Consider the following 57,099-nt stretch of genomic DNA (forward strand, 5'->3'; position numbering starts at 1 on the left):
CTAAAGCCCGTATGCTTCTTGTAGGCAAGCTGGTATCCAACCTGAGTATGATTCTGTCAATCCGCGGCAAAGTTGCTGCGGGTTGAATCTGCAAAGATAATGGCGTCGAGTAAATGTTATACACGTAGCCATTTATCCATGCGTGACCGGGACTAATACGCACCGTTGCGTCCGTGCCGGATGCGGTAGGGTTAAGATACTGCCCACCATTAAAAACACCGTTTGTGAGTATTTGAGCAAAATAGTCTGCAAAATCCCTCGCAGGATATGTCCTCACATCGGTCGATGTCGAATCAAAAAAACCTGATTTTTCTGGCATGCTCTAATCACTCCTTTTTACTGCTGATGTCAGTTGTTTTAAAACTTGCGTAATGGTCGGCACTTCATCGCCAAGCGAAATTTCGATTTTTGACTCAGGTTCGTAAATCTCTTTGACCTCAGTAATTCGGCTGTTGAGAGTCACGCCCCACGTTCTGTTTTGCACTGTCACAATATCTCCCAAATCCCAGTCTTGTTCAAATATGAAGCTACCCGTATTTAAGATACGCCCGTCATAGGATACGATCTGTTTCTGAGTGGCCAACTTTTGATTCCCCATATCAACCAATTCGGCGGCATTCTCCGCGCCTGAACAGTCTAGGAACACCTCTCTGCGGTCAGCTCCTATTCCTGCACCCACCATTTGGATTAACCTGTCCTCATATTCTCCCTGACCACCGGCATAGCCCACGTTTTTGAATTGTTGGTCTGAGTCCAAGAATGATTGAGATTCGATGTTGTCAAAATCACGCGAGAATATAACTGGTGGCAATAGATTCTGACCTGTGGTAAGGTTCCGGCCTGGCAACACGTCAAAAACCCACTTCTTAATACTGTAGTCCAAACGCACAAACCAACCCATGTTACACCATTCTGCGATCTCCTGAATGACCATGTTGAGAGGTTCAAAACGCGTCTGCCACGGTGTCTGCACTCCCCTGCCCAGGTCAGGAGCATTAATCAAAAATGGCACTCGGCGCTGAGTATTAGTGCTACTGATTAAATGGTTATTAACGTAATGCTTCATGACCGTTTCTGCGGAGCCGCGCACTCGGTCAAAGTTATCCGTCACAGTCACACGACGATCCAGCATGCCGCCGAGTGTTGGTCCTTTGATCACCAGTACTTCTATACCTTGTTCGTTCTGTCCTATTTCACGATACTGGATGATTCCGGCCTTATGCATCTTGTTATCAACTACGATGATTCTTTCTTTTTGCAACTGATCTACACCCTGTTTGTGCAAAGAAATATGCATCTCAAACTCTCCAGCCCGGTAAAACCTACGTGTGAACTGGAGGCTTTCGTAATCATCTATTTCAGCTTTCAGGTTAAAGTCACGATCTATGACACGTACAGAAGGGATGCGCAAAAGCATAAATCAACCACCCCCGTATCTGTTGTTCCAGTAAATTGTAACGTTGGCGATTGCCCTATCTCCCTCACGTTCACTGTCATATACCAGGTTGTTTTGTCCTTGAACAAGTTGGAAGAAGGTGCTACCCAAATCGATCCAGTGAAATACGTTCGTTCTGGTTCCGTCCGGATTAACAACCTCGACACGTTTTTTGCCAAAGGCCGTGTTGATTACAAGCACATCCTCTTCGGACAGATCGTAATTCACCTTGATGAATTCTCCCGTCGTTTCGTTGGTCACCACGGGATTAAGGGCCGGCCCTTTATAATGAATTTCGACTGGTGTAGGTACATCACCGTCATTTTGGAAAACGCCCCTAAATGATGCGAATGCGAACTGAGTTGGTAACCGGAGAGGAAACGTTAATCCTCCTTCTTCAAAACGTAGCCCTTTTGATATTCGAGACAAATCTGTAAAGTACGGATCTGGACAAATGAAGTTGATTGTTAATGGTTGGTTAGTCACGATTCGTTCATCAAAATCTTGCGTCCCCTCCACCACTGCTTGTATTGCATAACTGCGTGCAGAATTAGTGTAAACCAAGGTCCCTAGGCCCAGCTTAGGGTTGAGTATCCGCATGAAGTCACGCCTATATTGATACATTTCTTGCCGAGTTTTAGCGACAATACCCGCTACTACAGTGATAGGTCGATTAGCAAGCATCATATCTACAAATGATGTCCCATCTTGATATGGTGACTTAGTAGATAGCAAGTCTGCCGGTACACCTCCGGTACCTGATATACGTTTCAGGTAAAACGGTTTGGAGGTGCCCAGATACAGACTCTCTCCCCGCGCGTTTGTAAATATGACTGTCTCCATCGAGCACCTCCTAATATGCCAGTTTTTGTGCCGCCTGTTGCGTTGCACGAGCAACATCACTTGGCGTGGTTACCTTTGTATTGAAATTATTGACGACCTCTACTTTTACGGCCTGTCTTGTATCGGTGGTGCCGCTTGATGTTGTACTAGAACCAGAATTTGCTCCAGATCCCGTTGCCGCCGCCTTAGCTGTACTCAGTGCGGATAAAGCAGATGATCTAGCTGCATCGATTTGAGAGTTAATGGATTGTATTAGGCTGGTTATCTGGTTTACCTTAGAGGCGAAACCTTGGTACATCTTATCCCCGAGTGTTTGTCCTGTCAGGTTGTACGCATCGCCAAAGCCCTTTAACAAATCCACAATCTCTTTTTGTTGATTCTGGACAATCATTTTTTCAGCCTCAGCCTGCAAGTTCTTAGCGCTCAACATTTTATCGTATGTGGCCTTGGTTTCCTCCAACTGAGCGTTAAGAGAGGCCTTTTGCGTTTCATAAAGAGCATTAATCCGGGAAACGTCTGCTTCATAATCCGCCTGCATGATTTCTTTCTTGGTAGCGAGATTATCACGGATCGCTTGAGTGTCAGCAGCAAGCTTTTCCTTTAGAGTCTTTTGCTCATTTTGTAGGGATTCTTTTGTATCAGATAGCTGTTCTTGGCGATGACGCTCGTTCTGATCAGCAATGACTTTGTTGAGCTCTTTCTGCAATTGGGCACGATTAAAATCGTCATGCTCGTAATCGATCATGCCGTTCAAACGGTCAATTTTCTTTTGGTCATCAGCATCTAGTTCCGCCCTGCTTCGCTGTTTCTCAGCCTCATTAAGCGCGTCCAGTTGAGCTTGAATTGCTTCAATCTGAGCATTGACGACACTATTGATTCGGGCTATTTCTTCATCTGCGGCTTTCTGAGCAGCGGCAACCCGGGCATCGTAAACGGACTTGATAGCCTCTAGTTGTGATTTCTTCCACTCTTCATTGGCACTGATTTGAGACTTAATGCCTTCCTCAGCAACTCGTCTCTCTTCCTGATACTTTTCTTTAAGTGCATCTTGAATGCCTTTTGACAGATTGTTTATGCCCTCAATCTGTTCTTTTTTATTCTGATCCAATATTTTCTTTTCTTCCTCAGCATATTTCCGGGCCAAATTAAGTCTGTCATTCGTCTGTACTCGGATGGCCTCAGTTACTTGGCGCTCAATTTCTTTCTTCTCTTTAGCACTATAGCGATTATCTTTCATCACCTTTTCCAAATAACTTTTATTGAGATAGATTTGATCGTTGATTAGTCTATCTTCCAGTTTGTATTTTTGCTCGGCAGTTAGTTCTTCTCGCGCCAGACGATCCTCATAGGCCGCTGTGAGCATTTTACTCGTATACTCTGTTGCCTCCTTGCGAATCTCCTTTTCCTTCTCAATCTTGCGCTGAGTAGCCTCAAAGATCATATCATCTATTCTCTCGCGTTCCTCAGCAGAGTCGGCGTACAACTTCTTTATACGTTGTAGACGCTTGATTTCGTCTAACTCAGTTAGTTTGCCAAGTGTTTTTGATCGTTCATAGTCCTTCATCGCTGCGTCCAACGACTTATCGCCAAGAGCTTTCTTCACCGCATAGATTCGTTCTTCGATATCCATCCGTTCCTCAGCAGTTTTAACATGCTTGGCTTTGATTTGCTCAAGGGTTTTAAGCTCGCTTTCAAGCGTGAGCTGATCCATCTTTTTCTTATGCTCCATTTGCTTGAGAGCAGCGTCTAACTCAGGGTTTTCATAAGCTTTTTCTTTTTGTTTCTTTTCTTTTTTCCCTTTCTTCCCATCTCCCTTTTTTCCAGGCAATTCTAAACCAGTAACCGTACCTGTTTTAACTGGTGGAACCACTATAGGTGGAATTTTGATTTCACCAGGACTCATGTTCAGGAGCGCTTGCAGTGATGCGGCCTCTCCGCGCAAACGCGTGAGTTCGGCATTCATCTTATTCAACGCGCCCTCAGCTATCCCACTTGCTCCCGAGATTTTGTTTATACCCTCAACAATTGTTATAGCCGCTTGTTGCTTCGCGATGGCTGTCTGCTTCTCCTGCAACGCCTCTGTGGCCTTAGCTTGAACACTCTGCCATTCCAACTCTACCTCTCGTTGTTTGACCAGAATCAGGCCTTTGATAGCCTCTATGTTGACTCCTGTTGCCGTAGCGAATTGCGGAAATTGATCCAGTAAGCCTTTTTGGGCTGCTGTCCAAGCGTCAGTGCCTTGCTTGGCAGTGTTATACGTCTTGATCATGTTCAGAGTGCTGTTGATCTGTTGTTGTTTAACAGCAGCAGCTCGAGCCATTTCATTTATCTCAGAGGTTGTTGCTTTTTGAGCATTTTTAACAGCGTTGGTATAGATATCAGCAGCTGCCTTGAGATCATTCAGGGACTTGGCACTGATCCTACCTTTGTCGTCCATAAACTCTAGCTGTACGCCGAATTCATTAGCTTTATTCTTCAACTCTTTCAGACTTGTGCCTAGGTCATCAGCAGTATGAACCAACGCCTTCATGGTTTGACCTCGTTCTGCTGCAGTTGTTTGTGATGCTGTTTCAATCAGAGTTTTATAAGTTTCTGTCAACTCGTTAATCTTGTTTATTTCTTCTTGCGTTTTTGATACCTGATCTCGGCTAATGCCATTTTGCTGCACTTCTTGTAGTTTTAACTGCGCCTCAGTCAATTGTTCCGTGGCTGCTTTAGCGCTCAAGAATTCGTTCGTTAGGACTGCGGTAGTCATGGCTATCGCTGTAATAGCTAGACCAATAGGATTGGTGGCAAGAAACACAAGTGCCGTCCCTAGAGCCTGAACGACCGGAATTAAAGCCGCTATGGATATACTTAATTGACCCACGATGAGTAACACGGGGCCAAGTGCAGCAACGAGCGAAGCTATGATAATTATCGTGGTTTGGGTGGACTGATCCAGTTGTGAGAACATTGTTGCAAATTCTGCACCTTTTTGGATTATCGGCTCTAATGCTGCGAGAGCCGCCATCAATGCTGGTTTAAGAGAATCGCCCAGCGTTATAGCCGCATCCATCACCCTGTTTTTCATCGTTTTAAGTTGGGATTCAGTTGTGGCATATCTTGCTGAAGCCTCTTTTGTTAAAGCTATGTTTTCATCCCAAGCTTTCGTACCAAGTTCCATACTTTCTCGGAACAAGTCCCCTGCACCAGATGCACGAAGCAAGGAGTCGCGCACACGAATTTCTGATAATCCAAGTGCGTCCAGCACAGCAAATGTGTTTTCTCCTGCATCTGACATTCGACCTAAACCGTCAATGAAATCGATTAGCGCGCCCCCAGCATTGGTTTTAAATCGTTGTTCGAATTCTTTTGCGCTAATGCCAGCCACCAAAGCAAAATTAGTGAGATCGCGGTTTCCAGTAGCCACAGCCTGCGCCATGTCAATCATCACTTTACTGAAAGCCGAACCGCCCGCTTCTGCTTCAATACCAACCGATGACAACGCGCCTGAGAATGATAGAATTTGCGCTTCTGTTAGTCCTATCTGATTACCAGCACCTGCTAACCGCAGAGCCATAGCGACAATTTCACTTTCGGTTGTAGCAAGATTGTTACCGAGGTCAACAATCGTAGCCCCAAGTCGATCAAAGTTTTGCTGTGGCATCTGTGTGATGTTAGCCAATCGCGCTAGGTCTGTCGCAGCTTGATTAGCTGTCATGTTAGTCGCAACTGCCAAGTCAGACATTGTACTGGTAAATCCAAGGATGGCCTCATTTTTAATACCCAATTGCCCCGCGGCCTCTGCTATTCCGGCAAGTTCAGATGCAGTTGAAGGTCCTAATCTCGCCATTTCACGCAGACCATCCGAAAATCCTTGCAATTCCTCTTCCGTAGCATCCACAGTTTTTCTAACACCAGCAAAGGCTGATTCATATTCAATGGATGCTTTGGTTGCCAGTCCAGCTACTGCAGCAATTGGTGCTGTTAACATCATAGACAGGCTAGTACCTGCATTCCTCATCGCCTGTCCGGCGCTTTCCATTTTCCTCGCTGCCGCTCCTAAAGCATTAGACATTCGGTTCCAAGCAGATGTTTGACGCTCGATCTCGGATTCTGTACTTCTGAGGGCCGCATCCATTCGGTTATACTCAGCAACTGCCCTATTTAATCTAGTTTCGAGATTTTGTGTCTCTCGAGCATCTTTGCCCTTGGCTGTAACAAGTGCTTCATGTTGCTGTTTGAGTTTGATGATCCGTTGCGCCTGTATCTCCATTTGCCGGTTAAGACCGTCCGCCTTGCCCCTCAACTGTTCTTCGGCGGTACCCATAGCATTTAATTTCGATGCAGCCGCTTGCGCCTCAGACTGCGCCACCCGCATCTGTCGATTCAATTGCGACAAGGATTGTTGTACTCCACTGTCACTGATCGTTAACCGGGTGACTAGGTTAGCAACTTCGATTTCCTCTGCCATTCCATCACCTCTTTGTTAAATAAATTGATCAATATATCCGGGTGGGGCAGTCGGTTTCTTTTCATTTTCATGCTGATCTAAACCGTTCACACGCACATGGATTTCCCAAAGTGCAAACAACTTCCGAACTGTGCAACGCCAAAACTCTACCTCAGTCATACCAAGCAAGGTCGTGCCCATGTAATACATCCAGTCCCAATCCCAACCTGCATTCTCTTCGTTTGTCTCGGATGTTGCTTGGTTTGAGTTATCTGGTTTTGTTTCTGGCAAATTAAGACTGGCTGCCCTAAGCACTGTGTCAGTAACTTCTAAAATGAGTTCTTTTGAGCTGTTAATAAAAAAGCTACCTACGTCCTCGACAGTTAGGTCTTCGTCCTCGTGAATTAAACCCGCCCAAAGCCAAGCCCGGACATGTTTAAGCCCTCCATTTTGGAGGGATATGAGCGCTGTTTGCTTAGAACCATACAACTCATCCAGTTCAGCAAACGACCTTAGGCAAAACACGATGTTACGCCGCTTGTCCAGATCAATCGGCACCTTGATAACTCGAACATTTATCATGCTGCTCACTCAGAGGATGCTGCTCTTAAAATCTCATCAGCGATTTGCACCACAGTGTCTGGATCTGCTTTTGAGAAAATGCGTCCAACTTCCTCAACAGTGAGTGAACTATCTTCATGAACTAATCCGGCCCACATCCATGCACGAATGTGCTTCAGACCCCCGCCTTTTAGAGCGTTTATTGCCTCATCCTTTGATCCATAAATTTCTTCCAATTCGATTAGTGCGTTCAAATCAAAAACAAACCTGCGTTCTTTATCCAAATAAACGGTTACTTCTGTCACGTTTGCAGTAGCCAACTCCATCGCCCTCCTTTGTTTTGAACACGCAAAAAAAGAGAGAGGACAATGTCCTACTCTCTCACTCCAGTGCTTTGCGTAGCTCCGCAGCAATAAACTGCGCTACTTTTGATTTTTGCTCGTGAAATGACGGATAGATAAATGGTTGGGCTGGCATTTTAGATGTACCAAACTCCAAAAAATGAGCTCTCCATCCAGTTTTTTTACCAGGACCTACAGCGACATACTTGTCACCATCATCAGCCCTTACCCCACTCACCTTAATGTCATCTCTAATATGCAGGTGATCAATATTACTCACAGCTACTTTTTCCCGTTGGCCTGCCGCAAAGATTTCTCCGCCTGCACGAAGGGTTGAGTTTTCTAGACTCTTAGCGCCTTCTCCGAGTTTTTGCCTGATGGCGGACAACATTTGTTCCACTCCTTGGAGCTCGATCTTAGCCACAATCAGCCGCCATCTTCTTCAGCGCCTCCGCCACTCTCAGGCGGATCTGGTGTTATTGGGGGAGGCGTTACGCCTTTGGGGAATCAGGCACCTTCGTAAACCAAGTAGCGATTTTAGCAGCGCTGGCTGTATTGTTGCTATCTGCACGTACTCTCCACTGGTTATCAAAGATGCGTTTCAAGAATCGTCCTGTGATCGTAGGCGTTTGAAACTCAATCTCACCCTGCTTTGTCGTCGCCTCTTCGGTTGGAAGTTGGAATTTACCTTTCAACAACCAAGTGTAGATGAATGATCCATCAGACATGGAACGACGAAATCCAAGAGCGACCTCTGGCGCTTGATCATCAGAGTTATTCCAAAGCAGTCCATCATCATCAATGGTAGCGCCGAGCAAGTCAGCTTGCTGCTCTAGAGTGAGGTTCGCCACACCGATCTCCACCTCAATATCACCCAAGGCATTTGCAGTGATGATAGGGCCGTCATTACCATGGAGAGTGTTGGACTCCACATTCGGTGTAATGTTCGCTGTGATTGCTGGCAAAAGCACCTTCGGAGTCTCATAGACAGGAGCTTCCGTTGCAGTATCACCGGAGAGTAACTTGGCATAATAAATATCTTGCAAACCTACTGGCACTGTAATTTTGTCTGGCACATAAATCAACTCCCAATGTGTGTTTTTTTGTATCGTAATACCTTGTGATAAATCTTTGTATCAGGCTCATATAAGCTGTTCGATCCACTCCGAACAAAGCCCAAAGACTCCATAACACGATTAGCCGCCATGGAGATTTTGGAAGTATTGCCGCTGTTCCAAACATCAATCTGAAAGTGAATTGCACTACTCAGTTCTTTGTCCCCGGCAAACTTATTAGGGAAGTTGGTAATCTCGAAGAATGTAATCTTCGGATTAGATATGTCTGGTGCAACAAGCGGGTATACTTTGACCTTCCCTTCTTTGTCTCTTCCCAGAAGGGAAATTAACTCCGCGTCATTGCGAAGCGCTGAAACGACAACCGGCTCAAGATCAATGATCATTACATCACGCCCTCAACCATTCATGTGTTCCTCCAGGGCCATTAAATGTGTTTCAGTCCTATCTCCATAGGGATCATCCAAAACAGCAGTGATATTACAAATCCGACCGTTGTTGAGGTCCTTAAATCGCATATCAGGTGTTATTCCATCCCTATAGCGGATTTTGTATCGCAGGGTTAACTCAGCATTAGCCGCAGCCGCTGTGAAGAATTCACGGCCCCTTAGCGGCTCTCTGGAGGCGTACAAGGTCATAACATCCTCCCAAGTCTCTGCTGGGTCTGTTGGATAGCCAGAGTCGTCCTCAGTGCCGTTACTCTTCCTTTGCAGGAGTATCCTCCGGTTCAGCTTTGCTGGATTCATTCACTTCACCGCCCGGATCGTCCGACTTCCCTTTACCCGAGCTCCCTTTACCACCACGGCTGGTTTTTGGCTTTTCCTGTTTGATCTCTGAGCCTATAAACCCCTCTTTTTGAAGGTGTTCAGCCCGGTTCTGGTCATCAGTTTCGTAAGTTCCACCTATAACGTGCCGTTTGAGGCTAGTACGATCACGGAATGTCTTAACTACCGGATAATTCATTTGGAACACCCCATTCCTTGGTCTGCAGAATAATGGATTGAAGTGCAAAGTTGATGCTCTCTATTTTGATCGCCGGATTACGGTTTTCGTAATTGAGAGCAACATGCATCATGACTGCCAGGCGATACAGCGCCGTATTTGACTCTGGAACACCCGCACCTGCTAAATACTCTTTGGACGCTTCAACTAAAAGAGCGAGGATATCATCATCCTCGCTCCCATCAATTCTCAGATATTTTTTTAGTGTTTCAAGTGGTAATTCGAGCATGACAAATAGCCCCTTCCTGCCTTATGGCATAGGGTCTGGTTTCCAATCCAGTTCAGCAATGTATTTTTTACCGTCTTTCATCGTTACATCCAAAGTGTATTTCCACTCAGGCAACGTTACATCCACCCAAATTGTACCGTCGTCGTTTGGCGTCACAATGTTTCCGTTAAAATACATTGCGTTTACCCTGTCTGGTGTGAGAGGTACTTCTACTCCTTCTGCATCCAACAGTTTATATTCGGCGCTCATTACACCGCCAACCTGTTCCTCTCGGCCTGTTGGACTAAGCGTGGCGGAAGGAATTACGCCTTTTTTGCGATACGGAAAGCAGATTTCAACTTGATTTGGTGGTCAAACCACGCAGTGAGGACAAAATCCCACACACCAGTGCGGACGTTTTTATCACGGTCGTAGATGACCTCAGGATCATAGTTGAAGTGCGAGTATTGGAAGTCACCAACAACCGGATCAACTGCAGAATCGCAGAACTCAACCGGCTTACCCAACACTTGTTCTGGCTGAGCAGTGTAAAGGTTTGTGGTGCCGTTGGACAGGATTTCGATAATGTCCATGTAGTCCGAGTATGTCATGTAGATCGTTGCGTTTTCGCGGTAGTCCTCATGCAAATCTGCAATAGCTTTTTTGATAGCCAAGTATTTGCTGGCTGCTGGAACTTCTTTGATGCCAGCGCCATAGAAGGACATATGCTCTTCACCTGTTTTTGGGATAGCCGCGAAAGCAACCTTCTTCTCTTTAGCAGCCAAACCACTTTCCAAGCCACGATCAATTGTTTGGACCAGGTTAGTATCTGTGGCAGCAAGGATTGTTTCCGAAACCGGCACGAAAACCTTGAACTTGTGACGCCCAAAGGTAACAACATCACCGACTGCTTCCATCTCCTTAGCAGTTTCAGTGTCCGCGATAAAATCGTCATCATCCAAAGTAAAATTAATCCGAGGAATTTCAAGGTTTGTTACGCTCGTGAAAGTAGAGGAATCTCGAAGTGGGTTTCTTACAAATGGTTCATGCAGCAACTCATTTGTCATTGTTTTTGGTAGGATTTTCTCACCACCTGTGTTATTCCCATCACCCAGAGCAGCACGCACTTCATCAGGAACCCGCTGCCCCCTTACTGTAGCACGAACCAAAGCAGCCTTCGCAGTTGTAACCTTGGCTTTAGGATCGTCTGCACCGTCAATTGGGCTACGGTCACGATTCAGAGAAGCTTTTTGCTCAGCCTCCATTTGGTCATGCTCTTTTTGTAAAATGTCAAAACGAGCCTGCAAGCTCGACTCCTTAGTTTCAAGCGCCTTAATATCTTCAATTTTCGCTTCAGGATCGGACGCCTTTGCCAGTTTATCCTGTTTAGTTGCTTTCAGCGAAGCACCAATTGTCATCAAGTCATTCTTTACATCAAACAGTGTTTTAGCCATTAATAATACCTCCTAGGTATGAGTTGAGATTTTGTAATTCCAGTCCAGCAGTATCTTTGATCCGCTGGAGGTAAGCCTTGGTTTCATCGTCAGATGTATTTGCCTGTGGCTGCTCTGGCTCATTGAGCTTTGCGGCAATGTCCTTAGGAACGTTACGGTACTTTGCAAACAACTCCTGACTAACGGATGCAGCAGTTTGATTAGCTACTTCAACGACATCGCACAAGCCATAGTCCAAACACTCCTGAGCAGACAACCACGTTTCCGCGTCAAGCAACTCTGTCAATTTCGGGTCTTCCAATTTGTCACCTGTCTTAGCAAGATAACTCTCTTTCATCGACCCACTAATGCGGTCAAGATCATCAGCTTGCTTACGTAATTCGGCAGCGTTACCCCATGTAAAGGTCCATGGGTTGTGGATCATCATCATAGCGTTGCGCGGCATATGCACTTCGTCACCAGCCATTGCAATTACAGAGGCTATCGAAGCTGCCAGACCATCAACGTAGACAATCACACGAGCCTTGTGTCGCTTAAGGATGTTATAAATCGTTATTCCCTCGAAAACTGAACCTCCCGGAGAATTGATGTAGAGGTTGAGTGTCGTAATATCGCCCAGGTTGTCCAGATCACGCTTAAAGCTGTTCGCGCTTGTATCCTCGTCATCCCAAACCCACGAAACGATGTCACCATAGATGTACAATTCACCAACACCGTTAACAGCCGCTTTAAAATCCCAATACTTTTTCTTTTTTTCGCTCATTGTTCATTCTCACCCCCTTTCGTTGTTGTTCCAGATCCGGACGACCTTCTTAGAGTCGGGTCCATATCGACGGGATACAAATCACCGCTAATCCATAGCTTGTCTGCCATGCCGCCCTCTGGCGGCAAATCTTCAAGCCTACGCACTTCATCCGGTTTCATCCCCGAGCTTCGAAGCATTACGTTATAAAAAGCAGTTCTGGAAGCCGTGTCACCGCGAAGCAAACCACCCATATTGAGCTTGAAATACATACCCTTTCGGCGTTCTTCTGGACGTAGCAACTTACGGTTAAACTCCTGCTCGTACTGGCGCACATCGGGCGTCAACTTCATCTGCACGTATTGGATCATCATCTGTTCATTGGACGCATAACTCTGGCCCTCGTTATCGTTCAAAAATGTCACTGGGACATTAAAAACGTTGGCTACCCTTGAGCGAGTAATTCGCTCGGATGCCAACGTATCGGATGAGAAGTATTTTTTGTCAATTTCATCGATTGTTACACCAGGTTCCTGAAACAAGATTCCGCCGTTTTCGTTATAGAATCGCTTGAAGTCGCTGACGATACGCTTCCGCTTTTCATCGTCCACATTCGCCCCGTAAGACAAGATAAAACTGTCCTTTTTCTCCATCTCAGACAGACTGAACTCTTGAACCGCCTTATCATACAATAGGGTGTTTTTGAGAACATCCAGCGGACTGATACCTTTCCACCTTGACGATCCAGTAATGTGCTTAACATGGATCATGTCAATATTGTGCACATAGTAAGTCCCTCTTACACCCCTGACCTCGTACCACAAACTACTGTCATCTGAGTTGATCACTGGTGTAACTGCCGTTGACTCTATTGGCGTTATTGAGACAGGTTGCTGTCGAATGTCACGTTCAATAATGGCATAACCGTTACCAAACTCATTTCTATCAACTTCCAACTTGTTGATCATCTCTGATCCGCCCATGTTCTGGTTAGGGCTGTTGATCAACAAATCTGCCGCTGCGTGATCGTTCATAACGTCGTACTCTTTGTACAACTTGAGCGGCAATGCTGACATTATGTTTGCTTGTCGGGTAATGACACTGAAGATCGTTTCATTTGACGCTAATTTACTGTTGTCAATGCCCCAAAAGGTTCTACCAGCCCATGAAGAAAAGTCAAAACCAGCGCCTTTCCATCCCGCTGCTGCCGCCTTAATTGCTCCGCCGACCGCACCTCTTAATCGTTGATGCCATTTCAAATTCTCACCCCCTTCCCAGGCTCAGCGTCCGATTAAGAGAGTGCGTTTTGAAGCTTATATCCTTCCAGTTCCCAAATCTTATTCTCGATTCGCTTTTTAGCGATTTCCTCACCGATTGATTCAACATAATTTCTTGGGTCAACACAGGCGGATTCACCGACAACTGTAAAGCCATTTGGCAGAAGGGCAATAACGATACACTGCTTGCCAAATACCTTGTGAATGACCTCGAATTCCGATTTTTCCATAATCTCCTGAACTTGCTCTTTGGTCACTGTATTACCTGCCATAATCAATCATCCTCTCTGTTTTATAAATCGTTTATAGACATGAACTGTATGTCTCCACTTCCAACAGGTACTCCCATTTGCTTCATCACTTCCACATGGGAATTCAAAAAAGCCGCGAACCCGTCAATTTTACGGTAGCGGCTTTGCTTTTTGGGAAGTCTATCCCTCTTCGGATCGTTGCCTAGCTTGACATTATTCACATACCATCTAAACATACGATTTTGATTAAAGATGACTTTTCCGTCTATGAATAATTCCTTTGCGTCATCAACAGCAGGGCCAAGTGTTAATTGCCCTTGCCGGACAACTTCCATATCAAACCCGTAAGCCTTTAGGTCTTCAACAAGCCTGAATGCCTTTGCTGGGTCATACATTATCTTCTGGATGCTGTACTTGCCTGCCTGTTCCACAAACCAGTCATACACGTATTCCTTTTTGACGTATTCGCCAGGAACAATGGTGACAAGCCCTTTTTCTGCCCAAACCTCATATGGTATCTTCTCGTTGTCCAACTTAGCTTTCGCTTCTGACACCCATGAATGACTTAGTACCATGACCTCCCCAGTCTCAACGATAGGGAACTCAATGCAAGCACTCGTTAAGTCTTCTGTATCTGAAAGGTCAAAACCACCAACGCCTCCGACTCCGTTTAAGGTATCCATTTCAATAGACTTGTTATTTCTGTTTAATATTTCAGGAGAAACAAAAGACAACTCACTGGTATTCATGAATAGGTTAAACTGCTTTGTAACCCAGTCGTTATACTCCTGCGGAACATGACGGTCTGTGTTGAAATCCTGTACCAGTTCAGGCAGGTTAAGCGTGACACCGATATTCGGATTCGCTTTAATCCACATTGCTGGGTTTTCAATCTCTTTTGGATCGTCCAATTCAGCCATAAAGTAAAATTTACGTTCCTGCTCCGTTTCGCCCTCTAGCACGTCCGTTGCAATCTCGTAATATTCCATAAGAGGCCCATCCAGTTGATAACCGGCTGTAGTGATGTAAATAACCATTGGTTGCTTACGTGCTGACCAAGACCGCTTTATAACGTTTATGAGCTTGAAATCCTTAAATTCGTGGATCTCGTCAAATATCCCGAGGTGTGTATTCAGACCATCCAGCTTTTCGCTATCGGATGCACGCGGCTCGATCTGACTTAGTGACTTGGCGAAGAAAATGCCTTTTTGATTATGCCGGAACCGCTTTTGCAACGAAGGCGACTTCTTAACCATAGCTCGACTCTCATCGAACAACTCATTCGCCTGCTGCTTGGTGTTAGCCAGCACGTAAACCCGCGCCCCTTCTTCCCGATCCTTTGAAGCCGAGAATAAGGATAGCCCCGATATTTTCGTTGTCTTTCCATTTTTTCGGGCAATGAAAATAAGCCCCTCACGGAATCTCCGGGCGCCTGTATCTTTGTGAACCCAACCGTATAATGATCCAATAGCGAAATGCTGCCAAGGTTGCAATATGAGTTTTTGATAATCACCCTTAGATGGCTTGCAATACTTTTCAATAAAGCTGATCGGTCGATGACCCAGTTCCTCGTTAAACACATAAGGAAAATCTTCAGTCCCTTGCCTTTTTAGGTCATTTAAGTGCCGAAAACACGCCTGAATGACCTTTTTGCATGCAATAATTCCACCTTTTACAACCTGTTCTGCATACCAAGTCGTTAACAATACAGGTGAAAAGTCGTCCAAAATGTGACGCTTTAGGACTTGTTCTGCCCTCCACTCGTCATACCATTTTTGAATTGCTGTAGGACTAGAAGTCGTCGAAATCGTCGTCTTCATCTTGCTCACCACCCGCCCCTGCTTGAGCAGCCCTTTTACGTTGCGCAGGAGTGAGTCCCAAAGACTTTAACAGGTTATTAAGTGTCTGAACGGTCTTCGTTATCTCGATAGCAAGCGGGTTTTTGACGATATTCGTTGCATTAGCCTTGTTTGTATGCTCAATCATCAGCGGTGCCTTCTCCACTTCTTTTTTAAGCTTGCGGTAAAACTTATGCGTCTCAATGTAGAGCTGGATAATTTCCTCATCCGACTCACGATATTTACTACCAAGATAGTCACGTATTTTTTGAGCTGTTGGAACTCCCAAAATATTCTCACTCCTTTCGCGGGGCGACCCCCCTTAATCTAAAAAAACCACTTTTGCAACTTACGAAGGTGGCTCCCCGGTCCCGCCCGGCGTCTCCACGAACCTTGGAGGGCAGGGGGGGCTTTTCCAGCCTCCAGACTCCCGTTTATACCCCTAAATTTTTAACGCCTTAAAACACCCTTCTAGACCGCCTGAGAGGGTGTGTCAAAATTCAATAGGGTTTGCCGGACTCTTCATTACCGTTGCTCGTCTTTTCTTTGCCTTCTCAGGCTTCCTCTTGCCCTTCTCAGGGTGTTCTTGGTTGTGGCAAGTAGGACAGATGCTCTCAAGGTTATCTTCGCTTAGAGCTAGCTCAGGGAAGTCCTCCAGAGGCTGGATGTGGTGGACTGTGTTGGCTGTTGTGATCTTCTCTGCTCTAAAGCACGGCTGGCAGAGGTAATGATCACGCTCAAGGATCACGAGTCTGCATTTTAACCAGGCTGTTGATTTGTAAAAAGGATTTACTTTTTTATTTCCTTTCACCACCACGGGTTAATACCATACTTGATGAGTGCACCGCACTGGCGTTTGAACCGATGAAGTGACCACCATGCAGACATAAACTTGCTAATAGGTTTTGACCCCTGCGTTGTAGAGATGTAGTCAAGTTTGATTTCATGTAAGTCTCTTTTGATAAAGGTTCGGTCAATAATATAAATTTCATCGAACTGATGATACCGGTATTTGCGAAATGCATAATAACGTAACGGCTTAATAGGCGCCCCTCTGTCTACCTCACGACATGCATCTACAAAAACTGAAAAGTTATCTTCCGTCACAAATGTAAACCCGTTCTTCTCCAACCATCTGCGCTTACGCTTATCCTGTCTGATCATTGCCTGCACCTCCGTTCATTGGTTGTCCGATACTATGAGCGAGTCTCTCCCACTCTTCGAATCCATGTGGCTTAACTAGCGCAGCTTTTACACGATCAATGTCATACTTTGATGCGAAATATGCAGATAGTTCGTCAACGAGGTATAACTCATCTCTTATTGTTCCTTGTGGTGTTAACCCGTCCGTTGTCTGTTGTTGCTGCGCTATTGGTTTGATTATCATTCGTACACCACCTTGGATATATTGCAGTCCTTGTCCAACCACTTTATGCGATGGCCTGCACTGTACTGATGTCCTCTTACGAGCACGACTATATCTGGACGTAGTCCATCAGGCATGCTTCGCTCTCCTATAAACTTAACTCGCGCTTTGCTATCATACTTGTGTTTGATGTTATACCATAGCGCTTTACCTTCATAGACGTATTTACACAGGACTAAAATCAGCGTTGGAGGAACATATGGTTCGTAGTCTTCACCTGCGTCATACAACCATTTACCTACATCCTCTTTAATCTCATTTGGTACACGGTCATCATTCACGATTTTCCCCATGACGTTCACCAGTCCCTGGAACACCTCTGTATCTGTAATACTCACATTAATGGTCAGGCCCTTCTGTTGATCTGTTGTCATGCTTTCTCTCCCTCCATTCTCTTTCGTAGCTCATTCATAGACCGAGCGTTGCTCTCTATCATGCTTAACGCTAATAGGGTCTTTCCTTCTTCCAATCCAATATCATTTATTCTGCTCTGTAACTTCCGTATTTCTGGATCAGTATAGAAAGCAACGTACCTTTTCTTGCAATGTGTGCACTCGAAGTATGTCTGTTCCACTCCATCATTCATCTGCTCTATCTCAAATCGCTCTATCGTAAACTGTTGGTTGCATCCTTCATTGCAGATCGTAGGTATGGACATATACTCACTCCTTTCTCTGGAATAAAAAATACACCCGTTTTATACGAGTGATTATGCATAGAGTTTGGTATGCAGTTTGAACTCCCTTATATATATCTTTATATCTTTTATTCTTTTATTTCTTTTTTCTTTCTTGGGGGTATAATCGTCCACCACTAGAGGGGTACAATTGTCCACCACTAAGTGCATTTTCATGGTGTTATTTAGTGGTGTATGATTCTCCACCACTAGCATTCATTATTTATGTATAACGTTGAATAATGTGAATAAGGGTACGCCCTACTTCGCCACTCACCTCTGTAGCTTTTCGGGCATAGATTTACCCTGATTTCATTGAACAAACCCTAATACAGATTTTGCTGTGTGACGCTTACCATCAATCATCGCTGTAAACAACATAGTCCTATCTGCTACTTTTCCGCTGAACTCTAAAACCAAATTAGTGTAACTACCAGGCTTTATTCGGACGATATGTTCTGGTTCTAATATCGTCGCATTATCAGCTAAAAGTTGGACGGTCACCTTTTTGTTCAGATCAGATGTATTAACAATTTTCACCGTGGCTGTATTGGTTACCCCTACTGTTACGATCTCATCTGAAAGTTTTACAGACTCGATGAATACAGGCTCATTTCGCTTTTTCCGTTTCTCAAGCTTCGTTAATTGCGCAACCGCGAACTGCATCCATGATCGGTTTACTCCCCATGTTTCTCCTGTTTGCCAGCTGTTTGTCCAGTTCGGGTAATCTGACCCCAAACCACCATCAATGCCATTCACCATAGTTCCTACCAGCGCGTACCCGTTCGCAGAATATCCATGTGAAGTGAGCTTTGTTGCATCTAATTTGACCTCACCGATTCCGGCAATAGCTGGCGTTCCAAATACATTTTTTCCTCCAATCCATTCAATCTGATCATCAGCTATCCGGGCTGCTTCTGAATCATCAAAGGATATAGCAAATTCATAAAGAGCCCCTGCATACAATGCGAGCATTTTTGTGTTGCCATCAGAGTAACTGTTTGCCTCAGATTCTGCGCCCTGGAAAAACCTATAATTCATTGAATCCGTGGAACTTAATTTCCTCGGCCCTATTCCAAACCCATAAGGCATAACACCATATGGTGTGGTCGGGACAAATCTCTTAATAAACCCATCAACAAATGTTTTTGCAGTGACGTGCCAAGAGTGCCATTCTGCTTCTGAAGCATCCGTAATTTCTCTGGATAACAGCGATAATGCATACAGAGGTACGCCTGCATGAATCCTACTGCGCATTAATTCGGAACTGCCAACATCTTTTGCGAAAAGCCCGGTTATTTTAGAGGATGTTTTTTTGTGATCCCTCTTCTGAGCATGTACAACGTTATTTAACGCCTGTTTTGCCTTATCCCTATAACTGGTCTTTCCCGTCAATTTATGAAGCTCATGAGCAGCCAGGGCCTTGTATGAATAGTTTATGACAGGCAGTGCCCGGAAGTAATCTTTTGTCGTGAAAAACTCTGCGTACTTGACGTTGGCTTTCTCATCGTATTGGTCCATGTAAACGAAGGCATCAACGGCCTGTTTTTTCAGCCGGTCTGAATACTCCCTATCTCTAGCAAAGTATGCAGCAGACTTAGCCAACACCAAGGCATACAAATAATGCGCTATGACATGCTCACAGCGCTTGTTGTAACCGCCCAGATTATCCAAATCTATATTCTCTACTCGGAGAATATAAGGCGTGCTGTCGCTCGATTCTATGTCTGAATAAGCAGCAGCCAATTGACCAAACTTCATCACACCTGACCCGTTAGGATTTCGTTCCTGAATTTTCAGGAGATAGGATAACCCATACCGCAACTCTTCTTCAATGCCGGGTATCTTCACACCACTAGACAACAGTTCCATTAGAGCAAAAGGTTGTATAGTGTCGTTGTAACTTGTCCAATGCTTGTAATCAATAGCATCTTCCCATCCGCCTCCAATGTCGATAGGAAGATTCGTATCCTCGCGAATTACAATCTTTGTTTCAGGCCATCTCGTAAGTCTCAGGTTTCTAAGGGAGGCTCTGAGGAAATCGTCATAGATGTTATCACCGATTGGAAAGACTGAGGATAACAAGCCGTTGTCTGTCTTTATTCGATAATTACCCGGCTTCGTAACCCCAGTGAATTCACCTTTCAATACACTTGTCATCATAGGATCATTGACGGTTTCCAAATTACGCATATGCTGAACGGTGCTTCCATCCACTGCACTTATAACACTAAACCGAGTCGCGCCAGAAACGGGTTTAACAAACACTTCTTTTCGCTGACCTGGCTTATAACCCAATGCTGTGATTTGTATTTCTGGTGTAACAGTTACTGGAGCAAGCTTGGCCAATGTCGTAGATGCAGCATACCCAGGTTTTCCAACAACGCCGACCCGGTACGTCACTTGTTCATCATCGGTATTTGCTGCGAAGTAGTCGTAATAAACCTCTGTTCCTGGCAAAACTTCAACGCCGAATGATTTGCCGTTTGATACCCTCTGAATATTCAAAGGAGAATCAAGTTCTCCAGCTAATTCAATGCGATTTATACCGTGACTGACACAAGCTGCCTTGATCCGTATATTCGGCTGTTTAGAAAGACTGGGTTCCAGAACGAAAATCATAGCATCGGCGTTTACCAAGACGCTTGTTGAATTCCGCTTATTATCCAGTTCCACATATTGATCTCCGGCCAATTCAAAACGGAAGGTGCCAAGGTATGCAGCTTTGGATCTGGTCCTTTGATCAGCAAGTGCAAGAAACACACCATCAGCATGGCGAATGGTATACATTGCTTCAGGGTCGCGGCCTGGGGAACCATCAGGCAAGTTAGCGTAAACAGAATAATAACCACCCATAAGAAACTTCGGTGACCAACGCACCTTTTTTCCGCCATTAGGGTCCGATGTTGTATAGATGTAGTTATCCCCTATAAAACCAACTGAACCAGTGGCTACCGTGCTCCATGATCCCGTTACTGCTGCTCGCCTATTGTCAACTGATACACCCATTCTGTAAGGCATTCGCGAACTCTCGACAGAAATATTTCGATGTGTGTTCAAACTTCGAACCGGTTGAAATCTCATTTGAGATACCCAATTATACGAATCGTCAAGTCTCCATCGGTAGGTGAACCATCCGTCTGGTAATTAATTTTTAGTGCACCTACTCCAGAAGTGTTAATTCTAGTGAAGAGCGCACCTGTCGGTTTGGGTGCAACGATTGTGCCACCATCTACAGATTTCGGTGTCATTTCATTAAGCCAGAACACACCATTACCAATTGAATCTTTTGGAGGAATGACATATGAGTAATTTAGTTTGTTTGTTGCATCGGCAGTTACTGCCCACCGTCCAATTGTCCCATCATCCAGTATTATGTGCGTTCCTTGCCATGGAGCAATTTTAACAGCTTTGTTCAGTGTACTTAGTACATAAATGTTATAACGAACATACTTGGAGAGGTCGGGGAAATTGACAACTTTAACTCCACCGTCTCTGATTACTTCTTTATTCACAATCGTCTGGAAGTCCAGTACAGACCCGCTGTCGGCAGTGCTTCCACCCACTGTTATAGGGTTGCCAGCCTGGTCTACCAAAGACACTTTTAAAAACTCACCATCATTTTTCAAACTAATACCTTGGATATCAATTGGTATAGCAATGTCCGATGCTGCTAATTTCATAGATAACAAGGTATTTACATCAAGCATTGATCCATCTGCCAAATGAATGAACATTTCCCCACTCCTTTAAAAATGACTTTATCGCCTTTTTTCGTGTGTCCGGGCTGTCATTATTTATTTCTGATTAAACATCACTCCCTCCCTGTTTTATTCATCGAGTAAGCTCCCTGACGGAATCGAACCGCCACATGCCAGACGTTGCCGGACTCTACCATTGAGTTAAAGGAGCATAAAAAAGACTATTTACCTTGGCATTCTCGGCAAACAATCCTCGCTGTTGGTTTATCGCCCTCAGATACTTCTGATTCCTTCTTTATTGGAGACCCACACATGATGCACAGCGGAACCGAAACACCTTTTATTTCAACCATTTGAATTGGTTTGTACTTAGAAAAATCCATATGGTGCACCGCCCAATTTCACCTGATCTTATTAGCGACTATTTTAGTCCTCCAGTAGAAATATGATTCGAGGGAAAGATATGTCAAGAACCCATATAGGAACGAGGAACCGGAACGATCCAGCAACTTGATGATAACAATGAGAATTACATTTATCGCGGCTATTAATGAAATGCGTTTAACAAACGCCCATAACGATTTAATATCATCACTACTCACCTTCCACCTCAACTCCATCAGAATCTATTTTGGAAATAAAAAAGCCGCCTACATTGGGCGACTAGTAATAACGAACTTTTCTGTTTGACGTGGGTCTATCTCGACAGCAACATTTTGAAACCACTTCTTGCCTGTGTGATCAATGTGAATTAGCCCTACAGTTACAAGATCGTAATAAAAAATTGGAGCAAAAGTTAGTTTCTCAATCATATGGTTGTCTTCGTATTCTTTAATCTGCATTGCTTTTAATATTTCGTTTGCAATCCTGTTTTCGAATTCTTCGTCCAATTCTTTTTCGAATTCTTTTAGGTCAACCAACGCTTGTTGATGTACCCTGTATGATTCGTCAGCATTAAAAGAATTTTCACTGAACCAGATTAATCGCTCTCTCATAAAAGCATTTATCCGCTCAAGCCTTTCCATCTTCACATTTTCAGCCATCGAATGCACCTCTTTTTCAGATCAATAAATCACCAAGTGTACTTACCTTCTTCGACGATCTGAACAAGTGATCTCCAGAGAAATGAAACCAACAGTTCGTCCTCTTCGCTTTGAGTAACCACATCATTACTCCAAATCAGAACCCAACCAAGTCCGACAGCTACGAGGTTGCATTGATGAGCATCTGAAAGCAATTGAATCAACATACCTGCGGAGAAGATAGGATAAACATCGCTGTATTCTGCAACACCTTCGCTATAAATGTAACCATCTGTGTTTAAATCTTGTACCACATGTACATTACCAGGAGAAGCTTTCATAAAGAACTTTTCCCCGGGGCTTAGATCGAGAAACAAAACATCAAGCAACTTATCCAGAGTTTCATTCCCAACAGCAAGCACTTCTTCTGGAGTCAAATAATCGCGTTTTAATTTCATTATGCAAGTCTCCTTGATCGTTTTATCCTACAGAAGAATCTTACCTTCTTTGGATAATTACGTCGAGGATTGATTAAGAACAAAAAGAACAGCATTCCCGCTTGTGCTACCCTTGCGGCTCTAGTGTAGGTCTTATTGCAAGGGGCTAACTGTCGCCGCTCGTCTTACGCCTACCACCGTCAAACAGGTATTGGTTAATGTCGGGTGCTGTTCTCTTTTTGTTCCATGCTATAACTATAAACTATAAAAAACCTAATGACTTATAGGATTTTTAAATAAATCGTAAAACTTTATTAAAACTTTGTTAATACGATTTTTCGTGAAGAATGCAGGAATAAATTGATTCCTGAGCGAAGGTTGCTTTGAGGTGAAAGGATGAATAATACATATCGAGTCTTACGGAGCAATACGGACTTCTTTGCTGCAGCATTGTGCCAGGCGCGAGTGTCAGTCTGGCATGTTCATGAGCGTGCAGAGCACTTAATTGATTGTGGTGGATCGGTGGAGGCTTATACAGAGGTGTCCGTCAAATTGGCGGGGAAGAGGTTTTTTAGGAACACATTCGAATTTAGGGTACAAAAATAGAGCAGTGGAGGCGTATGACCCTCACTGCTCTATCCTTTATTCCAATATAAACTCTACCACTGTACCATCTGGATATTCCTCCAGCTTGTTTCCTACCCAACTTCCGGCACCGCGATTGTCCGATGGACTTATGTATTCGATATCTGCGCCGGCTCCACCTTCTGCACACATTGCCATGGGCCACTCATCACGATCATATCCTTTCTTCGTGTCTATGCCTCTCAGCGACAGTTTGCGGTTCTCTTCTGCTCCGTCCCTGTCAATGGTGCATGTTGCGGGTTGTCCGCTCTCAATGGCGTTCTGGATGTGTTTAGCTGTCTCTGGATAACGATCAGCGGGGAAGATAAGTTCAATTGATTCGCTCGACACAACAGGTTTGTCAATAGGTGGTTCCTTCACCTGAGTGCATGCTGTGCATAATAGCAGCAACGTGACAGTAGATATTATTGCGTTTAGTATTCGTCTCATTTTATTCTCCTGGATACTTTTTGAGAGCTTCAATTGCAATCTCCTTTGGATCGCCTTGACCATCAGCGACTCGCATTAATGCCTCCTGCAACATATCAATCGTATCGCTCTTGAATTCATCGTCATCAATCATGTCTGTGTACTGTTTCAAAGTAAAGGTGACTTGGGTTTCATTCGACTCAAGCAACTCTCGTAAATCATTCCGTATTTCTTGCTTCCTTTTCACCACATAAGCCTTGTGTTCCTCCCACTCAATCCAATTAATATTCATCGATTTCACCTCTTGTATAAGTATATACTCCCGGAAGGTTGGGTTTCTGTCCTTTGGAAATTGCAAGATACCTGTTTATGTCATCTTCACCGAGCATCGTCAACAACTATAACAGGAGCATCCGGTTCATCTGCATCTGGATCGTTCGGATCACAATCAAAGTCGTCTACCGAGATAAAACAATGTTCTACCTCTCGCCAGGTTAAAGAATGCTTCATACAATCCTTAACAAATTCTGTGAATGGTACATTTGTAAGTTCTCTTATTCGGGCATAGTCAATTCCATTCTCTGTCTCGTAAACATCTTCAAAGAAAACACTGTTGAAAGACTCTTTAAATCCTTTGAGATAAACGCTCGTCGATGATTGGAAGATATCTAGACGTTTTACTGTGTACACCTCGTTGTGTTTTAACAATTTTGCAGCCTGTTCATACTCTCCTTCCCAACCTCCTCGGTTACAAAAACGAACCTTGGTTCCTTTTTTAGCATTAAATATATTCATATCAATTCGCCCCTATCTTACGATTATTTGATACGTGCGTACAACCCTGCATATAAAGCCCATCCATCTGTGCTAACTGCTTTTTCAACTTGACCATATGTAACATATTCGTAAGCACCACAACTATTACGAACCTCGATATGGTGAGCGTTGTTCAACTCCTTCTCCGATCCGTCCTCCAGTAGCATACCGACATAACCACCGTTTACAATCAGTGTGCCGGTTATGTATCCGTCCATAATGTTGATCGTATTTTTCAGACTATTGCTCAAGCTGTCCAATTACACTCACCCTCCAGTTACTGCCCTTAGGCTAAGATATGCGGTACATCAACAAAAAAAGAAGCACACGTTGTTGTGTGCTTCAAAGTATATAACATTGGAGATATGGTTACGCACCGTTTTCTCGCTGATGAATAACTGCCCTGCGATGTCACGCGTTGTTTTGTCCTGAACCAGTAATTCGAATACTTCGCGTTCACGGTGGGTTAACAAAAATTTGCTTTTATGATGATCGATACCCTTCAATGTTCACCCCTCCTTGCTCGGGTTGTGTTGGTGTAACAAGGTTAAGGGGATACAGTCAACTCATCTTATGTAAGGTCAAGGGCGTTGGTTCAGTTTTAGAAGAAAAATGGGCTGCATTTCGGATATGCTTTGTCCATATCCACCTGCATTCATCTGCCTATAACAAATATGCCTTTGCTTTTGGGTATACCCCCTCCGCAAAGGCACACTTGTTCATTTCACTGGTTTACCGAGTCATACGGTTCATCATACCGCCATCATTATGGTTACGATTCATTAAACCATCGTGGTTGCGGTTCATCACGCCATCACCCAGTATACCGTCTCGGTTATGGGTATCACCTGCGTTTGTTGGGAAAATACGTTCCACCATCGACTGGAACGTGTCAATCATGCCACTGACTGGCTTGCCGTTACGCAGATCCGCTGCATAGTTCTCGACCTGACCTACGAAATCCGGGTTAGCCGACACGTATACGTTCTCCACGTTTGGCGCAAACTGCTTGATTTTAGCTGAAATTTTACCTTTGATTTCCTCAGGCGTGTTGTCATCCGAACTATCCATCATACGTGGACGCTCACTTCTTGTGCCATACTGACTTTCGTTCATTGGACGGGCTTTTCCACTGTCCGTCAAACCGCGCATCATCCCGATTGTCCCCGTGCCCATCGTGCCGTAAATACCGCGGTCATTGCCCATGTGGCTGCGGTCTGTTGCTGTACCCGTATTCAGCCCCGGAGCAATTCCGCTTGTGCTGTATGGGGAATTCGTGCCCGTTCCGCCATGAACGCGCATACCACCCATATCCTCATTCATCAAGCCACCACGCATCGTATCGCTGGCGTAATTACGCATAGTTCCATTCAGACGGCTGCTTGGTTGACCTGTTGATTTGCTGCCCAGCTTGCCTGCATGCCCATTCGCCAGACGCACAGCAACATAAGCATTACGATCTGTTAACATGACATGAGCGGACTTGACTTCCTTCATCTCGGTAATGCGCTTCGCCAGATCATCACTTGATCTCAGGTCAGTCACATTATGCATTCGGTAACTTTTCGCACGGATACCATCCATACCGTTCGTTTCGACACCATAACGATTGATGCCGTGCGCTTGTTCACGAACACTTTGGGTATGCATGTTATTGTCTCTGTTCCCACAACCCGTCAAACCGGCCATTACAAAAATTGCAGTAGACAATGATAACGTAATCGCTGTTGCCTTTTTGACTGTTGGCATGTGATGTTCATCCTCCAATGTGGTTGGTTTGGTTCACATAGATAGGATGCGCGTCTGGCGTAATCGATATGCTGAAAGGATATGGCACTTTGATTTAACAAATGGCTCACTTTTATAGGTTTATGCAACTCAACTTAATGCACTTTCTCGGGCAAAATAAAAAAACAGTGCTGCATCTATAGCAACACTGCTGTTCTTAACTGACTTCACTTCCTAAGGGTGTCTGTGACATTGAACAAAATTTTAATTTTTTTTTGATGCAGCTGAATGTTTAGACACTTCAGTTTTCGTGGATTGTGTGGATTACTTTGCAGGCTCCGAAGACGCCGTGGATGTTTTGAGCTTTTCCGCATACTTCTCCACTTCTTTCAAGCTAGCCGCATCCAATCCATAAGCCCACTCCCCATCCGGGGTGATCACCCAGATGGTATCTGGCTCTGAAGAGGTCGTGAGCAAGCGATACACCCCCGTGACCGCCTTCCCGTTCACTTGTTGCTGGGCTGACAAAGTGGAGCGAGGAATGGCATTTTTCAAATCGGACGCCTTGCGAACGTCATCGACGGTAGTCAGATTTTTAATCTGGCTGCTCAAAGATATCGCATCTTCGGCCTTAATGGTCTTGCCATTTAAAGTCCAGGAATGTTCGGATGCCGTATCCCCTTCTGCCGATGCCTTCAACATCCAGCTCGATTCTTCGCCTTCCCATTCCAGCGTACGCACATTAGATTCATCCATATTAAATGGAGTTGTATCCAGCAGTTGGCGGCGTGTGAGAGCAATGTTGGCCACGGCATCATTTTTCACAGCGACCACTGCTCCCGAATTTACCTGAACGTAATGTGCATCCCCCGCAGGCAATTGGCTCCCAATAGCAAGCTTGAAATCACGCCCATCTTTCACTTTGATATCCAGACGTGTAGCCGCGGTGCCCAAGCCGTACTTTGCAACATCCTTTGGCGACTCTTCGACAACCATCTCCTGTTCAGCACTACTCACCGCATCAAGCCAGCTGCCAACACTGTATTCATTCAGCGGATAGTCTTTCGGATCAGTCATATGCCAGACGCCATCCTTTAATTCTAAAGTTGACACAGCATCTGAATCTGAATCTGTACCTGCACCTGCACCTTTACCTGTACCAGACTTATCTTCAGTCCCCTCATGCAGCGTAATGGCCTGAATATCTGCTGATGATATACCAAGAAGTTTGGCCTGCTCCGCCTCTTCTTCCCGAAAATAATTCTGATTGGCTGCATACACCCAGCCTGCAATCAATATAACAACAACCACCATCGTTGGTATTAACTTTTTCATACCCGTTTGCGCCTCCACCATAAGAGTACACCGATAATCACAAAGACAAGCGGGAATGCTACAATGGCTGCAAAAAATATCACTCTGGCCTGCTGACCATTCAGATACGCAATCTCATATCCTGCCTGTACGCGTGGACGAATCGTCAGACCGTCTTGTTTTTCACTCAAATAATTCACTGTATTCAAAATGAAATCCCGATTGCCGCCACTCGCAATTTCCGAATCCTGCATGAAAATGGACGACCCCAGAATGACGGCTTTGGGCTTGCCATCCTTCGTATCCGCGGCATAACCGAGTTCGACAGGGCCCTGGATGTCCACATCCTTGTCATTGTTCGTTTCATTTTGCAGCAAACCGCTAATATTTGTCTCTCCATAACTGTCATTCGAGGAATGCATTAATGGAGACAGCTTGTACTTGTCCTGCTCCTTGCTGGTTAGTGCAATCGACAGAGACAGCATCGGGTAAAGTTTGTTCTGAGCAAGCTTGTCTGTGATCGCATGACTTCCGTACTCAGGGGCAACCCACAGCGGGCCCATTGTACTGGCCTGTTTGTTATCCACCATAACCGCATGCTCATCAACTACGCCGTAGTCTGCGATCAACGCGTCGATATTTTTCCAACTGGATTTCATATCTTCTGCAAAACCGAGGGATAATAACAGCTTACCCCCATTGCTCATATAGGTCCGCACAGCCTTAAGCTCAGCGTCACTCAGATCACGCTGTGGCCCAATAATAGCGAGTACATCGGCATCATCAGGTACTTTACCAGCCTGGTTCAGTTGTAACTCCTCTGTTGTGACATTGTTCTGTTCCAGTGAAGAGCGCAGCGTTCCCATCTGATCCAGGCTTAGTTCTTCATGTCCGGTCAGGAACACCATTTTTTTCGTCTCCGTAGAGGAAAGGTTCATCAGTGCCTGTGTCAATTTCTCCTCACCCGTAAACTGGTAAGACCCATCGCTTCCGTCCCCGTTCGCAGTGAACAGGCTGGCAATATCGATGACCTTATGCCGGTCTCCCTGCTCCAGCACAATCGAACTGCCTGTGATCCCGTATTTGGAGGCAAGCGCTGGTTCCTGCGTCAAATTGTACTGTTTCATTTTCAGCTTGCTGTTGCGTTTGGTATACTCCAAGACCATATCCGCCACTTCGCGGTTCAGGACGGTATTGTTTGCATTTTCAACCGTTAATACGAGAATATTGACATCATCTTTGACATTTTTGATCGCCGTAAGTGACTGGTCAGATAATGTATATTGTTTATTCGAGGTCAGGTCGAGCTGGAAGCCGCCAAGCGAATTCAGGAACAGGGTCAGCAATATAAAGATGCCAATCACCGCGACGGACAAGACGGTACTGTTGGTATGACTTAACCATTTTTTCATCTTCTCACCTCCACCGCTTCCGTTCCACAATTTGAATGCTTAACAATAAAAACACACCCGTAAGTGTGACATAGTATAGAACATCCGGTCCGCTCAGCACACCTTTGGTAAAGTTGTCAAAGTGCTTCGTCAGCGCAAAGAGATCAAGCCATTTCTGTAGAGCGGAACCCGTATTACCTGCGAATGAATCAAGCATCCACAAAACGAGCAACATAATAAAACCCGCCACCGCAGACACCATCTGATGTTGAGACAACGTGGAGGCAAACAGTCCAATCGCCATCATGCTGGCGCCGAGGAAGAACAAACCAAGTGCAGATAACCAGACGGATGTCAGATCCAGCTTCCCGTAGAAAGACATGATGAACGGGTACACCAGACTGCACAGAATGAGCACGAGCAGAATGGCGAGTGAAGCCAAATATTTCCCAAAAATAATCTCGGTTACTCGTGTCGGTGAAGTCAGTAGCAACTCGTCTGTTCCCTGCCTGAACTCCTCCGCAACGAGTCGCATCGTTAACAATGGCACGACAAAAAGCAGCATGGACAACGTATCACCCAAGACAAGGCGGTAGTCCACAATGCTCGGCTGATAGTATACAAAGCTGGAGTAAAACAACAGACTCGTCATCAGCACGTATACGGCAAAAGCAAAATAAGAGGTTGGTGACAGGAAATACGCCTGCAGCTCCTTGTTACAGATCGCCATCATTCTTCTCATTTGCTTCCCTCCCCTGAATCCGGACGCTGGGTATGTTCTGTAGGTTCAGCTACATCCTCGATTCCGACAGGCTCGGACGTCGTTAACTTCAGGAATATCTGCTCTAGGCTCAAGTTCTCGCGTTTCATCTCCAGAATTGGCAAACCTGCACCCGATAACAGATAAAACAGCTCTTCTCGGAAATCCTCGGACGTTTTCCCGGTGAGTCTTACATGAACAGTAGAAGGTACGTGAGATGCTGTATCTGGTGTATCGGCTGTATCTAATACGGAACCTGCTTTATGATCTCCCCCTGCCAGATCACTTGCTGTTGCGTCCAAATTACCATCAGAGGATGAAGACAACGAAGACGCAGGCGATCTTGGAATAACTTCACTTTTTGCCTTCTCCCAAGGTTTCAACACCTGTAACAGTTGCTGCTCCGTTGCTTTGACTTCCAGGGACACTTTGAAACGATCTCCCATTGCGGACCCAAGTTCCTGCGGAGATGCATCGAGCACAAGTCTCCCTTGATTAATAATCAGCATTCGGTTACATAATGTGCTTACCTCAGGCAAAATATGCGTGCTAAGTAACACGGTATGGTTTTCACCCAGTTCCCGAATCAAATCCCGAATTTCGATAATTTGGTTCGGATCAAGTCCGGAGGTCGGTTCATCCAGCACCAGCAAATCTGGCTTATGTATGATCGCTCCTGCTAATCCCAGCCGCTGTTTATAACCTTTGGATAATCCGCGCACCATTTGTTTTTCCCTGCCCTGCAATCCCAGCCTGCTGACCATCTCACTAATCCGAAGTTTGACGTCACGCGCCGGAACATCCCTCAGATTGGCAACAAATTTAAGATACAACTGCACCGTCATATCCGGATAAAGCGGCGGCGTTTCGGGAAGATACCCGATCTTCGAGCGAACACTACGCCCCTGATCATGCACCGATACACCATCGACCAACACCGAGCCTTCACTGGGATGTAAGTACCCTGTAATCATTCGCATCGTCGTCGTTTTGCCAGCACCATTGGGTCCCAAAAATCCAACGATCTCGCCTCGCTCCATGGTGAAGTCCAATTGGTGCACACCGCGCTGGCCCTCGTACACTTTGCTCACCTGTCTCACTTCGAGCACGTCCTTCATCCTTTCCCGTTAAAATACCCATACAGCGCTATTAGACACAACATGGGAAGTTATTTGTATGATAGGAGATGTATGCTAACCTCAGCTTAAGATCACTTAAAATAAAGCTTAATTTTTTTTGTCTAAATTGTGAACTTTCAACATTATACCCACACCCCGCCCTTGTGTTATACGTAACATACAGTACAGGAGAATGAGCTCCTGACCATAAGTCAGAGGGTGAATCGTGTGAAAGTATTGTTCACGTTTTACGTTCCCAGCGGCGGTGTGGATACGCTTAACCGACTGCGAACCGCTGTATTGAAACGTCATGGCATAGAGGCTCATCTATTGTATCTGAATACAGGTTCAGGCTTGCAGAACAACAGCGATACTCGTATTTTCACCGCCTCCAGTGACCAGGATATACATCATCTGATCCATACCGAGCATTATGATGCTATTATTACCACTTCAGATATTGCCATGCCTGGCCGTTTGAGAGGTCTCGGTTACAAAGGTCGTATTATTTTTGAGGCACAAGGTCTCGGCACGCGGGAACAGGCACTGGATACGATTAAAATGGCTATCCCTTACCTTCGGGCTCATTGCGATGCCGCTGTATTGCCACCAACCGATCATCTGCTGGATATGTTCATTCATATCTGTCCATGGCTTCATCGTTTTGTCATTCCCAACATGCTGGACACAAACCACTTTGCCCCACTTGCTGTTGATACTCCGCCTTATCCCGTACTTGCGTGGGTCGGGCGTCTGGAGCATAACAAAAACTGGCGTGAATACCTCGAAATTTCCCGTGCGATTATTAAAAAGAAACCAAAAGCCAGACTGTGGCTCTTCCACGATCCCACCTTGGCTAATCCGGAAGATGAGGTCATGTTTCGGCATATGCTCGCCGAGTATGGATTACAAGATCGCATCGGGATCTTTGTGAACGTTCCCCACTCGGAGATGCCAACCTTCTACTCCATGGTTGCTGCTTCAGGGGGGATTATGTTATCCACTTCTTTACTCGAAGGTTTCGGTTATGCCGTAGCCGAAGCCATTAGCTGTGGTTGCCCTGTACTCAGTACAGATTCGGATGGCGTGCGTTCATTTATTACCCACAACAAAACGGGTAAATTCTATCCGATTGGCGATGTGCATGCCGCTGTAAACGAGGCAATGGATCTAATGAACAACAAGAAGCTTCGGGAATATATTCGTATCCAGGGAAGACAGCATCTGAGTATGTCCTTTTCACCCGACCGATACGCAGCCTCTTTCCGCGAAATGATGACGGCTTTGAGGATTTTCCATTGAGCGACCGAGTAACTTGAGCTAAGGATGATTTACACATACACTCCGATGACAGAATAACCATCCAATCGCTGTTATCCGCATATTTTATATCAAGAAATAAGTAGTCAAAAAGGCAGTCCAGAGAGCATACGCTTCTGGACTGCCTTCAATTTATTGCATACTGCCTTTTTCAGGCAGATACCTAATTAATGTCCCATCATCATTGCAGGGTCAGGACTATCTCCTGTCTGCAATTCCGGTTCCGGTTCAGCCATACGCTTCGGTTTGCGCAAAATCAGACTAAGCACACATCCGAACAAGGCAATACACGCCGCGAGGAAAAACGTATCATTGAATCCACTCACTAGTCCGTTTACGATATCCGCTTTCTCCGTACCCATTGTGTTGCTTGTCACACGAGAGGTAAGAAACCCCGTCAGGCCCGCTACCGCGAAGGATACAACGACCTGCTGCGCAGCGGCAGTCAATGGTGTCACACGGGCCACCAGTTTACGCGGTGCCGCATTCAGTACGTGTGTGTTCAGTGGCATCATGGACAAGCCCATACCAAATCCCATCATAAGTAGAGCCGTAATAATAAGACCAAGCCCTGTTGTTGCTGTAATGCTGGACAAAATAAACAATGCTCCTGAAATAATACCCAGACCGACAAAGGCCAGCGGTCTTGCTCCAATTTTGTCAAACAATCGGCCGCCCAGTGGCATGGAAATCCCGGAAGCCAGCGCTTGAGGGAGCAGGATCAGTCCTGTCTCCAATGCCGTGTATCCTTTGATCTGTTGCAAGTAGAGCGGGATCAGAATCATGGAGCCGAACAAAGCCACTTGGGCTACCCAAGCAAGGACAATACCTCTGGAGAAATCGGAAGAGGTAAATACCCGAAGCTCAAGCAATGGATTTTTTTGACGAAGCTCTACGATAATAAACAGGATAAGCGCTACTCCGCCAACAATAACGCCCGTAAGTGTTGTCGCAGACGTCCAGCTCGTCCCGCCTTCGCTTACACCGTAAGCCAGCATGGAGAAAGCAATCGGTGCAAGAATCATACCCAGCAAATCCAGAGCAGGTGTACGACCACGGTCGGTATCCGGTAAGAATCGAACACACAGAATGAAAGCTGCAATACCAATCGGCAGATTAATCAGGAAAATCCAGTGCCAGCTGACCGATTCAATAAACCAGCCGGACAATACTGGACCGAGCGCAGGAGCAAGCAGCATCGGAATACCGAGCATACCCATAATGGAACCTCTACGTTCTGGTGGTGCCAGACGAAACACCATAGCCATCCCGATTGGAGCAACCATCCCTCCGCCCAGTCCTTGAATGACACGAAATAAAATCAACTGCTCTGGTGATTGAGCAATCGAACACAAGACAGATCCAAGCGTAAACATGGCAATCGTGAATAAAAATACTCTTTTGGCCCCGAAACGGTCGGTCAGCCATCCTGCTAGTGGAATCACAGCGGACAAAGCCAGCGTATATCCTGTAACCGTCCATTGAATGGTTTTCAGGTCTGTCTCGAAGTACTGTACCAGATTTGGAATAGCTACGTTAACGACCGTGCTGTCCAGGATGACCATGATCATGCCGACGATAATCGATAGAAGCGGCAGGATAATCGTCTTGATTGAAAATTCTTCTGTCTCCTGTGGTACTGATGTTTGTTGTTTCACGCATTCACTCTCTTTTCCGGCGTCGCAATGGCATCAGGATGACCCGGCCTGCGGACTGCCTATAATGACGATTGTTCAAACCATCGTTTTAAATCATTGTTTTAAACTTTCGTTTTATACTGGTTTAATTGTAATGAAAATACCTTTGCTGTCAAGCTATTTTTCGAGGCACCATTTTATAAAAAAACGACAAAAAAGGACCAGGCCCTTTGCCTGCTCCTTATCGTTGTTTACACATTCAATCTGCAAGTTTGATCATTTGATGTTCTGACAATACGCCGATGAGCTTTCCTTCCCCACTGTAGCAATAAATTCGAATCACCAAATGATTCGGCTCTGAACTATTGCTTATCATTTTCAGTTCGCTAATTTCGCATGACACATTCAGATGATGAATGACATAACTATTCGCTGCTGCACCCGAGCCTGAACCTACATAGAACAAATATCGATACAGTTCTCCGTGATTACCCACTGCACCAACATATACATCGGTTCCTTCTTCATCCCCAATATAAGCAACCTCCACGTCTATATATCTCACAGGAATAGCTGTCTGAAGCAAATTCTCATGTAATTGAATGATATATGCCGCCATCTCTTATCCCTCCTGCGGAGCCTGAGTTCTTCGCCATCCCCCCTGTAGACAGGATATGTTTTTTCTCGTCCATCGGCATGTATAATCACCCAAATTTAAAGATTTGCAACGAAGGCCCGGCCTGAATCCCTGCATATTTCATAGAATAACAGGATAGGAGTTCGGCCTGCGCAGGCCGCGACAAGGAGGTCGTTATGAGAGTTCTGCTCGTTACGTATTGGGAACTTACACATATGGGAGGCATCTGGACATATATTAAACAGCTCGCCGACAGACTCGCTGCCCTTGGTGTAGAAGTAGATATCATGGGCACAAACAGCGCCAGAAATGAAGTATATGTCCGTAATCTCAATCGTTCATTCTCGAAAGACCTGGTATGGCCCATGCTGCAAGCCAAGCTTAATCCAACCGATCTGCCGCAATTCACGGCTGACTCACTGCTGGCCTATTACGAATTGAACAGATATGCTTTTGAAATGGCCGCATCCTATCTTGGTGTAGAGCATTATGACGTTATTCATGCACAAGACCCCGTTGCAGCTGTAGCGATCAAACGGATTATGAAGCGGAACATACCGCTTGTTACAAGTTACCATGGAGCTCTCGCTCGGGAAGCGTTCTACGATGAGCAAAATTCCAACCCACAGTTAACACTATCTGCCTATTTGCAATCCAAACGCGGACGTTATTTTCTCTCACTTGAGCAGCGAAGCGCAGCGCAGTCCGAGCTAATACTCGTGTCGAGTCACTGGATTAAAAGCACGGTGACTGAACTTGGCTTGCCAGAGTCCAAATTTAGACAGATTCCGTATGCCGTCGATCTGCCAGCTTATCGTAAAGCAGCTGCTTCCAAATTCCCTCACCGTGCACCTGCGGGTAAAAAGGTCATTGCTTTTACTGGAAGACTGGAATATATCAAAGGAGTACATGTACTAATCAAGGCGCTCGCTAACCTGAAGACAATACGTTCGGATTGGGTATGCTGGATTGCTGGAGAAGGCAATCTGCGAGATGAATTGCTTGGTCAAGCTTCCGAGGCTGGTATTGCTGCAGATATCGTATTCTGGGGCAAACTGGACAACATTCCTTCCTTCCTCAAGCATGCAGATATCTATGTACAACCCAGCCTTCAGGATACACAGCCCTTTTCCGTTACCGAAGCACAACTTGCAGGAGTACCCGTTATCGTCAGCGGTACAGCAGGCATGCCCGAAATGGTCGAACCGGGGCACACCGGGTGGGTCGTTCCCACGCAGGATGCCGATTCACTCAGCGAGCTACTGCATGCGCTGCTTGAAGATGATGCAACTCGCAAAAAGGTAGGTGCCGCCGCCAAATCCTGGGCTGAACAACATCGTTCTCTGGAAGAAATGGGACTGCGTACGCTGCATGTGTATCAAGAAGCCATCTATAGAGGAGGACTCCGGTCATGACCCTGCTTGTTCCAAGCGATCTGTATAATCGCTGGTTTTCGGTTCCCGTCTCCACGCCTCACATTGAGGTGGACTATGAGATCATGAACACCCTGATGCAAAAACTTCCGAAAGGATATGTATTTCCCGATCCGGTATCCATGGCTATTCTGAATGAAAAGGACTAAAAGATTAAGGTCCGGTATCCTCTTTCAAGGCTAATGTGCAAGCATCTACACAAAGAAGCCACAGATCTAAATCTGCAGCTTCTTTTTTTATACTCTACTCATACTTCAACACTTTTTCTAATTAGTGCTCTATCTTTATGCTATTCTACTTTATACTTTCTTCTCTCTTTTTCTCGAATCATCCCTGCATTCTTCCATCGAGCCCCCTTAATCGGATGCCAACTTCGAATACATATACAGATCATTAAACGTGTCCCTCGAACCTGGTTCTGCTCCACTTCCTGCTCTCTCGTAACCTCTCAGGTTTCCTTCCCGCACGAAGTCCAGCTTCTCCAGCAGTTTAATAGAGCTCACGTTACGAGGATCAACTTTTGCCTCAATCCGATTGAGTTGCAATGCAGAGAAGCCATGAGTTAATAGAGCAGAAACAGCCTCCATTGCATATCCTCTACCCCAGTAGGCTTTGGCCAGATCGTACCCGATCTCGGCTCTAGCTTGTTCACCATCAAGGTAGTTATAACCGCATGAGCCCATAATTGTGCCTGACTCCCTTTCCATGATGGAGAACCGGATGGCCTGTTTTTTCTCAGCCAGATCGGCGAGCAACTGAATCATCTCTAGCGCTTGTTTTTCATCCGAGAACGGGGAAATATTCATAAACCTGGCGACCTCTGGGTCAGACCATACCCGAAAGAGCTCAGTCGAGTCAGATGCTTTCATTTGACGTAAATGTAGTCTGGGCGTGTGTAATTCAGTAATCAATACGTTAACCTCCATTATGATTAGTTATTAGTCTGGTTATCCAATATTGATATCTGCGCATAATTCAGTCCCTTCTATGTACAAGTCACCGTTCATTATACAGGAATTTCGCTATCTCATCCCTCTCCAAAAAAGAGCGGCACCCTGCAGCATTTTCACACTGCTACTCAGGCGTTCGCTCCCCATGTTCCGTATTTCAGCTACTCATCCTGCTGACCCATGTTGCTCTGCTAGATAGACCTGCAATCGCAATCATCCATCATTTCCAATACCCACCAACGTGCAGCAAGTTCAGCAGGATTGGACGATGTTTCTCCTGAACACGTTCCATCTCCGCGACCAGTTCCTTGAAATGACGTTTCGTTCCCATCGACTCGTGCAGACGGTAACACATTAGAGGTTCATTGAAATAAAACAGCTCATACAGCGGGAACAGCCTCAGCCACATCTCATAATCATGCGTATACCGAAAATCCGTGTCGAACACCCCGAAGCGCTCAAACGCCTCCATCTCCACCATTACCGTACATCCATTAATCGGGCATCCTTCCATCAGTACCTGCAGCATCTCCAGACGGCTTCCCACCTCAGGCTGTACCGTGTCCAGCCATTCACCATGTTCATTGATGTAATGATATGCCCCATGACAGAACGACGCTTTGACATCAAGCATAAACTTCAACTGTTTTTCCACCCGGTTCAGCAACATCACATCATCCGAGCTGAGCCAGACAAAATAGTCCCCTGTTGCATGTTTGATACCTTCGTTGAGCGCGGTCGCTGTGCCGCCATTCTCTTTGCGAATGTACTGAATCTCATCCATAAACGGTTGCAACCGCTCCACATGTTTGGTCGATCCATCATCCACCACGATCACCTCAATATGCGGATACGTCTGGTGAAGGGCACTGTGAACGGCCTGCTCGATATATGGACAATTATAAAAAGGAATCACGATCGAAACCTTCGGCTCCATCCGGGCATCCCCTTCCTCCTCAAATCTCTGCAAACTCTTGCGTCTCCTCTAGTATATGAAGGTTTCAACCAACCGTATCGGGCATTCACAGCAGGGTGAACGTACATTTTGCGAGCGTATCGCAGAACCATCACAGCCTCAGGCATTTTCATACACATAGAGCTTATGATCATGCATTTATCCCTTTCCATAGCCTTTCTCTCTCTTACAAAAGGCTGCGCCAAAGAGGCCGCTAATCAGCACGCAGCGCGGCTTCATAACGGCCTCCTTCGCTACCCGCCAAGCGCAGCAATACGCTGCATTAACGGTTCGCGATACCTTGACCAGACCATGGACGCTTCTCTGCCAATCACGTCCGCATGACGCACCGATCCCATCCCCCCATGCCAGCGATAAGCCGTAAGCGGCTCATTCAGGTACGGGAAGCGATGACCATTAAGCAGTATCCGCATCCAGAGATCCAGATCATGCGTATAAGGCAACAGTTCATCAAACAGCCCTACACCGCTAAACAGATCCTTACGGATCATGACCGTACATCCGTTGACCGGATTACCGCCATTAAAACGGCGTAAACAATCCAGCTCAGACATCGGCTCAGGCCCGCCATGCATTTTGGTAACCGCCGAATGTTCATTGATATAGTGAAAATTGGTATGCGAGACCAAAACATTTTCACGTTGCATGAATTCAAGCTGGTAACGAATTTTGTCAGGATAAAAGAAATCATCCGAGCTCAGCCAAGCCACATAATCACCCGAGGCATGCCGAATGCCGTGGTTCAGTGCGGAGGCGGTGCCGCCGTTGCTTTTGCCAAGTACATTAATCCGTGGCAGATAAGGCTGGAGCAGCTCCGCATGTCTTGTGGAGCCGTCGTCGACAACAATGATCTCCACCTCAGCATACGTCTGATCCAGCGCACTTTGAATCGCCATCGGCACGTAAGGACAATTGTAGAACGGAATCACAATGGATACACGCGGATTCATCCTGTCGTCCTCCCTTGCTGGGTACGAACATCACTCAAAATATCGCGCAGCGATGTCTCAAATGAGATCTGCGGTTGCCAGCCCAATTTGCGCAGTTCCAACATTTCCTCCTGTTTCCCTGCTCCATCCGGCCCAGATGAAGTACCATCCCAGCGGATCGGTACTTTGGCTTCTGTCATTGACAACAGCAGATCAGCGATCTCGCCAAGGCTCCGTTCCACCCCGGACACCACCGGATACACTGTACCGCTGGTGCCATGTACCAGTAAGGCAGCATACGCGCGAACCGCGTCCCGTACATCTAGAAAATCACGTGTATTATCTCGCCCGGATAGTCGAAACGCTTCTGTTTTGCCCGTCTGCTCACAAGCAACCACATGGCGGGCAAGCAGAGAGCAGATGCCTGTAGAGGGTCCGGCACCAATCAGATTGCCCGGTTCGGCTAGCATGATCTGCTGACCGAACAGGGACATCCAAGACAGCGACACCATCTCTTCCAGCGCTTTGCTCAAGCTGTAAGGATGAGGTGGCTGAGGTATGCGCCCAGGTTCAGGTGTATACTTAAGCCTGGAGCCTACAATCACCGTCCGCGCCTTCGGACATATGCGTAGAGCATCCAGAAGGTACAGCACCGCCATCACGTTTGTTTCGAGCACTAACAGTGGATCAGCCCAGGAATCCGGCACCGAGTTTTTGCCGGCGAGATGTAGCACATAATCCGGCTCAATCTCCTGAATCAGTTCACGAACTTGATCCTTATTATTGAGATCACAGACATGTACATCCACGTTTTTACCAAACGAATACACATCCGGCCGCCTTACAACAGCCACAACATCCGCACCGGCTCCTTGAAAATAGGTTACAGCATGTCGTCCTGTAAAACCGGAGGCGCCTGTAATCAGTACTTTTTTGCCCGTCAGCTCTGCTCCATCCATAATGCCAGCTCCTTCAGCATAGTTGAATAGTCCGGCAGGTTTGTCTTCACATCCTCACGGGTGGATACCAGCGTGCGATCCTGTACCATGCTATCATCCGGTATAATCTTCACATCCTGTTTGTTCCAGACCTGCTGGAACAGAACAAGCAGATCATGTTTGCTGACTGGTTCAGGATGAGCAAGATGGATCAGGCCACTGACTGGAGAATCCAGATAATGGTCTACCCATTTGGCAAGCTCAAGCGTGGTTACGCCATTCCAGAAGACACGAGTATACCCGCCAACCTCACCTGTGCTGGACATAAACCACTGCATCAGACCGATACCACCCTGCCGGATTTCAGGTCCAATAATGGAAGTCCGTATCGTCAAATGTCCTTCATCCTGTATTTCACCGAGTGCTTTCGTAATCGCATAGGAGGACGTGCCGTCTGTCACATCATCCTCCCGATATGCCCCGCGATCTCCGCTGAACACACAATCTGTGCTGATATGGATTAGACGTGCACCGATGGAATCGGCCATCCGCCGCAGACGATGCGGCAGAAAACCGTTGATATGATAGGCGCCAATCTTATCCTCATCCGCGAAGCTGTTCAGCACACCAACCGCGTTAATGACGACGTCCGGGTGCACCGCTTCTACAAGCCTGTCGACCATGAAGCTGTCATTCACATCCAGGATCAAACCATTCGGGTCAGTCACGTCCCGCGTGGTGTAGAAGACGCTGTGCACACCTTGACGGCGGAAATAGTCGACCAGAATATGGCCGGCCATTCCGTTTCCCCCAAGAATCAGCAGCTTCATGATAGAAACCCTCCGCGCTTCAGAATTTCACGAATCTCCTCTTTGGTCATGAGTTGGTGCTCAGAACTAAAGCTGCTGTATGGCACCGGTGGGCAGTTGGTGTAATGCTCACGCAATCCTGGAATGCCGAGCGTAGGCAAAATGACCAGATACTGTTCGTCGTAGACAACCGTCGTCATGCTCTCGAATTCACTCATCAGAATTTCATGGATTTTCTCACCCGGACGAACGCCGCGTTCTACAATCGCTACGTTTTCCACACCGGAATCTTCAATGAGAACCTCGGCAAGATCGACAATCTTGCATGTTGGCATCGTCATGACAAAGATTTCGCCGCCAACACTTTCTACCGAAGCTTTGAACAGTAGTTTAATCGCGTCCTTGAGTGTAAGGAAGAACCGGGTCATGCCCATATCTGTAATGGATACCTGACCTTTTTGGCGAATCTGGTTTTTGAACAGATGCACAACACTGCCGTTCGTACCAAGCACATTGCCGCCCCGTACCGTGACAAACTTCGTATCACTATGAAGCAGGTTCGCATAAACAATCAATTTCTCACCAATCGCCTTGGTCATTCCATAGAAGTTCGAAGGATTGGCCGCTTTGTCGGTCGAAATATAAATGACTTTTTTCACTTTATTTTCAATTGCCGCTTCGATGACATTCTGTGTGCCGATCACGTTTGTTTTGAGTGCTTCATAAGGCTGGTCTTCACATACCGGTACATGCTTGAGTGCTGCCAGATGGAAAACATAGTCCACATGCTGGCAGGCTGCCGTCAAGGCATCTTTGTCACGAATATCACCAATGCGGAAATGAAGGCGCGGGTCTTCAAAATCACGGCTCATCGCTACCTGGCTGGACTCGTTGCGAGAGTACACAATAATTTCTTTTGGCTGCTGAGGCAACAGTTGAGCGACAAGCTCATACCCCCATGATCCCGTACCGCCAGTCACGAGTATACGCTTATTTTCAAACATGTATTTTCCCTCCAAGCAGAAATTTGACCACTTTACTGGACACATCTGTTGCCTTGTAACCTTGCGGACAATCCCAGTCATTTGGCAGTTTGGTCATCACGTTCACACAATCCGCTATTCTCGCGGCATCCAGGCCGGAGACCACATTGCTGCCACAGTCTACCGTTTCGGGACGTTCTGTCGTGCGACGCATCGTTACGGTAGGCACCCCCATAATGCAGCATTCCTCCTGAACTGTCCCGCTGTCTGTGAGCGCACAGCGTGCATGTCGCTCCAACATGACAAAGTCAAAAAATCCAAACGGCTCATGGAATTCCACCAGCGGATGCATCTCCAGCTGCAGATGTTCGGCAATGCGAATCGCTGTTCGCGGATGAATGCTGCATATCACGCGTTGCCCATGTTCCTCCGCGACTTGATTCAGCCCTTGCATAATCTCCAGTAGATGAGGAGGGTGATCGACATTTTCAGCCCGATGAGCGGTAACGAGAAAATATTGTCCGGGCTTCAGCTTGAGCTTCTTCAAAATTTTGCTGGCATTGACCTGTGGAGCGTAATGTTCCATCACCTCGTAGATCGGATTGCCCGTAAGCACAATGCGGCGGCTGGGCACACCTTCACTGACAAGATGTTTTTTGCTTTGTTCGGTGTAAGGCATATTAATGGTCGAGATTGCATCAATCACGCGTCGGTTTTTCTCCTCCGGCACATCCAGATCGAAGCAGCGATTGCCAGCCTCCATATGAATTACCGGGATGCCCATACGTTCAGCAAGTACCGCACACAAAGCGCTATTGGTGTCTCCAAGCAGGAGCAATTTGTCAGGTTTCTCCTGCAGAATCAAATCTTCCATCTGAGTAAACATGGAGGACAGCTGTCGCCCCAATGAGGCGGCTTCATCCTGAAGAACGTAATCCGGGGCACGCAGACCCATTTCCTTGAAAAAAAGACCGCTGAGACTTTCTGTGAAGTTCTGTCCCGTGTGCACCAGAATATGTTTGGACGCATACTGGTCCAGCTTGGAAATGATCAGGCTGAGTCGAATAATCTCAGGTCTCGTACCCAGCACCGTCATGATCTTCATCGTCATCCCTGCCTTCTGTCGTGTGTTAGAAACCCCTTTTCTTGTATTAAAGTCCCTCTCTTTTAACGTGCATTATGAACCTTGTCTATTACCGTGACTTGGAACCTTTGCGTGCTGTCCGCCTACGTCGTTTGTTCCTGGAAGAGCGTCTGCGAGTGGACAAATTCAAGGCAGATGTGTGCCGCCTTTTCACTTTACGAGTACGGGCCGTACGGCTCTTTTTCCCGGTCCGGATCGTTCGTTTCAGCTCTTTGAGCTTGCGGCGGGAAGCGGGAACCTTTCTTCTACGACGGCGTTTACCTACATGAATTTCTGGCTCAGTCCGTTGATCCTCTTCGCGGGGTTTCCCGCCTCCCTCCCCCTGTTGTGTTACGGTTACTGGAGGTAACGAAGAACGAGGAAGAAGCTGTACAATACTCTCTGGAAGCAACAACGTTCGAATAAGGGATGGATCGGGATTCAGTACTGTACGCAGCCCACCTTCTCCCCACGCCAGCACCGGACCGCTCGGTGGCTGGATATACGTGAACCATCCGGGAAAACGCAATAACCACTGTGTGACCATCGTATGCAATTTCACTCGGTAGGTTTCGATTCCGTACAGCTTTTCCGCTTCTGTCCGGTTACGCCATCCGGTATCGGAAGCAAGCTCGGAATCATTCAGCAACGTCGTAGCCAACGTAACGAGTGCATCACTATCACCGGGCGGAGCCAGAAATGCACCGCTGCCTACGGATTCCATTAATTCACTGAGGCCACCCTGGGCAAAAGCGATGACTGGTTTGGCAAAATAAAGCCCCTCCAGCGCAGTCATGCCGAAGCCTTCTTTTACCATGCTGGGAATAACCACGATATCCATTGCGGAGTAGGCCAACGATACATTTTCCTCAAACGTGGTAAACGTAAAGCGCCTTGCATACCCGGATCGTTTCACCTGGTAAACACATTCGTCGTAATACTTTTTGTCTGCGGGTGCGCCAATGATCCAGAAGCGACAACGTGAATGGGTCTCACACAGCTTCAGCGCCATATCAACAAAGGGCTTTAAACCTTTGGCATCATATATAAAGGAAGAAATATAACCGATACAAGTATGCGAAGACTTGAATCTAAGCTCCTTACGTTTTCGCTCACGCAGATGAAGCCAGCGGTCCGGTGCAGGCAGAGCAGGCTCCCATGTTGGAGGAATAATCGTCACCCTGTCACTCATACCTGCTTGTTTGAACGGTAACGCTGCCGTCTCGGAAATCCCGATAATCCAGTCTGCATAGCGGCCAATCATCTGGATCGCTTCGGGTGTATGCTCATTCGTTTGAATAATCTCGGTTATTTTCCAAATAACTGGAATTCCGAGTGATTTTGCCGCTACAGCGGGCATGACATTCACGCAGGTATTGGTCAAAACCATATCTGGCTCGTGACTGCGAATCAGCCAGAGCGCATCCTGAAATGCTGGGGTGTGCCGCAGATGTTCCGCATCTTGTGCAATTCCCTGATACGGTGTATACACACCGTGAAGCATCGGCAAATTACATATATGAACCTGGATGCCAAACCTTCGTGCGAGTCCGGTAAGTTTCCCCTCCTGCGGCGCAACAAGCACACATTCAAAGATCGTGCCAATCTCTATCATAAAATGAAGCAAAAGCTTCTCCGCCCCTGTAATACTGCGGGTATTACACACATGGGAAAACAGCATCAGTTTTGGTTTCATTGCCATGGCCGCACACGGACCCCGTATAAAACAGACGAGCAGATACGGGGTACTGTGCACACCTCCTCCTGGCCGAGATTAAGGGAATATAATGCTTAACATCTCATTGATTCTTCGGTCATACGTGTGATCTTTTAACGTCCGTTCAAGCCCACGCAGGGCAATCTCACGCCGCTCTTTCTCATGTGCAAGGTAATAATCGACCTTCTCAAGCATCTCTTGCGGTGAAGAATACGTTTCGATCTCTACCCCTGGTTTATAGAAACGAGCCAGATCGTCGCGTGCATCGGTTAACTGCAATGTTGTGCTGGCGGCAATCTCGAACGTTCTCGGGTTTGGTGAGGCTGGCGAAATTTTGATCTGATTATTGTTGACTGAATCATCTTCATGGGAGCGATGCAGATTGATAACGATTTTGGTGCCGTTGTAAACATCATTGGTTTCTTGAGGACTCATCCAGCGACCCAGCTCAATTTTCTCGCCATAAGCCGTATAGTCAGGCAGTCGATCCCACCAGATGCCGTTAAAGACGGTATTATGCGACATGAGCTGAGGCATAATCGGGTTAAAGAAATACACGCGGTTCCAGTATGCCGAGCCGATAAAACTGATATCTCTTTTCAGAGGGGAAGGGGTTGTAATTGGGAAGTAGTGGTTCGTAAAAGCGGCAAAAGGCATATAATGCACGGATGCACAGCCATGCTGGCGATACAGTTCTACACAATTCAGCTCCAGTGTGAAGACATGGTCATAATGCTTCACAATCTCTAGTGTCATGTCCGTATAATACGGATCATCCGTAAGCCAGATCGCTGTCTGAATGCCCGCTTGGCGTATAGCATCGATCTGCTCGATAGGGATATCCATCCCGTCCAGCACAAGCACCAGGTCAGGACGGGTTTCCAGCGCAACTTGAGAGACCGGCTGGCGTGGATCAGACAGCGTCACCTGAGCAACCATACCCTGAAGCGTAGACATAATTGCTTCATCCAGAGGAGAGTAAGGGAAGCCTTTACCCGAAGAAACATAGAGCACATGAAGTTGCCGGAAAGGCAGCGGCTCCTGAGCACAATTTACAATATAGTTGGCACGGCCCCGCAGATACCCTTCTTCTTTGCCTGCGTCAAATCCGGCCTGCCGTCCATTTTTACGAGCCTGATCTGCCAGGCTGAGTATAGGTGGTTGATGAACCTTTCTGGTTTTACGGTGTTTGATAGACATACCGCCACTCCTTTTTATTTGGGATAACGTCGCTTCCTGAGGTTGCCCTTCCACAGAAGGGACACTACAGATGTCCTAACAACTCGGTAATGCGGCGGTTAAACGTATGACGATTCATCGTTGTGAGCAGACCTCTCCAAGCGAGGGCCTGGCGCTCTTCTTCATGATTCAAATAATAGTGGATCTTGTGCTGCAATTCTGCCGCAGAGGAGAATGTTTCAATGTCATACCCTGGCTGATAATAACGGGGCAAATCTCCGCGAGTATCGGTGATCTGCATCGTGCCACAGGCACCGATCTCATAGGTACGCGGATTGATCGATCGCCCCTGTAGATGGTGGGTATTTCGATTATCCTCACCATTCTCACAGGTTCGGTGTACGTTAATCACGATTTTGGCACCGTTGTAATAGTCAACCGTTGCCTCCGGGTCAATCCATCCCTCGTGAATGAACTGCCCCAGTACATCCAGCCGTGCCAGCCGATTCCACTGACTTCCGGCAATGAACACTTTTTTATCTGCAAGGTAAGGCGCAAGCTGATTAAACAGATCAATCCGGTTCCAAAATCCAGTGCCAATAAAACAAATATCATACTGATATTGCGGCTCTGTGCGGCGCGGATGATACATGCCTGGATTTACAGCCAGCGGCATGTAAATGACCCGCCGTGCTCCTTGGTTTGTGTAGAAGGGCACGGCAGCCTCTTCATGAGTGAACACGATGTCGTAGTGCTGACAGATGGTCGCCGTATCCTCCGTGAAATAGGGATCATCGACAAACCACACGGCCGTCCGAATCCCCAGTACACGTATTCCCTTCACCTGCTCCAGGTGATCCTCGGGAAATACGTGCAGACCGTTCATCACCAGAACAACATCAGGCCGGTGCTGACTGGCTTCTTGCAACATCGCTGCTGGCGATCCAACAACGCATTCTCGAACCGACTGTTGCAGTGCCAGAATGACACCCTGATCAATGGCATCGAATCCCTGCGGGATATATAGTACCTTCATGTCCCGCAGGGTCGGTTCGAACGGTTGCACCCGCTCCATGATGGCCTGACAGCCGCCAAACCTGCGGCCTTCTGCATACCCGCCGCGGTAGGCCGCCTCCGCTTCCGTCAGCGGGCGGTGTCTTCGTTTTGCCACATTCTTCACCCTGTCTTCCTTCAAGGAGATCTCATTCCTGATCTCCACGAGATTGGTCTTCCCTCTAAAGGATATGCCTCGGGGTCAGATGCATCATGGACGGGTGTCCTGCAAGGCTCAAAATTGGCGTCTGCCCTCCATGTTCGCCTGCACGGGCATGTCCGCTACTGTGGTCATGCAAAGAGCCCGGAGGGATCTGTCCCTCCGGGCTGTAGCCTTAGCCTGTATGTTCGCCATAAGCAATCATCGAGATTTGGTTGTCATTCGCTGTTTTATTGAACCGAAATATCCGAATCATCTGTATCCTTTATAGCATTGTCAATATCAGCTGTGTCATGAACGGCTACATCCATTACTGCGCTTTGTATGCCAGTTGATGTCCGTCCTCGAATCCCTTGGCGAAACCCGCGTTGAATCCCTCGTTGTACGCCTCGTTGTATCCCTGGCTGTACGCGCTGTCCGGGTTTGGATCGGTAGGGGTAACCGGGACGACAGGTCCAACGAGTTGCTTGTTCCGGTGCCTCTGCACCGCACGTTTCTTTTTTTTCAGCCACGCACTACGTCCTTTGCCAGTACGTTTGTGAAGGACACGTTTGGATTTCAGCGCACGCAGCTTGCGGATTTTGCGCAAGCGTGCACCACGAGCTAATAAAGCACGTTTGGATTTCAATCTAGACTTCTTTTTTAACATATCAGCATTCCTCCTGTAGGTCCCCAGCGGTACGAACGACACATCCAGGGTTTTTGAGCCAAGGCAGACCTGGCTCCCCATGGCGAATTCGGGTCAGCCTGATCCCCGTGATCATACGAGACATCTCTTCCTGATAACGACTAAGCAGACGTATATTTTCCGCTAGACTGCGGGCGGATATTTCCGAATGAGAGGATACACTGGCTACACTGTCCAAAATGCGGGCGAGCGCCTGCTGGCTGTGTGCAATCGATTCGATGAGCGCCAGTTTGACCTCCTGTTCACGCTGCAACAGACTCATTTTCCCAGATCTCCGAGATCCATGCCGCCAAACATGCCCCCGTCCATTCCGCCGCCATCTTCGCTGTCACTCTGGACCATCACAGCTTTAAGGTTGTTGCACAGCCCCGTTTCCATGCGCGTTAATCCTTCCAGCAACTCCACCAGTTGCTCATGCATTTTAAGCGGTTCACCAACCTGATCGCCATGAGTTAAAAAGCTGTCCCCGTTCAGATGATTCAGCGTCCAATTCCGTACCTTCTCCGCCTCAATGGCTTTGGCCTCCAAAATCAACGCAATGTTCCACTGCATTTTGGCTGCAGCATCCAGCATTAGAATGAGACTTTGTTCTCTGCTCATGTTTCCTCACCCGCCTTCCGGGCTTATTCTTCCTCTTGTACTGCGATCTCCCGCATAACCTGGGTCAGCGTCTCAGCCACAGCTTCTTCCAGATCAGCAAGCCCTCCCAGGTAGGAGATAATGCTTTTGTTAATCTGTCCCGAGCTGTCCAGCAAACCTTCAACCCCATCCAGTTCCGGCTCGTTATCCGGCAAATGGTGAATGATCTCCGACATGCGAACAGCGACTTGACGTTTGGCATCCAATACCCGTGCAATCTGCTGGTGGGAATGCGCGATATGGTTAATAATTTCATCGATTTTACTCTGCATGGTGCTCCTCCTTTCGGTTAAGGCCTGCTTCACCCAACGAAAAAAACCGGCCTATCAGCATTTGCCTGCTACAGCATATGCCGGGCCGGGAGCGTCAGTTACTCCAGCTTGCGCCTATATCGTTAATTTACACAATCCCCATATATCAGATTCCTTAGCTCCCGGATGCCCTCAAATGACATAACTTCAGTCACAAAAGTAACAGCGGAGGAAATGGCCGGGGGAAATCTTCTATTCATAAGCAAAAAAGCCACTCCCCTGAACTGCACAGGAAAATGGCTTTGTTCTTGAATTTGGTCATTCATAGTTGTACTTCTAAGTAGTATTCATAGTTGTATTTTAATATTGTTTACTGCTTGCTATCTGCGACTTGCCCATTTGATTTTACGTGCCACTTCTACTCGCTGTAGTTGCAAAACGCCAACACGTTCTTCAAACTTCTTGCGTTCATCCACAGAATGAGCGGCGTGGATCTGATGACACAGACCTGTTAGTTTGCTGTTGATGTAATCGAATCTCATCCATAATTCTTCTTCAGGAGTATGTTGCTGCTCCGGTGCCGTTTGAAATATTTTGAGTTGCTGGATAAGGGACTGGCGCCATTCCTGATCTTGAATTTGGATGGCAAAATGCAAAAGATCCAGATAATCATCGATTTGCAACGATATGTCGCAATCAGGTTTAGTCTTCATCGTCGTCTCTCCTTATTTCAATGCTTGGCTGGAATCAGTCACCTCCTATTTTACAGGAACAAGCCCATGGAAAGCGAGTACCGAAGGACATAATTTTGGAAAAAAATTTGTTTTTTTTCGCTGAAAAGGGCTTTACTTTTCCATAATGATCATTTTCATCCCTTTTGAGGACATATGTCATCAGATTCATAATAAAAACCCGCAATTCGAGAATAAATTCTCTGAGCGGGTTTTATATCATTTTGCCTCTCACAGTAGATTATTATCAATTATTCGCAAGTCATTTAATGGTTTTACGACCTTTACTAGACTTCCCTATATTGTATTTAAAACTAAAAGGATGCTTTGCTGTCACGCTGCTGTCTCGTCATGAGTAACATCAAAAAAGAAATGATCACAATCGATATCGTCCAGGCCCAGGCCATCGTCTGATTTCCTGAATCCACAGCGACATAAATGGCCGTTGGCACCGTCTGTGTTTTACCTGGAATGTTGCCAGCGATCATCAGTGTTGCGCCAAACTCCCCCAGCGCGCGGGCAAAGCCCAAAATAAAAGCGGTCATTAGCGCTCTAGCTGCCATTGGCAACGTAATGTAGCGGAACACCTGCCATTCACCTGCTCCGATAGACCGTCCTGCATCTTCTAGGTCGCGATCCACCCCGTTAAAACCGGATTTCATCGTTTGGTACACGAGCGGAAAGGCCACCACAACAGAGGCAATGACCGCAGCCCACCACGAAAAAATGACAGGGGCCGAAAAGATTGTCTCGATCCAGCGTCCAAGCAGACTTCTGCGGCCCAAAATAATTAGTAGCAAGAATCCAACCACCGTTGGAGGCAGCACAAGTGGAAGCATCAGAATCGTTTCCAGAAAAACTTTACCGCGAAATGTAGTACGTGACATTTTCCAGGCGACAGCTACCCCCACCACAACCGCTATAACGCTGGACAACAGCGCCACCTGAAGGGACAGACGTACCGGGGGCCAGAACACGGACCAGTCGATCGCGTTCATATTCATTTCGGAATCGAAAATCCGTATTTCGCAAAGATATCCAGCACTTCAGGTGTTTGCAGATAAGCATAGAATTGTTCAGCTTCAGTGCGATGTTTCGTATCTTCAATGATGCCTAGCGGATAATTGGCAGGCGTGTAACTGCTTTTATCCACTTCAAACGCAATCTTTACCTGCTTGGAAGTGAGTGCATCGGTTTTGTACACAAAACCTGCATCTGCATTACCTGTTTCTACATATTGAAGAACCTGTCTTACGTCTTTGCCTTGAACAAACTTGTTCTCAAGCTGATCCCAAAGCTTCGCATTGGTCAAAGCTTCCTTCGCATAAGTACCTGCAGGTACGCTCTCTGGAATGCCAATGGCTACCGTTTTTATGCCCTCGCTCGTTAGATCCGTCTCACTGGTTACTGCGTTTGTCCCATCAGCTGGTACAATAGCTACCAGTGAATTTTGCAACAGGTTCTTCTGGTCGTTTGACGCAATCAGATTCTCATCAACCAAGGCTTTCATATTTTTCGCAGACGCGGACACAAAAATATCTGCCGGTGCTCCCTGCTCAATCTGCTGCTGCAATGCACCGGAAGCTCCGAAATTAAAGTTCAGGCTGATGTTGGGATTGGCCTGTTCATAGTTTGTCTGAATCTCTTTCATTGCATCAGTCAGACTTGCTGCAGCGGATATCGTCAGCTCGACTTTTTCCTGCGGCTCAGTCGGTGCAGGTGTTGTCTTTTCACCGGCTGCCGCTGGTGCAGATGTTGCTGATTGATTTGCGGAAGAAGCCGCATCTTGCTTGTTCGTTTCTGCGTTGGCTCCGCAACCAGCCAGTACAAGCGCCAGTCCCAGTGACATACTTCCAAGTACATATGCAATTCGTTTGTACATTCGTTCTCCCCCATATTTCATGTTTAATATTATGTTTAGTTATAAATAGATATAATTAATTATAACTAATTATACACAGAACAAACGAAATAGGAAGGTGAGATTAACCACATTGTCTTTTGAGGCTGAATGAGAGCCTTGTCATGTGAGCTCTCCGGTTTATGATTGTCTTCAATTAATGGTATAGTACAAGAAACGCCATTGTATCAATGGGAGTAAGAATTAGAATATGAATGGATTACACATATAGAGTTTCAATATAGAGTTTCAATCTACAATTTTACGCCTTGATAATATAGAGGGAGGTTCTTCACCAATGACGGAGGAGCAATCCTACACAACCGAAGAAATAGCCAAACTGCTTAAAATATCCAAACTAACCGTCTATGATTTGATCAAAAAGGGAGACCTTGTCGCCTACCGTGTGGGTAAACAGATGCGCATCGATGCTGCCGATCTGGACGCTTACAAACGCCGTTCCAAGCAACTCCAGTCCCCGGCACAGGCACAACAAAATGCATTGCCAGGAACGACAACAACCGGGCAACTGTCGACTGATGCTGTCCAGAGGCATAGTCCAGTTGCTGGCTTATCCACAGTCACGGGTCAAGGAGAACCACAGACATCTAATAATAGGATAGCGTCCCCTTCTCAAATGGCTGCACCTTCATTCGCAAGCTCTTCGGCTGGCTACGGTCAGAACATCGCGGGTGCGGCGCGACATCTCGTCATTACGGGTCAGGACGTCAGTCTGGATATTCTGATGCGTCATATGGAGAGGCAGTCCCGGGACATTCGTCCGCTGCGCTCTTTCATGGGTAGTCTGGATGGGCTAATCTCGATGTATCGGGGGGAGTCCGACCTGGTCAGCACTCATCTGCTGGATGGCGACACCGGAGAATATAATCTTCCGTATATTCGAAAAATTTTAACAGGCTGGTCCTATGTCGTTGTCAATCTGTTGTCTCGCCCTGCTGGTCTATATGTTCCACGCGGTAACCCCCGTCAATTGAACGACTGGACAGATCTAAACCAATCCGACCTGCGCCTCGCGAATCGGGAAAAAGGTTCTGGTGCCAGAGTGCTGCTGGACGAGCAGTTACGCCTACACGGGATACCTGCTTCTGGACTACTCGGATATGATGTGGAGGAGACAAGTCATATGGGTGTCGCAGCCAAAGTCAGTTCCGGCGAAGCCGATGTGGGTGTCGGCATAGAGAAGGCTGCTCGCCTTGTCGGGCAAGTCGATTTCATTCCTCTCGTGCAGGAACGCTATGACTTGGTCATGCTGAGAAAACAGGGGAACGAGGCCTGGATCGAATCCGTTCTGCACATCCTCCGATCTCCAGAATTCAGACAAGAGCTCCGAGCATTTGAGGGATATGACGTTTCACGTACGGGGGAAGTTTTATTCGAGGCTTAGTAATGAGTAGGCTGAGAAGCTTTGAGTGTACAAGATGAAGGAGTTGTGAGCGGGGATAGAGAGGGAAGGATGACAGTGCATGGATGGTAGCAGGGCAACAGCTTGTACAATGTATGGCTGTACGGTCTACGGTGGCAGGAAACCCGTGTACTCTACTCCATTCAATGTCCGCTCTTCAACAAATGATGCTATTCCACCTATACTTCCTAGACGCTAACGATCACCAGAGAGCTTATAGAGCCACATATCACAGTTTGAAAAATCTAACGATCACCAGGGAGCTTATTCGGCTGAATAACACCGATTTCCCGACCAAAACTGCTACTTTTACCAAAATAACGCTTCTACGGATCGTTAGAATTTCAAACCCGCTTTTTTTGGGGTGAGTAGCGTTCCTGGAGATCGTTAGAATTTATTACTCTAGCCGCTCGCAACACTCTGCCGCACCATCCGATTACTTTATTCTCTCGGCCAGGCACCCCAATTAATCGCACCACCGGACTATTCCGCATACTCTCACACTTCTTTCGCTTCTCCCTTTATGTACAGCTTTTGCCAGTAACACGAAAAGAGGGTCCCCATCGTTGTTCACGATCATGGATCCCCCACAAAGTCCGTATGTGCCATTCCCTGGTCAACTCACCCCATCACCAGATGCACCACAACTATGTTTTTAATCACGTTCGCGCCAAAACACCCCGGATTCATCCCGCTCCACTTGCTCCAATACATCCTCAAAGTCGGAACATGGCACAACAATATCTGCCGGACTCCAGCTGTGCTGATCATCGCTAGCGTATACCTTCCACTGATCTCCCTCCCAGTAAAAGCGAGCAATCGGCATTCGCTCCCACTGATGTCGTTGTCCAGCAGGACGTTCTTCATTAAGAATCAACTCATGATCCTTCATCTCGTAGGTTAACTTCACCATCGTCCGTAGCTCTGCTGGTACTTTCTCATGGACATAACCGTTCATCAAGGATACAATACGTCGCTGCGTAAACCTATCCAACATGGAAGATACCTCCTTATCAAGAACTCCGCTTATTATGCTTACCAGCTGGACTTGGTAACTCCCGGGATCTGACCTTGATGAGCCAGTTCACGGAATTTGATCCGGGAAACTTTGAATTTGCGCAGATATCCACGCGGACGGCCTGTGATCTCACAACGACTTTTCAATCTGGTTGGTGAAGCATTCCGGGGCAACTTTTGCAGCGCCTCATAATCACCTTTTCCCTTCAGTTCACGGCGCAGTTCCGCATACTTTGCTACGACTGCCTGACGTTGTTTCTCACGCACAACCTTTGATTTTTTAGCCATCTTCTACAGCTCCTTTGTTAGATTTAAATTTTTTGATGATTTATGAAAAGGATCTCGGCCCACGAACTCCATAAGGTTGTCCTACTGTAACGCCCAGATCACTTATAGCTCTCACCGCCTAGCTTTCCTTACACCGTCAAGCCTCTCTTACATAGCCTCTACAGGCCACGGTAACGGATTTTCAAAATGCCCCCAATCCGCCAACATCTCTTCATCGCTGAGCAGACATTGATCCAGTTCATCCTCTATGATGGAACGCTCCATATCAATGCCGATCATGACCAGCTCCGTTTGGCGATCGCCCCACTCGGCATCCCATTTTGCAAGCACATCCGGCTCTGTCCGCAAAATCTCTTCCTTGTCCGCTTCCGGCAGCGCGGCAACCCAATGTCCGGCAGGACCGAATTGAATGGACGGCCCCGCCTGACTCAGACTGGCAGCCACATCTCCTTCAGCGGCAAGCCATACCAGCCCTTTGGCACGTACAACCTCTTCCGGCCAGTAGCTCATGAATTCAGCCAGACGGGAAGGATGAAACGGCTTCCTGCGGCGGTACACAAATGATCCGATACCGTATTCTTCGGTCTCTGGCGTGTGGGACTCTTTTTCCAACTCCTGAATCCACCCAGCCGACATGCTCACTTTCTCAAAATCAAACCGTCCCGTATTCAAAATCTCCACCGGGTTCACTTGTCCGTTCACCGTACGAATGATTTTGGCACTCGGCTGCAACTTGCGGATAATGCCCTCCAGTTTGTGAAGCTCTGCTTCTTCCACAAGATCACACTTGTTCAGCAGCAGCACATCACAGGTTTCGATCTGATCGATAAGCAAATCCACCACGTCACGGATATCATCTTCCCCGGTCGCCTGATTCCGATCCAGCAAGCTCTGCCCTGAGGCATAATCATGCCAGAAACGGTTAGCGTCAACGACGGTGACGAGACAATCCAGCTTCGCCAGACGTGTCAGATCAATGCCTGTCTCTTCATCGGCGTATGTAAATGTCTGAGCCACCGGAACAGGTTCACTAATGCCCGTCGACTCGATCAGGATGTAGTCATACTTGCCTTCGTTTACGAGCTTTTCGATCTCCTGCATCAGATCATCACGAAGAGTGCAGCAGATGCAGCCGTTGGACATCTCCACCAGTTTCTCTTCGGTACGCGAGAGCGTTGCCTCCCCTTTCACCATAGTCGCATCAATGTTGACCTCACTCATGTCATTCACGATCACAGCGACTTTCAACCCTTGCCGATTGTGCAGCACATGATTCAGAACCGTTGTTTTGCCTGATCCCAGGTAACCGCTGAGAACGGTCACCGGTATTTGCTTTTGTGTCATACAGATCTACTCCTTATAGGTACAATTCACTTTGATCGATGGATTTCTGAATTTAATAGTAATTATTACGATTAACAACAATGACTATAATCCTGCTTGGCGCCGTTGTCAAATCTTTTTTCGTGTCTTGTGCAAAAAATAATGAAAAAAGCTTATGAATCCCTGCACATTCGCATTCGTGATGCGCTTCGCAGAAGAACCCATAAGCTTTACCTCTAACTCTTCATCCATAGCTCTTTTTATATAACTCTATTGCTACCTGTACCGCTTCCTTTACCTAACTCTACACCGTACCTTTGTCTTTCCTTCTGCCTTCTAACTCAATTCACTGGCGCAGTAATAGACTTATTCCCGGCCTCCATCCGCTGTCTGAAAAACACCACGACAATCAATGCGGCAACCGAGAACAGTGTACATACGGTAAACATCATGGAATAAGAGCTGATCTGCACCACAACGCCCATCGCCAGGCCGCCTATTGAAAAACCGAGATCATACGAGGACATAAATATGCCCATAAGCACGTACCTCGAATCCGCAGGCAATACAAAGGACAAATACGTGGTCAGCGTTGGATACAGTAACGCCAGCGCAAAACCGCTAAACACAGCAGAAATATACACAAATGGCCCCAGCATATCCATCAGGCTGAGCAGCTGTGTCCCAAGCGCCGCAGATAACATTAAACCTGCCATAAGCCACGTATTCCAGCTGCCGTCTGACGGTATTTTTTTACGCAGAATAAATCGGCACAGGATCACGACGAGACCTTGAACCGTTAGAAAAACACCCGGACTCGCCACACCTGTCGATACCATATAGAGCGGGAGAAACGTTGCTGTGGCTCCAAAAACACAGGAAGCAAACAGCATGACCACACTGCTGACGAGCAATGGAATACTGCGCCAGATACCGCTGAACGAGCGCAGCATATCACCCAGCGTATACGTTTTGTTCTGCACCGTGCTCTGTGGCAAATCCACCTTGTACCCGAGCAGCAAAGGGAGTGCAGCCAGTCCAATCATCAACAGCGTAAACGCCAGCTCGCTGGCATTTTGCCAGATTTGCACCGCCAGAATCGGGATGACCAGCGAAGGCACCATCGTAAACAGAGTGTACATCGCCAGCCCTTGCGCACGATCCTTATCCTCCAGTCTTTCCACGATGCCCGCCTGCATGGTCATCGAGAAAAATGCTGTCGCCACGCCCTGCAATGCTCGCAGCCACAGATACGTGTCCACTTCAGACACGATAAATAGCAGCAACGTCCCGGCATGTAACATCAGCAGCCATCGCATGACCCGGAGCGGTCCATATTTGCCCAGCATCTGAGCCGCAAAAGGCCGCAGCAGCATACATGTGAACATGTAACTGCCCATCATTAGACCAATTTGAGCCTGATTTAACCCGGCGGCTTCACTTCGCAAAGGCAAAATAATCGTCAATGCCGCATTCGCCGCAAAAAACAAAAAAGCCAGTATGTAAAACCCGATAAAGGAAAACGATACCGGGTTTAATTTTCCACTGGATGTTGTTGTTATAGAAGATTTCAATAGTCATACCTGCTTTCTCTAACACGTACCCACGTTCCCTGGCCGTCAGCTCATGAGGTTCCGGCAGCCGTTTTACGCCTTTCATAGGCAAAAACAATCATCACCGCTCTTAGAATAGCACAGATCCTGTACATAAATGAATAGGAAGACAGATCAGCAATCGGCCCCATGACCACGCCGAGCGAAATGTCCAAATCAGCCGTCGCACTTCTGCAATAGCTTGTACATTCGTAACAGCTATACCTTTTAGATTCCTTTTTGTAGAAAAAGAACTAATCATCCTCCTTGGTGTATGTAGGATCTCCCAATATCCAAAAATTAGAGACAGGGCTGGCGCTTCTGCACCAACCCTTGATAGATAGTACATCTTTTCAACATCACTGCCATTTATGCTTGCAGACGTTTCAAAGCCCGTTCAGCCAGCCCTGCCAGCAGATGTGCACCAATCGGCAAAGCCTGCTCGTCTACATCAAAGCCCGGATGATGCCACTCGTGCGGTCCCGATGTCCCGAGAAAAAG

The 57,099-nt window shown here is 46.7% G+C and carries 65 protein-coding genes, 1 tRNA gene and 1 pseudogene (2 of these 67 running past the window's edge); 4 read left to right on the top strand and 63 right to left on the bottom strand.

Annotation, left to right across the window (positions count from 1 at the left end; genetic code table 11):
• From ABIE27_RS22950 to ABIE27_RS23135, 38 genes are all read right to left on the bottom strand, one after another.
• Positions 1–319, bottom strand: partial view of a pyocin knob domain-containing protein gene (locus tag ABIE27_RS22950; protein ID WP_429351581.1) — the beginning only. Its footprint begins 1,046 nt before the window's first position; the window shows 319 of its 1,365 coding nt (coding positions 1–319); its start codon is at positions 317–319; its stop codon lies off the left edge, out of view.
• A 3-nt stretch (positions 320–322) separates the two neighbouring features.
• On the bottom strand, positions 323–1,417 hold the full coding sequence (locus ABIE27_RS22955; RefSeq protein ID WP_429351582.1) for a siphovirus ReqiPepy6 Gp37-like family protein: 1,095 nt from the start codon (positions 1,415–1,417) through the stop codon (positions 323–325).
• A gap of 3 nt (positions 1,418–1,420) precedes the next feature.
• Positions 1,421–2,278, bottom strand: coding sequence for a distal tail protein Dit (locus ABIE27_RS22960; protein WP_429351583.1), 858 nt, complete (start codon positions 2,276–2,278; stop codon positions 1,421–1,423).
• Between the two features lie 10 nt (positions 2,279–2,288).
• Positions 2,289–6,734: a phage tail tape measure protein gene (locus ABIE27_RS22965; protein ID WP_429351584.1), complete on the bottom strand. Its 4,446-nt coding sequence runs from the start codon at positions 6,732–6,734 to the stop codon at positions 2,289–2,291.
• Between the two features lie 15 nt (positions 6,735–6,749).
• The gene (locus ABIE27_RS22970; RefSeq protein ID WP_429351585.1) at positions 6,750–7,295 is read right to left on the bottom strand and encodes a hypothetical protein; all 546 of its coding nucleotides are present in this window, start codon (positions 7,293–7,295) and stop codon (positions 6,750–6,752) included.
• A gap of 5 nt (positions 7,296–7,300) precedes the next feature.
• Positions 7,301–7,594 carry a hypothetical protein gene (locus tag ABIE27_RS22975; protein ID WP_429351586.1) on the bottom strand — a complete coding sequence of 98 codons (294 nt, stop codon included), beginning with the start codon at positions 7,592–7,594 and terminating at the stop codon, positions 7,301–7,303.
• A 61-nt stretch (positions 7,595–7,655) separates the two neighbouring features.
• A complete protein-coding gene (locus ABIE27_RS22980; protein WP_429351587.1) occupies positions 7,656–8,039 on the bottom strand; it encodes an HK97-gp10 family putative phage morphogenesis protein in 384 nt (127 codons plus the stop codon).
• 67 nt (positions 8,040–8,106) lie between these two features.
• Positions 8,107–8,691, bottom strand: coding sequence for a major tail protein (locus tag ABIE27_RS22985; protein ID WP_429351588.1), 585 nt, complete (start codon positions 8,689–8,691; stop codon positions 8,107–8,109).
• 5 nt (positions 8,692–8,696) lie between these two features.
• A complete protein-coding gene (gene gp17 / locus ABIE27_RS22990) occupies positions 8,697–9,074 on the bottom strand; it encodes a tail completion protein gp17 (protein WP_429351589.1) in 378 nt (125 codons plus the stop codon).
• 12 nt (positions 9,075–9,086) lie between these two features.
• Positions 9,087–9,434 (bottom strand): phage head closure protein, encoded by a 348-nt coding sequence (locus ABIE27_RS22995; RefSeq protein ID WP_429351590.1) that lies wholly within the window; start codon positions 9,432–9,434, stop codon positions 9,087–9,089.
• Positions 9,385–9,651, bottom strand: coding sequence for a hypothetical protein (locus tag ABIE27_RS23000; protein ID WP_429351591.1), 267 nt, complete (start codon positions 9,649–9,651; stop codon positions 9,385–9,387). The genes ABIE27_RS22995 and ABIE27_RS23000 overlap by 50 nt, the downstream gene beginning before the upstream one ends.
• Positions 9,632–9,919 carry a head-tail connector protein gene (locus ABIE27_RS23005; protein ID WP_429351592.1) on the bottom strand — a complete coding sequence of 96 codons (288 nt, stop codon included), beginning with the start codon at positions 9,917–9,919 and terminating at the stop codon, positions 9,632–9,634. Before ABIE27_RS23005 ends, ABIE27_RS23000 begins: the two co-directional genes overlap by 20 nt.
• 21 nt (positions 9,920–9,940) lie before the next feature.
• Positions 9,941–10,168, bottom strand: coding sequence for a hypothetical protein (locus ABIE27_RS23010; protein WP_429351593.1), 228 nt, complete (start codon positions 10,166–10,168; stop codon positions 9,941–9,943).
• A gap of 53 nt (positions 10,169–10,221) precedes the next feature.
• Entirely contained in the window at positions 10,222–11,352 is a 1,131-nt protein-coding gene (locus tag ABIE27_RS23015; protein WP_429351594.1) for a phage major capsid protein, read from the bottom strand.
• The gene (locus ABIE27_RS23020; RefSeq protein WP_429351595.1) at positions 11,345–12,115 is read right to left on the bottom strand and encodes a head maturation protease, ClpP-related; all 771 of its coding nucleotides are present in this window, start codon (positions 12,113–12,115) and stop codon (positions 11,345–11,347) included. Before ABIE27_RS23020 ends, ABIE27_RS23015 begins: the two co-directional genes overlap by 8 nt.
• Positions 12,112–13,353 carry a phage portal protein gene (locus ABIE27_RS23025; protein WP_429351596.1) on the bottom strand — a complete coding sequence of 414 codons (1,242 nt, stop codon included), beginning with the start codon at positions 13,351–13,353 and terminating at the stop codon, positions 12,112–12,114. The genes ABIE27_RS23020 and ABIE27_RS23025 overlap by 4 nt, the downstream gene beginning before the upstream one ends.
• 32 nt (positions 13,354–13,385) lie before the next feature.
• The gene (locus tag ABIE27_RS23030; RefSeq protein WP_429351597.1) at positions 13,386–13,643 is read right to left on the bottom strand and encodes a Gp49 family protein; all 258 of its coding nucleotides are present in this window, start codon (positions 13,641–13,643) and stop codon (positions 13,386–13,388) included.
• 20 nt (positions 13,644–13,663) lie between these two features.
• Positions 13,664–15,442 (bottom strand): terminase large subunit, encoded by a 1,779-nt coding sequence (locus tag ABIE27_RS23035; protein ID WP_429351598.1) that lies wholly within the window; start codon positions 15,440–15,442, stop codon positions 13,664–13,666.
• On the bottom strand, positions 15,414–15,749 hold the full coding sequence (locus ABIE27_RS23040; protein ID WP_429351599.1) for a phage terminase small subunit P27 family: 336 nt from the start codon (positions 15,747–15,749) through the stop codon (positions 15,414–15,416). The genes ABIE27_RS23035 and ABIE27_RS23040 overlap by 29 nt, the downstream gene beginning before the upstream one ends.
• 204 nt (positions 15,750–15,953) lie before the next feature.
• On the bottom strand, positions 15,954–16,277 hold the full coding sequence (locus ABIE27_RS23045) for an HNH endonuclease (RefSeq protein WP_429351600.1): 324 nt from the start codon (positions 16,275–16,277) through the stop codon (positions 15,954–15,956).
• Positions 16,268–16,624 carry a hypothetical protein gene (locus ABIE27_RS23050; protein WP_429351601.1) on the bottom strand — a complete coding sequence of 119 codons (357 nt, stop codon included), beginning with the start codon at positions 16,622–16,624 and terminating at the stop codon, positions 16,268–16,270. The genes ABIE27_RS23045 and ABIE27_RS23050 overlap by 10 nt, the downstream gene beginning before the upstream one ends.
• Entirely contained in the window at positions 16,608–16,847 is a 240-nt protein-coding gene (locus ABIE27_RS23055; protein WP_429351602.1) for a hypothetical protein, read from the bottom strand. The genes ABIE27_RS23050 and ABIE27_RS23055 overlap by 17 nt, the downstream gene beginning before the upstream one ends.
• A complete protein-coding gene (locus ABIE27_RS23060; protein ID WP_429351603.1) occupies positions 16,844–17,260 on the bottom strand; it encodes a hypothetical protein in 417 nt (138 codons plus the stop codon). The genes ABIE27_RS23055 and ABIE27_RS23060 overlap by 4 nt, the downstream gene beginning before the upstream one ends.
• A gap of 614 nt (positions 17,261–17,874) precedes the next feature.
• Positions 17,875–20,571 (bottom strand): glycoside hydrolase family 9 protein, encoded by a 2,697-nt coding sequence (locus ABIE27_RS23065; RefSeq protein ID WP_429351604.1) that lies wholly within the window; start codon positions 20,569–20,571, stop codon positions 17,875–17,877.
• A 71-nt stretch (positions 20,572–20,642) separates the two neighbouring features.
• Positions 20,643–21,299, bottom strand: a complete 657-nt coding sequence (locus ABIE27_RS23070; protein WP_429351605.1) for a hypothetical protein — start codon at positions 21,297–21,299, stop codon at positions 20,643–20,645.
• Between the two features lie 107 nt (positions 21,300–21,406).
• A tRNA-OTHER gene (locus tag ABIE27_RS23075) sits at positions 21,407–21,474 on the bottom strand.
• Positions 21,475–21,913: 439 nt separating this feature from the next.
• Entirely contained in the window at positions 21,914–22,306 is a 393-nt protein-coding gene (locus ABIE27_RS23080) for a hypothetical protein (protein WP_429351606.1), read from the bottom strand.
• A gap of 29 nt (positions 22,307–22,335) precedes the next feature.
• Positions 22,336–22,743, bottom strand: coding sequence for a hypothetical protein (locus ABIE27_RS23085; RefSeq protein ID WP_429351607.1), 408 nt, complete (start codon positions 22,741–22,743; stop codon positions 22,336–22,338).
• Positions 22,744–23,364: 621 nt separating this feature from the next.
• Positions 23,365–23,796: a hypothetical protein gene (locus ABIE27_RS23090; RefSeq protein WP_429351608.1), complete on the bottom strand. Its 432-nt coding sequence runs from the start codon at positions 23,794–23,796 to the stop codon at positions 23,365–23,367.
• Position 23,797: 1 nt separating this feature from the next.
• Positions 23,798–24,067 carry a hypothetical protein gene (locus ABIE27_RS23095; protein WP_429351609.1) on the bottom strand — a complete coding sequence of 90 codons (270 nt, stop codon included), beginning with the start codon at positions 24,065–24,067 and terminating at the stop codon, positions 23,798–23,800.
• A gap of 86 nt (positions 24,068–24,153) precedes the next feature.
• A complete protein-coding gene (locus tag ABIE27_RS23100) occupies positions 24,154–24,570 on the bottom strand; it encodes a hypothetical protein (protein ID WP_429351610.1) in 417 nt (138 codons plus the stop codon).
• Positions 24,571–24,593: 23 nt separating this feature from the next.
• The gene (locus tag ABIE27_RS23105; protein ID WP_429351611.1) at positions 24,594–24,851 is read right to left on the bottom strand and encodes a hypothetical protein; all 258 of its coding nucleotides are present in this window, start codon (positions 24,849–24,851) and stop codon (positions 24,594–24,596) included.
• A gap of 48 nt (positions 24,852–24,899) precedes the next feature.
• On the bottom strand, positions 24,900–25,097 hold the full coding sequence (locus tag ABIE27_RS23110) for a helix-turn-helix domain-containing protein (RefSeq protein ID WP_429351612.1): 198 nt from the start codon (positions 25,095–25,097) through the stop codon (positions 24,900–24,902).
• A gap of 226 nt (positions 25,098–25,323) precedes the next feature.
• Complete coding sequence (locus tag ABIE27_RS23115; protein ID WP_429351613.1) at positions 25,324–26,340, bottom strand: YhcN/YlaJ family sporulation lipoprotein; 1,017 nt, start codon at positions 26,338–26,340, stop codon at positions 25,324–25,326.
• Between the two features lie 303 nt (positions 26,341–26,643).
• On the bottom strand, positions 26,644–27,654 hold the full coding sequence (locus ABIE27_RS23120) for a DUF4340 domain-containing protein (RefSeq protein ID WP_429351614.1): 1,011 nt from the start codon (positions 27,652–27,654) through the stop codon (positions 26,644–26,646).
• The gene (locus ABIE27_RS23125; protein ID WP_429351615.1) at positions 27,651–29,045 is read right to left on the bottom strand and encodes a GldG family protein; all 1,395 of its coding nucleotides are present in this window, start codon (positions 29,043–29,045) and stop codon (positions 27,651–27,653) included. Before ABIE27_RS23125 ends, ABIE27_RS23120 begins: the two co-directional genes overlap by 4 nt.
• Before the next feature lie 4 nt (positions 29,046–29,049).
• Positions 29,050–29,766, bottom strand: coding sequence for an ABC transporter permease subunit (locus ABIE27_RS23130; protein ID WP_429351616.1), 717 nt, complete (start codon positions 29,764–29,766; stop codon positions 29,050–29,052).
• Entirely contained in the window at positions 29,763–30,893 is a 1,131-nt protein-coding gene (locus ABIE27_RS23135) for an ABC transporter ATP-binding protein (RefSeq protein ID WP_429351617.1), read from the bottom strand. Before ABIE27_RS23135 ends, ABIE27_RS23130 begins: the two co-directional genes overlap by 4 nt.
• Positions 30,894–31,130: 237 nt before the next feature.
• Between ABIE27_RS23135 and ABIE27_RS23140 the strand changes: the two genes are divergently transcribed.
• A complete protein-coding gene (locus ABIE27_RS23140) occupies positions 31,131–32,204 on the top strand; it encodes a glycosyltransferase family 4 protein (protein WP_240036875.1) in 1,074 nt (357 codons plus the stop codon).
• A 185-nt stretch (positions 32,205–32,389) separates the two neighbouring features.
• Here the strand turns inward: ABIE27_RS23140 and ABIE27_RS23145 are convergent, their stop codons facing one another.
• Positions 32,390–33,880: a DHA2 family efflux MFS transporter permease subunit gene (locus tag ABIE27_RS23145; protein ID WP_123064625.1), complete on the bottom strand. Its 1,491-nt coding sequence runs from the start codon at positions 33,878–33,880 to the stop codon at positions 32,390–32,392.
• A 238-nt stretch (positions 33,881–34,118) separates the two neighbouring features.
• Positions 34,119–34,478: a hypothetical protein gene (locus ABIE27_RS23150; RefSeq protein WP_429351618.1), complete on the bottom strand. Its 360-nt coding sequence runs from the start codon at positions 34,476–34,478 to the stop codon at positions 34,119–34,121.
• 194 nt (positions 34,479–34,672) lie between these two features.
• Here ABIE27_RS23150 and ABIE27_RS23155 point away from each other — a divergent pair, with 194 nt between their 5' ends.
• Together ABIE27_RS23155 and ABIE27_RS23160 are read left to right on the top strand one after the other, a co-directional pair.
• Positions 34,673–35,911, top strand: coding sequence for a glycosyltransferase family 4 protein (locus ABIE27_RS23155; protein ID WP_429351619.1), 1,239 nt, complete (start codon positions 34,673–34,675; stop codon positions 35,909–35,911).
• Positions 35,908–36,078, top strand: a complete 171-nt coding sequence (locus ABIE27_RS23160; protein WP_429351620.1) for a hypothetical protein — start codon at positions 35,908–35,910, stop codon at positions 36,076–36,078. The genes ABIE27_RS23155 and ABIE27_RS23160 overlap by 4 nt, the downstream gene beginning before the upstream one ends.
• Before the next feature lie 207 nt (positions 36,079–36,285).
• Here ABIE27_RS23160 and ABIE27_RS23165 read toward each other — a convergent pair whose 3' ends face one another.
• The 17 genes from ABIE27_RS23165 to modA form a co-directional block, all read right to left on the bottom strand.
• A complete protein-coding gene (locus ABIE27_RS23165) occupies positions 36,286–36,840 on the bottom strand; it encodes a GNAT family N-acetyltransferase (protein ID WP_429351621.1) in 555 nt (184 codons plus the stop codon).
• Between the two features lie 259 nt (positions 36,841–37,099).
• Positions 37,100–37,849: a glycosyltransferase gene (locus tag ABIE27_RS23170; RefSeq protein ID WP_429351622.1), complete on the bottom strand. Its 750-nt coding sequence runs from the start codon at positions 37,847–37,849 to the stop codon at positions 37,100–37,102.
• 239 nt (positions 37,850–38,088) lie between these two features.
• Positions 38,089–38,805 (bottom strand): glycosyltransferase, encoded by a 717-nt coding sequence (locus tag ABIE27_RS23175; protein WP_123064629.1) that lies wholly within the window; start codon positions 38,803–38,805, stop codon positions 38,089–38,091.
• On the bottom strand, positions 38,802–39,743 hold the full coding sequence (locus ABIE27_RS23180) for an NAD-dependent epimerase/dehydratase family protein (RefSeq protein ID WP_123064630.1): 942 nt from the start codon (positions 39,741–39,743) through the stop codon (positions 38,802–38,804). Before ABIE27_RS23180 ends, ABIE27_RS23175 begins: the two co-directional genes overlap by 4 nt.
• Positions 39,725–40,552 carry a dTDP-4-dehydrorhamnose reductase family protein gene (locus tag ABIE27_RS23185; protein WP_123064631.1) on the bottom strand — a complete coding sequence of 276 codons (828 nt, stop codon included), beginning with the start codon at positions 40,550–40,552 and terminating at the stop codon, positions 39,725–39,727. Before ABIE27_RS23185 ends, ABIE27_RS23180 begins: the two co-directional genes overlap by 19 nt.
• Complete coding sequence (locus tag ABIE27_RS23190) at positions 40,549–41,535, bottom strand: polysaccharide biosynthesis protein (protein WP_090919276.1); 987 nt, start codon at positions 41,533–41,535, stop codon at positions 40,549–40,551. Before ABIE27_RS23190 ends, ABIE27_RS23185 begins: the two co-directional genes overlap by 4 nt.
• A complete protein-coding gene (gene wecB / locus ABIE27_RS23195) occupies positions 41,528–42,619 on the bottom strand; it encodes a non-hydrolyzing UDP-N-acetylglucosamine 2-epimerase (protein WP_123064758.1) in 1,092 nt (363 codons plus the stop codon). Before wecB ends, ABIE27_RS23190 begins: the two co-directional genes overlap by 8 nt.
• A gap of 88 nt (positions 42,620–42,707) precedes the next feature.
• The gene (locus tag ABIE27_RS23200; RefSeq protein ID WP_429351623.1) at positions 42,708–44,339 is read right to left on the bottom strand and encodes a glycosyltransferase family 4 protein; all 1,632 of its coding nucleotides are present in this window, start codon (positions 44,337–44,339) and stop codon (positions 42,708–42,710) included.
• 72 nt (positions 44,340–44,411) lie between these two features.
• Positions 44,412–45,554 (bottom strand): CgeB family protein, encoded by a 1,143-nt coding sequence (locus ABIE27_RS23205; RefSeq protein ID WP_240036852.1) that lies wholly within the window; start codon positions 45,552–45,554, stop codon positions 44,412–44,414.
• A 64-nt stretch (positions 45,555–45,618) separates the two neighbouring features.
• The gene (locus ABIE27_RS23210; RefSeq protein ID WP_429351624.1) at positions 45,619–46,713 is read right to left on the bottom strand and encodes a CgeB family protein; all 1,095 of its coding nucleotides are present in this window, start codon (positions 46,711–46,713) and stop codon (positions 45,619–45,621) included.
• A gap of 343 nt (positions 46,714–47,056) precedes the next feature.
• On the bottom strand, positions 47,057–47,395 hold the full coding sequence (locus ABIE27_RS23215) for a hypothetical protein (RefSeq protein WP_123064632.1): 339 nt from the start codon (positions 47,393–47,395) through the stop codon (positions 47,057–47,059).
• 1 nt (position 47,396) lies between these two features.
• The gene (locus tag ABIE27_RS23220) at positions 47,397–47,696 is read right to left on the bottom strand and encodes a hypothetical protein (RefSeq protein ID WP_123064633.1); all 300 of its coding nucleotides are present in this window, start codon (positions 47,694–47,696) and stop codon (positions 47,397–47,399) included.
• Positions 47,693–48,034, bottom strand: coding sequence for a restriction endonuclease subunit S (locus ABIE27_RS23225; protein ID WP_123064634.1), 342 nt, complete (start codon positions 48,032–48,034; stop codon positions 47,693–47,695). Before ABIE27_RS23225 ends, ABIE27_RS23220 begins: the two co-directional genes overlap by 4 nt.
• 23 nt (positions 48,035–48,057) lie before the next feature.
• On the bottom strand, positions 48,058–48,345 hold the full coding sequence (locus tag ABIE27_RS23230) for a nucleoside-diphosphate sugar epimerase (protein ID WP_090919291.1): 288 nt from the start codon (positions 48,343–48,345) through the stop codon (positions 48,058–48,060).
• A gap of 359 nt (positions 48,346–48,704) precedes the next feature.
• A complete protein-coding gene (locus ABIE27_RS23235; RefSeq protein WP_090919294.1) occupies positions 48,705–49,037 on the bottom strand; it encodes a hypothetical protein in 333 nt (110 codons plus the stop codon).
• 332 nt (positions 49,038–49,369) lie between these two features.
• The gene (gene modB, locus ABIE27_RS23240) at positions 49,370–50,059 is read right to left on the bottom strand and encodes a molybdate ABC transporter permease subunit (RefSeq protein ID WP_192895107.1); all 690 of its coding nucleotides are present in this window, start codon (positions 50,057–50,059) and stop codon (positions 49,370–49,372) included.
• On the bottom strand, positions 50,056–50,937 hold the full coding sequence (gene modA / locus ABIE27_RS23245) for a molybdate ABC transporter substrate-binding protein (RefSeq protein WP_429351625.1): 882 nt from the start codon (positions 50,935–50,937) through the stop codon (positions 50,056–50,058). The genes modB and modA overlap by 4 nt, the downstream gene beginning before the upstream one ends.
• A 316-nt stretch (positions 50,938–51,253) precedes the next feature.
• On the opposite strand from modA, the gene ABIE27_RS23250 reads away from it, so the two are divergent.
• Positions 51,254–52,360 (top strand): substrate-binding domain-containing protein, encoded by a 1,107-nt coding sequence (locus ABIE27_RS23250; protein ID WP_429351626.1) that lies wholly within the window; start codon positions 51,254–51,256, stop codon positions 52,358–52,360.
• Positions 52,361–53,033: 673 nt separating this feature from the next.
• Here ABIE27_RS23250 and ABIE27_RS23255 read toward each other — a convergent pair.
• The 6 genes and pseudogenes from ABIE27_RS23255 to ABIE27_RS23280 all read right to left on the bottom strand — a co-directional run.
• Positions 53,034–53,375, bottom strand: a complete 342-nt coding sequence (locus ABIE27_RS23255) for a DUF3024 domain-containing protein (protein ID WP_429351627.1) — start codon at positions 53,373–53,375, stop codon at positions 53,034–53,036.
• 38 nt (positions 53,376–53,413) lie between these two features.
• On the bottom strand, positions 53,414–53,683 hold the full coding sequence (gene rpsN / locus ABIE27_RS23260) for a 30S ribosomal protein S14 (protein ID WP_123064640.1): 270 nt from the start codon (positions 53,681–53,683) through the stop codon (positions 53,414–53,416).
• Positions 53,684–53,830: 147 nt separating this feature from the next.
• The gene (locus ABIE27_RS23265) at positions 53,831–55,027 is read right to left on the bottom strand and encodes a GTP-binding protein (protein ID WP_429351628.1); all 1,197 of its coding nucleotides are present in this window, start codon (positions 55,025–55,027) and stop codon (positions 53,831–53,833) included.
• Between the two features lie 320 nt (positions 55,028–55,347).
• Positions 55,348–56,580 (bottom strand): staphylopine family metallophore export MFS transporter CntE, encoded by a 1,233-nt coding sequence (cntE, locus tag ABIE27_RS23270; RefSeq protein WP_429351629.1) that lies wholly within the window; start codon positions 56,578–56,580, stop codon positions 55,348–55,350.
• Between the two features lie 50 nt (positions 56,581–56,630).
• Positions 56,631–56,786: pseudogene (locus ABIE27_RS23275) on the bottom strand (staphylopine family metallophore export MFS transporter CntE); the annotation flags it as partial.
• A gap of 181 nt (positions 56,787–56,967) precedes the next feature.
• Positions 56,968–57,099 carry the 3' portion of an amidohydrolase gene (locus tag ABIE27_RS23280; RefSeq protein ID WP_429351630.1) on the bottom strand. Its footprint extends 1,149 nt past the window's final position, so 132 of the gene's 1,281 nt are visible here — the last part of the coding sequence; its start codon lies off the right edge, out of view — the gene reads right to left on this strand; its stop codon occupies positions 56,968–56,970.

Source organism: Paenibacillus sp. 4624 (genome assembly GCF_050435065.1).
In the GTDB taxonomy this organism is placed as follows: Bacteria; Bacillota; Bacilli; order Paenibacillales; family Paenibacillaceae; genus Paenibacillus; species Paenibacillus amylolyticus_D.

Excerpts from the sequence above, each read along its gene's own strand:
- ABIE27_RS23005 (WP_429351592.1), bottom strand. The coding sequence starts at position 9,919 with ATGCTCGAATTACCACTTGAAACACTAAAAAAATATCTGAGAATTGAT.
- ABIE27_RS22970 (WP_429351585.1), bottom strand. The coding sequence starts at position 7,295 with ATGATAAATGTTCGAGTTATCAAGGTGCCGATTGATCTGGACAAGCGG.
- ABIE27_RS23000 (WP_429351591.1), bottom strand. The coding sequence starts at position 9,651 with ATGAATTATCCGGTAGTTAAGACATTCCGTGATCGTACTAGCCTCAAA.
- ABIE27_RS23190 (WP_090919276.1), bottom strand. The coding sequence starts at position 41,535 with ATGTTTGAAAATAAGCGTATACTCGTGACTGGCGGTACGGGATCATGG.
- modB (WP_192895107.1), bottom strand. The coding sequence starts at position 50,059 with ATGAATATGAACGCGATCGACTGGTCCGTGTTCTGGCCCCCGGTACGT.
- ABIE27_RS23120 (WP_429351614.1), bottom strand. The coding sequence starts at position 27,654 with ATGAAAAAGTTAATACCAACGATGGTGGTTGTTGTTATATTGATTGCA.
- ABIE27_RS23060 (WP_429351603.1), bottom strand. The coding sequence starts at position 17,260 with ATGACAACAGATCAACAGAAGGGCCTGACCATTAATGTGAGTATTACA.
- ABIE27_RS23055 (WP_429351602.1), bottom strand. The coding sequence starts at position 16,847 with ATGATAATCAAACCAATAGCGCAGCAACAACAGACAACGGACGGGTTA.
- ABIE27_RS23255 (WP_429351627.1), bottom strand. The coding sequence starts at position 53,375 with ATGTTGGATAGGTTTACGCAGCGACGTATTGTATCCTTGATGAACGGT.
- ABIE27_RS23015 (WP_429351594.1), bottom strand. The coding sequence starts at position 11,352 with ATGGCTAAAACACTGTTTGATGTAAAGAATGACTTGATGACAATTGGT.
- wecB (WP_123064758.1), bottom strand. The coding sequence starts at position 42,619 with ATGAAGATCATGACGGTGCTGGGTACGAGACCTGAGATTATTCGACTC.
- ABIE27_RS23095 (WP_429351609.1), bottom strand. The coding sequence starts at position 24,067 with ATGAATATTAATTGGATTGAGTGGGAGGAACACAAGGCTTATGTGGTG.
- ABIE27_RS23085 (WP_429351607.1), bottom strand. The coding sequence starts at position 22,743 with ATGAAATTAAAACGCGATTATTTGACTCCAGAAGAAGTGCTTGCTGTT.
- ABIE27_RS23160 (WP_429351620.1), top strand. The coding sequence starts at position 35,908 with ATGACCCTGCTTGTTCCAAGCGATCTGTATAATCGCTGGTTTTCGGTT.
- ABIE27_RS23185 (WP_123064631.1), bottom strand. The coding sequence starts at position 40,552 with ATGAAGCTGCTGATTCTTGGGGGAAACGGAATGGCCGGCCATATTCTG.
- ABIE27_RS23215 (WP_123064632.1), bottom strand. The coding sequence starts at position 47,395 with ATGTTAAAAAAGAAGTCTAGATTGAAATCCAAACGTGCTTTATTAGCT.
- ABIE27_RS23070 (WP_429351605.1), bottom strand. The coding sequence starts at position 21,299 with ATGTTCATTCATTTGGCAGATGGATCAATGCTTGATGTAAATACCTTG.
- ABIE27_RS23130 (WP_429351616.1), bottom strand. The coding sequence starts at position 29,766 with ATGAGAAGAATGATGGCGATCTGTAACAAGGAGCTGCAGGCGTATTTC.
- rpsN (WP_123064640.1), bottom strand. The coding sequence starts at position 53,683 with ATGGCTAAAAAATCAAAGGTTGTGCGTGAGAAACAACGTCAGGCAGTC.
- ABIE27_RS23090 (WP_429351608.1), bottom strand. The coding sequence starts at position 23,796 with ATGAGACGAATACTAAACGCAATAATATCTACTGTCACGTTGCTGCTA.
- ABIE27_RS23050 (WP_429351601.1), bottom strand. The coding sequence starts at position 16,624 with ATGATCAGACAGGATAAGCGTAAGCGCAGATGGTTGGAGAAGAACGGG.
- ABIE27_RS23220 (WP_123064633.1), bottom strand. The coding sequence starts at position 47,696 with ATGAGTCTGTTGCAGCGTGAACAGGAGGTCAAACTGGCGCTCATCGAA.
- ABIE27_RS23175 (WP_123064629.1), bottom strand. The coding sequence starts at position 38,805 with ATGAATCCGCGTGTATCCATTGTGATTCCGTTCTACAATTGTCCTTAC.
- modA (WP_429351625.1), bottom strand. The coding sequence starts at position 50,937 with ATGTACAAACGAATTGCATATGTACTTGGAAGTATGTCACTGGGACTG.
- ABIE27_RS23065 (WP_429351604.1), bottom strand. The coding sequence starts at position 20,571 with ATGGGTGTATCAGTTGACAATAGGCGAGCAGCAGTAACGGGATCATGG.
- ABIE27_RS22995 (WP_429351590.1), bottom strand. The coding sequence starts at position 9,434 with ATGAATCCAGCAAAGCTGAACCGGAGGATACTCCTGCAAAGGAAGAGT.
- ABIE27_RS23100 (WP_429351610.1), bottom strand. The coding sequence starts at position 24,570 with ATGAATATATTTAATGCTAAAAAAGGAACCAAGGTTCGTTTTTGTAAC.
- ABIE27_RS23115 (WP_429351613.1), bottom strand. The coding sequence starts at position 26,340 with ATGCCAACAGTCAAAAAGGCAACAGCGATTACGTTATCATTGTCTACT.
- ABIE27_RS23250 (WP_429351626.1), top strand. The coding sequence starts at position 51,254 with ATGACGGAGGAGCAATCCTACACAACCGAAGAAATAGCCAAACTGCTT.
- ABIE27_RS23155 (WP_429351619.1), top strand. The coding sequence starts at position 34,673 with ATGAGAGTTCTGCTCGTTACGTATTGGGAACTTACACATATGGGAGGC.
- ABIE27_RS23265 (WP_429351628.1), bottom strand. The coding sequence starts at position 55,027 with ATGACACAAAAGCAAATACCGGTGACCGTTCTCAGCGGTTACCTGGGA.
- ABIE27_RS23205 (WP_240036852.1), bottom strand. The coding sequence starts at position 45,554 with ATGTCTATCAAACACCGTAAAACCAGAAAGGTTCATCAACCACCTATA.
- ABIE27_RS23080 (WP_429351606.1), bottom strand. The coding sequence starts at position 22,306 with ATGGCTGAAAATGTGAAGATGGAAAGGCTTGAGCGGATAAATGCTTTT.
- ABIE27_RS23125 (WP_429351615.1), bottom strand. The coding sequence starts at position 29,045 with ATGAAAAAATGGTTAAGTCATACCAACAGTACCGTCTTGTCCGTCGCG.
- ABIE27_RS23200 (WP_429351623.1), bottom strand. The coding sequence starts at position 44,339 with ATGGCAATGAAACCAAAACTGATGCTGTTTTCCCATGTGTGTAATACC.
- ABIE27_RS23020 (WP_429351595.1), bottom strand. The coding sequence starts at position 12,115 with ATGAGCGAAAAAAAGAAAAAGTATTGGGATTTTAAAGCGGCTGTTAAC.
- ABIE27_RS22955 (WP_429351582.1), bottom strand. The coding sequence starts at position 1,417 with ATGCTTTTGCGCATCCCTTCTGTACGTGTCATAGATCGTGACTTTAAC.
- ABIE27_RS23225 (WP_123064634.1), bottom strand. The coding sequence starts at position 48,034 with ATGAGCAGAGAACAAAGTCTCATTCTAATGCTGGATGCTGCAGCCAAA.
- ABIE27_RS23010 (WP_429351593.1), bottom strand. The coding sequence starts at position 10,168 with ATGAGCGCCGAATATAAACTGTTGGATGCAGAAGGAGTAGAAGTACCT.
- ABIE27_RS23235 (WP_090919294.1), bottom strand. The coding sequence starts at position 49,037 with ATGAAGACTAAACCTGATTGCGACATATCGTTGCAAATCGATGATTAT.
- ABIE27_RS23230 (WP_090919291.1), bottom strand. The coding sequence starts at position 48,345 with ATGCAGAGTAAAATCGATGAAATTATTAACCATATCGCGCATTCCCAC.
- ABIE27_RS23180 (WP_123064630.1), bottom strand. The coding sequence starts at position 39,743 with ATGGATGGAGCAGAGCTGACGGGCAAAAAAGTACTGATTACAGGCGCC.
- ABIE27_RS22960 (WP_429351583.1), bottom strand. The coding sequence starts at position 2,278 with ATGGAGACAGTCATATTTACAAACGCGCGGGGAGAGAGTCTGTATCTG.
- gp17 (WP_429351589.1), bottom strand. The coding sequence starts at position 9,074 with ATGATCATTGATCTTGAGCCGGTTGTCGTTTCAGCGCTTCGCAATGAC.
- ABIE27_RS23030 (WP_429351597.1), bottom strand. The coding sequence starts at position 13,643 with ATGGCAGGTAATACAGTGACCAAAGAGCAAGTTCAGGAGATTATGGAA.
- ABIE27_RS22965 (WP_429351584.1), bottom strand. The coding sequence starts at position 6,734 with ATGGCAGAGGAAATCGAAGTTGCTAACCTAGTCACCCGGTTAACGATC.
- ABIE27_RS23035 (WP_429351598.1), bottom strand. The coding sequence starts at position 15,442 with ATGAAGACGACGATTTCGACGACTTCTAGTCCTACAGCAATTCAAAAA.
- ABIE27_RS23150 (WP_429351618.1), bottom strand. The coding sequence starts at position 34,478 with ATGGCGGCATATATCATTCAATTACATGAGAATTTGCTTCAGACAGCT.